The sequence below is a fragment of the Bradyrhizobium sp. Ken64 genome, from assembly GCF_055807555.1.
Genome location: NZ_JBVVPA010000010.1, coordinates 112,351 through 168,892 on the forward strand (window position 1 = coordinate 112,351; position 56,542 = coordinate 168,892).

General features: G+C 64.2%; 53 protein-coding genes (2 of these 53 running past the window's edge). 27 read left to right on the forward strand and 26 right to left on the reverse strand.

The window, feature by feature from the left end; translation table 11 throughout:
* Positions 1-1,519 carry the 3' end of a response regulator transcription factor gene (locus AC0L2F_RS18495; RefSeq protein ID WP_473249346.1) on the forward strand. 2,045 nt of this gene lie to the left of the window's left edge, so the window shows 1,519 of its 3,564 coding nt (coding positions 2,046-3,564); its start codon lies beyond the left edge, outside the window; its stop codon occupies positions 1,517-1,519.
* 71 nt (positions 1,520-1,590) lie between these two features.
* On the opposite strand, the gene AC0L2F_RS18500 is transcribed toward AC0L2F_RS18495, so the two are convergent.
* Entirely contained in the window at positions 1,591-2,547 is a 957-nt protein-coding gene (locus AC0L2F_RS18500; protein WP_473249347.1) for an AraC-like ligand-binding domain-containing protein, read from the reverse strand.
* Between the two features lie 188 nt (positions 2,548-2,735).
* On the opposite strand from AC0L2F_RS18500, the gene AC0L2F_RS18505 reads away from it, so the two are divergent.
* The 6 genes from AC0L2F_RS18505 to AC0L2F_RS18530 all read left to right on the forward strand — a co-directional run bounded on the left by AC0L2F_RS18505 (position 2,736) and on the right by AC0L2F_RS18530 (position 7,873).
* Positions 2,736-3,137 (forward strand): hypothetical protein, encoded by a 402-nt coding sequence (locus tag AC0L2F_RS18505; protein WP_473249348.1) that lies wholly within the window; start codon positions 2,736-2,738, stop codon positions 3,135-3,137.
* Positions 3,134-3,730, forward strand: coding sequence for a TetR-like C-terminal domain-containing protein (locus AC0L2F_RS18510; protein WP_007607062.1), 597 nt, complete (start codon positions 3,134-3,136; stop codon positions 3,728-3,730). Before AC0L2F_RS18505 ends, AC0L2F_RS18510 begins: the two co-directional genes overlap by 4 nt.
* Before the next feature lie 363 nt (positions 3,731-4,093).
* Positions 4,094-5,116 carry an L-dopachrome tautomerase-related protein gene (locus tag AC0L2F_RS18515; protein WP_473249349.1) on the forward strand — a complete coding sequence of 341 codons (1,023 nt, stop codon included), beginning with the start codon at positions 4,094-4,096 and terminating at the stop codon, positions 5,114-5,116.
* Between the two features lie 39 nt (positions 5,117-5,155).
* Positions 5,156-6,238, forward strand: coding sequence for a two pore domain potassium channel family protein (locus tag AC0L2F_RS18520; RefSeq protein WP_473249350.1), 1,083 nt, complete (start codon positions 5,156-5,158; stop codon positions 6,236-6,238).
* Between the two features lie 115 nt (positions 6,239-6,353).
* Positions 6,354-6,803, forward strand: coding sequence for a hypothetical protein (locus AC0L2F_RS18525; RefSeq protein ID WP_473249351.1), 450 nt, complete (start codon positions 6,354-6,356; stop codon positions 6,801-6,803).
* On the forward strand, positions 6,800-7,873 hold the full coding sequence (locus tag AC0L2F_RS18530; protein WP_473249352.1) for a TauD/TfdA family dioxygenase: 1,074 nt from the start codon (positions 6,800-6,802) through the stop codon (positions 7,871-7,873). The genes AC0L2F_RS18525 and AC0L2F_RS18530 overlap by 4 nt, the downstream gene beginning before the upstream one ends.
* A 93-nt stretch (positions 7,874-7,966) precedes the next feature.
* On the opposite strand, the gene AC0L2F_RS18535 is transcribed toward AC0L2F_RS18530, so the two are convergent.
* The 6 genes from AC0L2F_RS18535 to AC0L2F_RS18560 form a co-directional block, all read right to left on the reverse strand.
* Entirely contained in the window at positions 7,967-8,164 is a 198-nt protein-coding gene (locus AC0L2F_RS18535; RefSeq protein ID WP_063993490.1) for a YodC family protein, read from the reverse strand.
* A gap of 367 nt (positions 8,165-8,531) precedes the next feature.
* Entirely contained in the window at positions 8,532-9,278 is a 747-nt protein-coding gene (locus AC0L2F_RS18540; RefSeq protein WP_473249353.1) for an HAD family hydrolase, read from the reverse strand.
* Positions 9,275-10,174, reverse strand: a complete 900-nt coding sequence (gene hemF / locus AC0L2F_RS18545; RefSeq protein WP_473249354.1) for an oxygen-dependent coproporphyrinogen oxidase — start codon at positions 10,172-10,174, stop codon at positions 9,275-9,277. Before hemF ends, AC0L2F_RS18540 begins: the two co-directional genes overlap by 4 nt.
* A 16-nt stretch (positions 10,175-10,190) precedes the next feature.
* The gene (locus tag AC0L2F_RS18550; protein WP_063993489.1) at positions 10,191-10,556 is read right to left on the reverse strand and encodes a 6-pyruvoyl trahydropterin synthase family protein; all 366 of its coding nucleotides are present in this window, start codon (positions 10,554-10,556) and stop codon (positions 10,191-10,193) included.
* A 17-nt stretch (positions 10,557-10,573) separates the two neighbouring features.
* Positions 10,574-11,206, reverse strand: coding sequence for a 7-carboxy-7-deazaguanine synthase (gene queE / locus AC0L2F_RS18555; RefSeq protein ID WP_473249356.1), 633 nt, complete (start codon positions 11,204-11,206; stop codon positions 10,574-10,576).
* Positions 11,207-11,224: 18 nt separating this feature from the next.
* A complete protein-coding gene (locus AC0L2F_RS18560; protein WP_007607073.1) occupies positions 11,225-11,683 on the reverse strand; it encodes a tRNA (cytidine(34)-2'-O)-methyltransferase in 459 nt (152 codons plus the stop codon).
* Between the two features lie 289 nt (positions 11,684-11,972).
* Here AC0L2F_RS18560 and petA point away from each other — a divergent pair, with 289 nt between their 5' ends.
* The 6 genes from petA (at position 11,973) to AC0L2F_RS18590 (ending at position 19,682) form a co-directional block, all read left to right on the forward strand.
* Positions 11,973-12,503, forward strand: coding sequence for a ubiquinol-cytochrome c reductase iron-sulfur subunit (gene petA / locus AC0L2F_RS18565; RefSeq protein ID WP_007595042.1), 531 nt, complete (start codon positions 11,973-11,975; stop codon positions 12,501-12,503).
* A 62-nt stretch (positions 12,504-12,565) separates the two neighbouring features.
* Positions 12,566-14,638 (forward strand): cytochrome b/c1, encoded by a 2,073-nt coding sequence (fbcH, locus tag AC0L2F_RS18570; RefSeq protein WP_473249357.1) that lies wholly within the window; start codon positions 12,566-12,568, stop codon positions 14,636-14,638.
* A 138-nt stretch (positions 14,639-14,776) separates the two neighbouring features.
* Entirely contained in the window at positions 14,777-15,451 is a 675-nt protein-coding gene (locus tag AC0L2F_RS18575) for a dienelactone hydrolase family protein (protein WP_473249358.1), read from the forward strand.
* 116 nt (positions 15,452-15,567) lie between these two features.
* Positions 15,568-16,719 carry a DMP19 family protein gene (locus AC0L2F_RS18580; RefSeq protein ID WP_473249359.1) on the forward strand — a complete coding sequence of 384 codons (1,152 nt, stop codon included), beginning with the start codon at positions 15,568-15,570 and terminating at the stop codon, positions 16,717-16,719.
* 249 nt (positions 16,720-16,968) lie between these two features.
* Entirely contained in the window at positions 16,969-19,134 is a 2,166-nt protein-coding gene (locus AC0L2F_RS18585) for an anthranilate synthase component I (RefSeq protein WP_063993485.1), read from the forward strand.
* Positions 19,135-19,142: 8 nt separating this feature from the next.
* On the forward strand, positions 19,143-19,682 hold the full coding sequence (locus AC0L2F_RS18590) for an adenine phosphoribosyltransferase (protein WP_007595035.1): 540 nt from the start codon (positions 19,143-19,145) through the stop codon (positions 19,680-19,682).
* A gap of 25 nt (positions 19,683-19,707) precedes the next feature.
* Here the strand turns inward: AC0L2F_RS18590 and AC0L2F_RS18595 are convergent, their stop codons facing one another.
* From AC0L2F_RS18595 to AC0L2F_RS18635, 9 genes are all read right to left on the reverse strand, one after another.
* Complete coding sequence (locus tag AC0L2F_RS18595) at positions 19,708-20,040, reverse strand: GIY-YIG nuclease family protein (protein WP_473249360.1); 333 nt, start codon at positions 20,038-20,040, stop codon at positions 19,708-19,710.
* Between the two features lie 85 nt (positions 20,041-20,125).
* Entirely contained in the window at positions 20,126-20,794 is a 669-nt protein-coding gene (locus AC0L2F_RS18600) for a hypothetical protein (protein WP_473249361.1), read from the reverse strand.
* A gap of 60 nt (positions 20,795-20,854) precedes the next feature.
* Complete coding sequence (locus AC0L2F_RS18605) at positions 20,855-21,610, reverse strand: P-loop NTPase family protein (RefSeq protein WP_007607084.1); 756 nt, start codon at positions 21,608-21,610, stop codon at positions 20,855-20,857.
* 203 nt (positions 21,611-21,813) lie between these two features.
* Positions 21,814-23,040 (reverse strand): M48 family metallopeptidase, encoded by a 1,227-nt coding sequence (locus tag AC0L2F_RS18610; protein WP_473249362.1) that lies wholly within the window; start codon positions 23,038-23,040, stop codon positions 21,814-21,816.
* 32 nt (positions 23,041-23,072) lie between these two features.
* On the reverse strand, positions 23,073-23,633 hold the full coding sequence (locus AC0L2F_RS18615) for a LemA family protein (protein WP_063993482.1): 561 nt from the start codon (positions 23,631-23,633) through the stop codon (positions 23,073-23,075).
* A 138-nt stretch (positions 23,634-23,771) separates the two neighbouring features.
* Positions 23,772-24,749 carry a small ribosomal subunit Rsm22 family protein gene (locus AC0L2F_RS18620; protein WP_473249363.1) on the reverse strand — a complete coding sequence of 326 codons (978 nt, stop codon included), beginning with the start codon at positions 24,747-24,749 and terminating at the stop codon, positions 23,772-23,774.
* Positions 24,750-24,861: 112 nt separating this feature from the next.
* Positions 24,862-28,326 (reverse strand): chromosome segregation protein SMC, encoded by a 3,465-nt coding sequence (gene smc, locus AC0L2F_RS18625; RefSeq protein ID WP_473249364.1) that lies wholly within the window; start codon positions 28,324-28,326, stop codon positions 24,862-24,864.
* Positions 28,327-28,543: 217 nt separating this feature from the next.
* Positions 28,544-29,200: a DsbA family protein gene (locus AC0L2F_RS18630; RefSeq protein ID WP_007607089.1), complete on the reverse strand. Its 657-nt coding sequence runs from the start codon at positions 29,198-29,200 to the stop codon at positions 28,544-28,546.
* Positions 29,201-29,327: 127 nt separating this feature from the next.
* Complete coding sequence (locus tag AC0L2F_RS18635; RefSeq protein WP_007607090.1) at positions 29,328-29,822, reverse strand: DUF721 domain-containing protein; 495 nt, start codon at positions 29,820-29,822, stop codon at positions 29,328-29,330.
* Between the two features lie 122 nt (positions 29,823-29,944).
* Between AC0L2F_RS18635 and mutY the strand changes: the two genes are divergently transcribed.
* Positions 29,945-31,045, forward strand: a complete 1,101-nt coding sequence (gene mutY / locus AC0L2F_RS18640; protein WP_473249365.1) for an A/G-specific adenine glycosylase — start codon at positions 29,945-29,947, stop codon at positions 31,043-31,045.
* Positions 31,046-31,113: 68 nt separating this feature from the next.
* On the forward strand, positions 31,114-31,536 hold the full coding sequence (locus tag AC0L2F_RS18645) for a PaaI family thioesterase (RefSeq protein WP_473249366.1): 423 nt from the start codon (positions 31,114-31,116) through the stop codon (positions 31,534-31,536).
* A gap of 192 nt (positions 31,537-31,728) precedes the next feature.
* Here AC0L2F_RS18645 and AC0L2F_RS18650 read toward each other — a convergent pair whose 3' ends face one another.
* On the reverse strand, positions 31,729-33,006 hold the full coding sequence (locus tag AC0L2F_RS18650; RefSeq protein ID WP_473249367.1) for a flavin-dependent oxidoreductase: 1,278 nt from the start codon (positions 33,004-33,006) through the stop codon (positions 31,729-31,731).
* Between the two features lie 141 nt (positions 33,007-33,147).
* Here AC0L2F_RS18650 and AC0L2F_RS18655 point away from each other — a divergent pair, with 141 nt between their 5' ends.
* Positions 33,148-33,768, forward strand: a complete 621-nt coding sequence (locus AC0L2F_RS18655; RefSeq protein ID WP_027568589.1) for a glutathione S-transferase family protein — start codon at positions 33,148-33,150, stop codon at positions 33,766-33,768.
* A 177-nt stretch (positions 33,769-33,945) separates the two neighbouring features.
* Here the strand turns inward: AC0L2F_RS18655 and AC0L2F_RS18660 are convergent, their stop codons facing one another.
* Positions 33,946-34,866, reverse strand: coding sequence for a LysR family transcriptional regulator (locus AC0L2F_RS18660; protein WP_473249368.1), 921 nt, complete (start codon positions 34,864-34,866; stop codon positions 33,946-33,948).
* Positions 34,867-34,957: 91 nt separating this feature from the next.
* Here AC0L2F_RS18660 and AC0L2F_RS18665 point away from each other — a divergent pair, with 91 nt between their 5' ends.
* Together AC0L2F_RS18665 and AC0L2F_RS18670 are read left to right on the forward strand one after the other, a co-directional pair.
* Entirely contained in the window at positions 34,958-35,401 is a 444-nt protein-coding gene (locus AC0L2F_RS18665) for a nuclear transport factor 2 family protein (RefSeq protein WP_007607098.1), read from the forward strand.
* A gap of 338 nt (positions 35,402-35,739) precedes the next feature.
* On the forward strand, positions 35,740-37,749 hold the full coding sequence (locus tag AC0L2F_RS18670; protein WP_473249369.1) for a HAMP domain-containing methyl-accepting chemotaxis protein: 2,010 nt from the start codon (positions 35,740-35,742) through the stop codon (positions 37,747-37,749).
* 57 nt (positions 37,750-37,806) lie between these two features.
* Here AC0L2F_RS18670 and AC0L2F_RS18675 read toward each other — a convergent pair whose 3' ends face one another.
* The 3 genes from AC0L2F_RS18675 to AC0L2F_RS18685 form a co-directional block, all read right to left on the reverse strand.
* Positions 37,807-38,493 (reverse strand): glutathione S-transferase family protein, encoded by a 687-nt coding sequence (locus AC0L2F_RS18675; protein ID WP_473249371.1) that lies wholly within the window; start codon positions 38,491-38,493, stop codon positions 37,807-37,809.
* 132 nt (positions 38,494-38,625) lie between these two features.
* Positions 38,626-38,952, reverse strand: coding sequence for a hypothetical protein (locus tag AC0L2F_RS18680; protein ID WP_007607104.1), 327 nt, complete (start codon positions 38,950-38,952; stop codon positions 38,626-38,628).
* 117 nt (positions 38,953-39,069) lie between these two features.
* Entirely contained in the window at positions 39,070-40,200 is a 1,131-nt protein-coding gene (locus AC0L2F_RS18685) for a site-specific DNA-methyltransferase (protein ID WP_007607106.1), read from the reverse strand.
* Between the two features lie 405 nt (positions 40,201-40,605).
* Between AC0L2F_RS18685 and ypfJ the strand changes: the two genes are divergently transcribed.
* A complete protein-coding gene (gene ypfJ / locus AC0L2F_RS18690) occupies positions 40,606-41,541 on the forward strand; it encodes a KPN_02809 family neutral zinc metallopeptidase (protein ID WP_473249372.1) in 936 nt (311 codons plus the stop codon).
* A 135-nt stretch (positions 41,542-41,676) separates the two neighbouring features.
* Positions 41,677-42,240 carry a molybdenum cofactor biosynthesis protein B gene (gene moaB, locus AC0L2F_RS18695; protein WP_063993472.1) on the forward strand — a complete coding sequence of 188 codons (564 nt, stop codon included), beginning with the start codon at positions 41,677-41,679 and terminating at the stop codon, positions 42,238-42,240.
* A gap of 237 nt (positions 42,241-42,477) precedes the next feature.
* On the opposite strand, the gene AC0L2F_RS18700 is transcribed toward moaB, so the two are convergent.
* Together AC0L2F_RS18700 and AC0L2F_RS18705 are read right to left on the reverse strand one after the other, a co-directional pair.
* A complete protein-coding gene (locus AC0L2F_RS18700; RefSeq protein WP_473249373.1) occupies positions 42,478-43,404 on the reverse strand; it encodes a bifunctional helix-turn-helix transcriptional regulator/GNAT family N-acetyltransferase in 927 nt (308 codons plus the stop codon).
* Between the two features lie 62 nt (positions 43,405-43,466).
* Positions 43,467-44,042: a glycosyltransferase family protein gene (locus tag AC0L2F_RS18705; RefSeq protein WP_007607113.1), complete on the reverse strand. Its 576-nt coding sequence runs from the start codon at positions 44,040-44,042 to the stop codon at positions 43,467-43,469.
* 329 nt (positions 44,043-44,371) lie between these two features.
* On the opposite strand from AC0L2F_RS18705, the gene AC0L2F_RS18710 reads away from it, so the two are divergent.
* Positions 44,372-45,211 (forward strand): RMD1 family protein, encoded by an 840-nt coding sequence (locus tag AC0L2F_RS18710; protein ID WP_473249374.1) that lies wholly within the window; start codon positions 44,372-44,374, stop codon positions 45,209-45,211.
* A 226-nt stretch (positions 45,212-45,437) separates the two neighbouring features.
* Here the strand turns inward: AC0L2F_RS18710 and AC0L2F_RS18715 are convergent, their stop codons facing one another.
* Entirely contained in the window at positions 45,438-46,619 is a 1,182-nt protein-coding gene (locus tag AC0L2F_RS18715) for an acetate/propionate family kinase (RefSeq protein ID WP_473249375.1), read from the reverse strand.
* An 8-nt stretch (positions 46,620-46,627) separates the two neighbouring features.
* Positions 46,628-49,042, reverse strand: a complete 2,415-nt coding sequence (locus AC0L2F_RS18720; protein WP_473249377.1) for a phosphoketolase family protein — start codon at positions 49,040-49,042, stop codon at positions 46,628-46,630.
* Between the two features lie 211 nt (positions 49,043-49,253).
* On the opposite strand from AC0L2F_RS18720, the gene AC0L2F_RS18725 reads away from it, so the two are divergent.
* The 4 genes from AC0L2F_RS18725 to AC0L2F_RS18740 all read left to right on the forward strand — a co-directional run bounded on the left by AC0L2F_RS18725 (position 49,254) and on the right by AC0L2F_RS18740 (position 53,439).
* Positions 49,254-50,417, forward strand: a complete 1,164-nt coding sequence (locus AC0L2F_RS18725) for a PA0069 family radical SAM protein (RefSeq protein ID WP_473249378.1) — start codon at positions 49,254-49,256, stop codon at positions 50,415-50,417.
* Between the two features lie 24 nt (positions 50,418-50,441).
* Positions 50,442-50,897, forward strand: coding sequence for a VOC family protein (locus tag AC0L2F_RS18730; protein ID WP_007607134.1), 456 nt, complete (start codon positions 50,442-50,444; stop codon positions 50,895-50,897).
* A gap of 77 nt (positions 50,898-50,974) precedes the next feature.
* Positions 50,975-51,832 (forward strand): ribonuclease HII, encoded by an 858-nt coding sequence (locus AC0L2F_RS18735; RefSeq protein WP_473249379.1) that lies wholly within the window; start codon positions 50,975-50,977, stop codon positions 51,830-51,832.
* A gap of 98 nt (positions 51,833-51,930) precedes the next feature.
* Positions 51,931-53,439: a glycosyltransferase family 39 protein gene (locus tag AC0L2F_RS18740; protein WP_473249380.1), complete on the forward strand. Its 1,509-nt coding sequence runs from the start codon at positions 51,931-51,933 to the stop codon at positions 53,437-53,439.
* Positions 53,440-53,558: 119 nt separating this feature from the next.
* Here AC0L2F_RS18740 and AC0L2F_RS18745 read toward each other — a convergent pair whose 3' ends face one another.
* Positions 53,559-54,368 (reverse strand): uracil-DNA glycosylase, encoded by an 810-nt coding sequence (locus AC0L2F_RS18745; RefSeq protein ID WP_473249381.1) that lies wholly within the window; start codon positions 54,366-54,368, stop codon positions 53,559-53,561.
* A 135-nt stretch (positions 54,369-54,503) separates the two neighbouring features.
* On the opposite strand from AC0L2F_RS18745, the gene AC0L2F_RS18750 reads away from it, so the two are divergent.
* Positions 54,504-56,165 (forward strand): electron transfer flavoprotein-ubiquinone oxidoreductase, encoded by a 1,662-nt coding sequence (locus AC0L2F_RS18750; RefSeq protein WP_473249383.1) that lies wholly within the window; start codon positions 54,504-54,506, stop codon positions 56,163-56,165.
* A gap of 336 nt (positions 56,166-56,501) precedes the next feature.
* On the forward strand, positions 56,502-56,542 hold the beginning of the coding sequence (locus AC0L2F_RS18755; protein WP_473249384.1) for a tetratricopeptide repeat protein. 1,762 nt of this gene lie beyond the right edge of the window; only the first 41 of its 1,803 coding nucleotides appear in the window; it begins with the start codon at positions 56,502-56,504; the stop codon falls past the right edge of the window.

Consider the following 56,542-nt stretch of genomic DNA (forward strand, 5'->3'; position numbering starts at 1 on the left):
AACGGAAGAGAGCGATGGTCCGTCTGCTGCGTCGGCTCACGGATCATCCATCGAGCTTGCGCATAGCGCGACGGCCCCGGCAGTTGCAAATGTCACATCGAACAGTGGTCCGACCAATACGGGCGCTGGCGTTTCGTCGACTGCACCGAATGAGATCGACCAACCCAGCGTCGTAACGGCCGACAACGCCGGCCACGGCAACTCGCAGCACGCTCCGGACCCATCGACTGATGGCTCCAAGCCGGGCAACGGCGTCGGCAATGGCGCCGAGCATCACGACAAGGGCCCGGAGGCTCCGGGAGGGTCAGCGAAGAAGGCAGAACCAGACGGCGCGGAACACGGCAAAGCCGGGCACTCAAACGCAACGGACGCAGCCGATATCGATCCGGGCGCCGCAGCGGCAGCCAGCGCGGGTCATGGCAACTCAAAGCACGCTTCGGAGCCGGGGTCTGCAAAGGCGGCAGCCGGCGAATCGACTGAAGCTGGCTCCAAACCGGGCCATGGCGTCGGCAATGGCGCCGAGCATCACGATAAGGCTTCAGAGGCTGCGGGAGGGGCAGCGAAGAAGCAAGAGCCAGCGGGCGCGGAACACGGCAAACCCGGGCACTCAACCGCACCGGACGCAGCCGATATGGATCCGGGCGCCGCAGCGGCTGCCAGCGCAGGCCACGGCAACTCGCAGCACGCTTCGAAGCCAGAGTCTGCAAAGGCGGCAGCCAGCGAATCAACTGAAGCTGGCTCCAAATCGGACAACGGCGCCGGCAATGGCGCCGATCATCATCACGCTTCGGCTTCTGATGCTGCGCACGGACCTGCGAAGACGGCAGAACCAGGCGGGACGGAACACGGCAAATCCGAGCATTGGAGCGCTGCAAACGCACCGGACGCAGCTGAGACCAATCCGGGCGCCGCAACGGCCGCCAACCCGGGCCACGGCAATGCGCAGCACGCTTCGGAGCCGGGCTCTGCAAAGGTGGCATCCACAGAATCGACTGAAGCTGGCTCCAAGCCGGGCAACGGCGTCGGCCACGGCGCCGAGCATCACGCTTCGGCTTCGGAGCCTGCGGGGGCAGTGAAGACGGCAGAACCGGCCACCGTGGACCACGGCAACTCGGAGAACGAGTTACACTCAACCTCTGCAAACGCATCGCAAGCAGCCGATATCGGAGAGCCAAGCGTCGCAAGCGGCGGTAACCCCGCACACGGTAACTCGCAGCACGCCGCGCAATCCGCTGCAATCGCATCAGAAGACGCACACCCCGCCAAAGCTGCGTTGGGGACCGGCGGCCTGGACCAAGGACCGGTGTTCCGCTTCGATAGCGGCGCAACTCCTTCTGCTCTCGTTACGGTCGTTGAGCTGAAACAGCTCAATGATCTGCTCGATCCGCACGTTCCACCTGGTCAAGCGGAGGACCTCGTCAAGATCGTCCCTCATGCACTGAGCGGACACGCGGACGATCACGGCAATAACGGCGCGCACCAAGCCATTGTACCTGCGCATCATGATTTGCTGATTTGAACTGTGACCGCGACGGAGGCGATGATCTCGCTCTGCTCCGGCCTCGTGCCGCAAGCTGAGCGAAAGCTTGTCTACCCTTTTCGGTGAGAAAGCTGGTAGTCGCTGGGCGACATTCCATAGACTTTCTTGAAGCATCGGCCGAAGTGCGTCAGGTCGGAGAACCCCCACCCGAATGCAACCTCGCTCACGCTACGCCGCAATTGAACAGGTTCTTCGAGAGCCTGCCGACACTTTTCAAGCCTCTCCCGCAAGATCAGGCGCCCTATGGAAGTATCCTGCGAAGCGAGAATGTTGTTTGCGTAACGGACACTAAGGCCCACGGCATCGGCGACCGACTGAGGATCGAGGTCGGGATCCGCTAACCTCGATTTAATCGTGGCGCGGATTTCCAGGATTGCCATTGCTTTGGTCGAGGAGATGCGGAGCGTGGTGCTCTCGACGGCTTTGGCGAGCGAGAACGCAATCAAATCCAGCATGAAATCAGCAGCCAATCGTCCGCAAACGGGGCGCACCTGTCCGGCCAGACTTGGCAGCGCTGCGCTGAAAGATGAGATCAGAGTGTCATCGGTTGCGCCCACCGGAATTTGTCGTGCGAGCATGCCGCGGGTCTTTCCTACCCGCGCCTGCAGTTCACGTCGAGGTAGCTTTAGGACCAAGGTCCTCGAATCCTCGGAGAACTTTGCTGAATAGGGGAGAGCCGGGTCGAGCAGCGTCATGTCGCCGGGATGCAGAGTGATTTGCTGTCCGTCTTGCTCCACGCTCACAAGACCGCTTGTTTCTCGACAGAAAAGCAATTGGTCGGAACTCATCCGGGAAATATGGGCCTGCGCGTGCTCCACCTTGAGCGGAGAATTCTGGAAGGCGACTAGATCCAGTGCCCCTACCGATCCGACCTCGATCTCCGCTTCGAAGTGAGCCCGCGAGTCGGGGAAAGACTCGTGCTCGACGATCTCCTTGCACGCCACGCTGTGCCAATAGTCGAAGCGATCACGAGGATGCACGTCCCTGGTCGTGAAGATGGTTTGCAATTCACCCTTCCTTAACGGTGCGGCAGCCGAACAGAAGTTCCAACCTGGCCGAGCAAAGCCGCCCCGGAACGGATAGCTTCGCGACTGCACCAGGAGCCTCGTATTGCAGGCTCTCGCGTGAAAGGAAAGAGAGCTCGCGCGAAACCGTGAAAGTACGGAAGGACGAACATCGAAGTCGAGGGGTTCCGATGCACAACCAACCAGTTCAGCGGCAGCTAAAAACCAAATCTTTCTTGCCGGCGAAGCAGCAACCACTTGTCAGAGGCGATGCCTTGAGATCGGTGACTATCGGCTTCCCGGCTCAGGTAAAACACGAACCAAAGAGAGTGCATTTCGATCCGCCACTACGTGCGCGACTTGTCGGCCCGGACGAAAGCCAGAGCACTGAATGCGAAGTCACGACGGTTTGGGACGCCGGCGCGCAGTTGCGTGTGAAGGATCCGCCGCCCGCCCAATTCGTCCTGCAGTTCGCATGGGCACCAACCGTCGTTGCGCGGTTGTGCAGGCGCACCCGCTGCAACGGCGAGGAGGTCTGGGTCGAATACATCAAGCAGCCCCCGTGCTATTCCATGAAGGATGATCAGCGATGAATACAGACATCAACGTTGGGCACTTGTTCTCGAGCCCGTGGGAGCGAAAGCTCGCAAACGACATTGTCGCCGAACTCGAACGCTGCTCAGGTGAGAAGCGGTCCAGCATTGACGAAATGCGCCGATTCCTGGCTATAAAAGGCTATCGCGATCTGCTCGGCCGATTGCAGGCTGCGTGCGAAGGCAAGCGATCTTTCGAGGCGTTGAGGGCGGCAGCACACGCGATGCGATGGTATGCGCTCGAGCGCCCGGCAATGTCCGCTGCAACGTTTCGGACTCCCACGACAGATACTGCTGAATGGCGAGAGGCATTGGAGAGCTTGCGGATGTTTATGACTCAAATCCTGTCCGAGTGCGGATTGCGCGGCACGGCGGCAGACGATGCTCTGCGAATCCTCCGCAGCCTCGTTCGCGGATTCGTCCTGCATGAAGTCATGGACTCGTTCTTCGACACACCTTCCTACGACGAGTGTTACGAGAGCGCGATCGAGATGTTCATAGCCGGTCTGCCAATACTTGCGCGCACGAACCTGAAGGTCGCGAACAGTGAAGGTGGGGATAGCAGAGATTGCGCGGTCTCGTCGCAGAAGTAAGGCGTCAATCTGTTACCCGCCACGGTCCTGCGGCTGGATGCGCGGTTCTGAAACTGGAACCTCCCTGAAGGCCGGACGCGCCGAAAGCAATGGGCTGCGCCTGCTCTCAAGAACCAACGTTGACGATGCGAGCCCTAGGAACGATCGAAGGAAAGCCGGATTGGGCCCTAGACTTTTTGGAAAGGGCCTCTCATGCGTCCAATCGCGTTCAGCTCCTGCGTAGCAGTCGTGCTATCCATTTCGTCCGCGGTTCATGCGCAATCCGCAACAGAGGATATCAAGTCCAAGGCCCAGCGGCTTGTCGCGCCTCTTGTCGAAAGTCGCGACAGTCGGCTGCGATCGGTCGCAACCTTCGAGCATCAGGTGACCGGGGTTACGGTCGCCCCGGACGGCCGCATATTCGTCAACTTCCCGCGCTGGACAGAGGATACGCCGGTTTCGGTGGCCGAACTCATGCCGGACGGGTCGACCAAGCCATATCCCAATGAGGAATGGAACGGCTGGCGCAACGCGCGAATGTCCGAGGTATCGCCCAATGATCACTTCGTTTGCGTTCAAAGCGTCGTTGCGGACCGGCGCGGATCGCTTTGGGTCGTCGATCCCGCGGCTCCCAATGCCGAGAAGACCGTGAAGGGTGGACCCAAGATCGTCGAGGTCGATCTGAAGTCGAACAGCGTGAAGCGGATCTTTCCGATCGCGGCGGATGTCGCTGGTCCGGCCAGCTATCTCAACGACATCCGTATCGCCCCCGACGGAAAATTCGCCTATCTGACCGATTCCGGTTCGCCCGGCGGCCTGATTGTTCTCCACATCGAGTCCGGGCAGGCTTGGCGTGTCCTCAGCGACGATCCTTCGACCCAATTCGATCGGAGCGTCACCGTGATGACAGATGGCCAGCCGTTGCGACGGCCGGACGGACGGCAGCCCTTGTTCAATGCCGACAGTCTGGCGCTCACAAAGGACGGCAACACCCTCTATTGGCAGGCCCTGACCGGAAAGACTCTCTACCGGATCGCCACGTCCAGTATCCAGAGCGCGGACGCGGCGGCTCACGCTCGCCCGGAAACAGTGGCAACGACGGAGCCCGTCGATGGGCTCTGGACCGGCGAACATGACGAAATCTATCTGAGCTCGATCGCCGACAATGCCGTCAAGGTCCTCAACCCCAGCGACGGTACCGTGCGACAGCTGTTGACGGATTCGCGCCTGCGCTGGCCGGACACCTTCTCGCAAGGTCCTGATGGCGCAATCTATGTCACCGCGTCGCACATCCAGGATTCGCCCTGGTTCCACATGGCTTGGACGGACAAGAACTTCACGCTGTTCAAGTTCATGCCTGAAGACGCGAACACCGTCGGGTCAAGTCGCGAGCCGAACCGGCAGTAAGCGCACGGCTCCGGAGGCGGCTTAGGACGAGGAGGACAAATGGCCCATTGGGTTGAGCCTGTAGCCGGCACGCTGCTGATGGCACTGGTCCTTGCCGACGTATTCCTCACGGTTCTCTACGCACGCGCCGGCACCGGAATTATCAGCGACCGCCTGGCGAGACTGGTTTGGCTTGCACTGCGCCGGCTTTCCTCGGTCGGCAACGGCAACCATCTGCTTTCATTCTGCGGCCCGTTGATCCTGGTCGCCTTGCTGCTCACCTGGTCTATTCTGCTCGCGCTCGGGGCTGCGCTGATTGTGCACCCTCAGCTCGGGACCAGCATCACCGGCAGCAACCAGGAGACGCCAACCGACTTCGTGACGGCGCTTTACGTCGCCGGAAGCAGCCTCTCGATCGTAGGCGGCAGCAACTTCGGTCCGCAAAGCACCGGAGCGAAACTGCTGTTTCTTCTGAATTCGGTGATCGGTACGTCAGTCATATCGCTCACCATCACCTACCTGATGCAGATCTACGGCGCGCTCGGGAGCAGGAACTCGCTTTGCCTCAAGATTCACGCGCTTTGCGGCGAGACCGGCGATGCCGCGGACCTGCTCGCGCATCTGTTCGCAAATAACCAGTTGAGTGCGGGCTACAACAATTTGTCCGAGTTGGCCGCAGAGGTCACCGATACCAAAGAAGCTCACCACTTCTATCCCGTTCTGTTCTACTTCCGCTTCCCTGAACCGTTCTACTCCGTCTCCCGGTCGTCACTCATCGTCCTCGATGCCGTCTCGCTGATCAGAAGTGCGTTGCCAAAAGACGCCGATTGGCTCAAGCAATCCGGCGCAGTCACCCAACTATGGTCCTCCGCACTGCTACTCCTTTCGACCCTCAACAATGTTTTCCTGCACGAGAAAGCATCGGCTGAAGCCGACGACGGGGATCGGCAGCTCTGGCAGGTCCGGTTCGACAACGCACGACGGCGGCTGCGGCAAGCTGGGGTCAGTGTCACCGACGATCTTCCGCATTCGTGCGAATCCTACTTGGAACAGCGAAGAAGGTGGGACTGTCTCGTTTGCCTGCTTGGCCATTCCATGGCTTACCAGCCCTCGGACATCGATCCGGCGATACAGAGGGTGTAAACCCCTGCCGGACTCTCGCACCTAGCTCGGTGTGGCGTCTCAGAAAAGGCGGCGCCTTCGGCGGATCAGCCTCATTGGGCGGAATTGTTCAGGGTTGCAGCCGTGAGAGCAGACGTTGCCGATCCTGATCGCGGCGTCGCTGCTCCATCCGCATCCGTTCGAGTTCGCCTTCCGCTTTGGCTGTGTCCTCGTTCTGGCGCTTCATTTCAATGATCAGCGCTTCCTGCTCCGCGAGCCGCCGCTCTCCTTCGACGACGTCGCGCTCGATCTGTCTCAGCTCATCGTATATCGCCGTCGTGTACATCGCGATCCTCGCGCGGCCGTGCTGCCAAGCACGCCGCAAAGTAGCTTTCGCCTCTTGCAGGGCCTTATCGGGGCCGCGCGGTGCGGCCACGACCGCAGCGCGAGGCGCATGACTTCCAACTCAACCAGCTTCGCGAACGTTCCGGCTGATGCCATTTTTTCCCAGGCGCGCTTCAGCCAAGTTGCAAACAAGCGGTCGGCACAATATCGTCGATCCGACCTCCCTATTTCTGACGTCCATCCCCAGGAGCCAACACGATGAATGTGGTCTCAGTGCCCGGCGGGATTCATCGCCCTCCAGGGAAGGTCGATATCCCGTCTGCCTGGCAGGGCGCTGAGATGAAGGCCAATCCTGGTCGATGGTTGATATCGCTTGCGGCCGGCGAGATCGCCGAACTCGAGGGCGCGGCTGAAACATATCTTGGCAGAAGCAAGAAAATCGCCGAGATCACGAAGGAAAGCTTTCCGCTTCCCCGCTTCGGCGCGCATCTGGAAGAGCTTAAGACAACGCTCCTGGCTGGCCTTGGCTTCGAAGTCATCCGGGGCCTCCCGGTGGAAAAATATAACTTGGAGTTCGCGGCTACGATCTTTTGCGGAGTGGGCGCGCATCTTGGATCGGCACGATCTCAGAATGCAGCGGGGCACATTCTCGGTCACGTCCGTGACACCGGCGCCGATGCGAAGGATCCGAACACCCGAATTTATCAAACTTCGGAACGGCAGACATTCCACACGGATTCATCCGATGTGGTTGGATTGTTATGCATTCGCGAGGCGATGGAGGGAGGGGATTCTCTCCTGGTCAGTACGACGACAATCTACAACGAGATGTTTGAAAGACGTCCCGACCTTGCCGCCCTCTTGTTTGATCCGATCGCGACGGACCGGCGAGGCGAGGTGCCGGAGAACGAAAAGCCATATCTTGAAATCCCGGTGCTGAATTGGCATGCGGGGTTCCTGACCGGGTTCTATCAGCGCCAGTATATCGATAGTGCGCAGCGCTTTCCCGATGCGCCGAGACTGACGCCGGCTCACGTCGAGGCGCTCGATCTCTTTGACGCGCTCGCAAATGATCCCGCGCTGCATTTCGGCATGCGGCTTCAGCCGGGTGACATGCAGTTCGTCTACAATCATGCTTTGTTGCATGACCGGACCGGATTCCGCGATTGGCCCATTGCTAGCCAAAAGCGTCATTTGTTGCGCCTTTGGCTCAGCATGGAAGGCGACCGGCCGCTGCCCGATTGCTTCAAGCAGCGCTATGGCTCGATCGAGATCGGCAACCGCGGCGGCATTATCACCAAAGATACCAGTTTGAAAGTCCCGTTGGATTGACGTTCGAAGCATCTAGCGATGTCCGCTCTTGTGCCGCTATGGGCAGAGGAGCGGACATCAGGTTGGACTGAGCCGAGCACTCCGACCCAGGGGCTACTCTTCGTCTTCGTCGTCCTCGTCTTCGTCGAGTTCTTCCAGTCGATCGAGCACCGCGAGCGGCAGCGTCTCGCGAAACAGATCGCCTTCCGCGCCCATCCAGAGACAGATCACGTCGTCGCCCTTCACGTCAGCGACGGTGAGCGGCTGCCCGCCGGATTTCAGCATGACGATATCGCCGGCTTTTAGTTCCATGGATGGTCCTTTCGGTTGATTGACGGTGAAGCTAGCAAACCGGCATGACATGCCGATCACGGGCTACTCGGTCAGTGGATGTGTTGCGGTAGCGCGTATGCGCCGGCCGGGCTGCTGAATCGATCAGAGAGCTTTAGGCCGGAGCGATCCCATCACGAGAGGCAATGGCGCCTGTTCGATGGATGGCGCAAGGGCTCTTCCGTCCCGTGCGTCGCGACCATGACACCATGCGCCTGTTTTGCCCGACGGAGCAACCGATTTTGTCAGATCCGCAGTTTGCGTTTGCCGCAAGTCTTTGATTTTGCTGCGGCCGTCTACTGTGCATGGGGTTGTTTTCGACGTTTTTGCTTGTGCACCCCGATTGCAGTCAGCCCGGCACCAGTTCTGTCAGCGAGCGGATGATGCGGTCGGGCTTGACGATCGAGCCTTCGGGCAGGCCGTCGCCATGCACGTCGATCCAGATCGAGTAGATGCCGAGACGCTGCGGCGTCACCACTTCCCATTCCAGATTGTCGCCGATCATCCAGGTATCCTCGGCGGTGACGCCGAGCGCGTCCATCGCGTGCAGATAGGCGCGCTCCTCGGGCTTGCCGAAACCGTGCTCGCCCTCGATCTGGATGTGGTGGAAGCGATGCGCCAGCTCGAAGCGCTCGACCTTGGCGCGCTGGGTGTCGGCGGCGCCGTTGGTCACCAGCGCCAGCTTGATGCCGAGCGCCTTGAGCCTGTCGATGGCGTCATGCGCGCCGGGGAAGACGAACATCTCCTCCTCGCGATAGCTGGTGAAGCGGTCGGCGAGGCGGATGGCGAGGTCGTCGGGCAGGGTGCGGTGGCCCGCGGCCGCGAGCGCGGCAAAACCGCCCTTGACGGTGAGATGGCGGGCCTCGGCGAGCTTGAGCCGCCACGAGGCGTCCGCATTGGCCCAGAAGTTTTTCGCGAAAGCGAGCACCGTCGTTGCGACCAGTTGCGGCGGCAGCGGCGCGAGCTCCTCCGCGAACTCCGCTGTGATCGTGTTCCAGGCGATCTCGGGCCGCGCATAGGCCGAGAGGATGGTGTCGTCCATGTCGATCAGCATGGCGCGCGGCAGCGGCTTCATTGCGGGCTTCATCGTCGTCATGGCCACTTTACCTCCGGCGGCAGCGACGACAGGATTGAATCCACATTGCCGCCGGTCTTGAGACCGAAGATGGTGCCGCGGTCGTAGAGCAGGTTGAACTCGACATAGCGGCCGCGCCGGATCAATTGCTCCTCGCGATCCTCCGCGGTCCAGCTTGTCGTGAAATTGCGCCGCACGATGGCGGGATAGATCTTCAGGAAGGCGCGGCCGACGTCCCGGGTGAAGGCGAGGTCGGCGTCCCAGTCGCCGCTGTCATGCCAGTCGTAGAAGATGCCGCCGATGCCGCGCGCCTCCTTGCGGTGCGGCAGGTGGAAGTACTCGTCGCACCACTTCTTGTACTTGTCGTAATCGGCGACGCCGTTCGGCTGCGTGCAGGCCTGTTTCATCGCGGCGTGGAAGGCGATGCTGTCGGCATCGTCCTGCGTGCGCCGGCGGTCGAGCACCGGCGTGAGATCGGCGCCGCCGCCGAACCAGGCTTTTGTGGTGACGACGAAGCGCGTGTTCATGTGCACCGCCGGCACGTGCGGATTGCGTAAGTGCGCGATCAGCGAGATGCCGGAGGCCCAGAATTTCGGGTCTTCCGCCGCACCGGGAATCTGCGCGCGAAACTCGGGCGCGAATTCGCCGTGCACGGTGGAGCAATGCACGCCGACCTTCTCGAACAGGCGGCCGGACATCATCGACATCACGCCGCCGCCGCCGGCCGCGCCGGTATGATCGGTGCGCTGCCAGGGCGTGCGCTTGAAGCGGCCCGGTTCGCCCGGATACAGGCTCTGCGGGGCATCGTCCTCCAGCCGCTCGAAGCTCGCGCAGATATCGTCGCGCAAGGCTTCGAACCAGGCGCGTGCGCGCGTCTTGCGGTCTTCGATCAAGCTCGGGTCCAATGTGGATGTCATTCCGTCAGCCTTGTCGTCAGCCTTGCGGCCCATAATAGGTGCAGCTCTCGTTGCAACTGTCGCGGTGGATGCTGACGCGGGTGAGCTTGCCGATAGGCGCCAGCCGCTCCCAGACGAAGCGCGAGAGGTTTTCCAGCGTCGGTGTGCCCAGTGCCTCGATCTTGTTGAGATACTTATGGTCCAGAATCATGCGCACGTCTTCGATGGCGCGCTGGACCAGGCCGAGGTCGACCACCATGCCGGTTTTGGGATCGGGCGTGCCGCGCAGCGTCACCTCGGCCCGGAAGGAGTGGCCGTGGATCTCTTCGCTGGCGGTGCCAAACGTCGTTCCCGACAATGAGTGCGCCGCCTCGAAGCGAAACGATTTCGTCAATTCCCACATCTGTTCGAAAACCAATCCTATCTGATACCGAGCGACTTATGCGTCTGGACGCTGAGCCGCCATTGCGGATGATTGAGGCAATAGTCGATCGCGCCCGCGGTGTTTTGGGCGACCTCGGGCCCGTCCATCGGCTGCAGCGAGAAGCGCTCGAAGGCGAGGCTCGCGAAGGCCTCCGGCATGGCGAGCGGCTGCGGATAGACCAGCTTCAGCTCGTGGCCGCGCCGGATCACCAGATCGCTGCCGCCCTTCGGACTGACGCAGATCCAGTCGAGCCCCTCGGGCGGGGCGATGGTGCCGTTGGTCTCGACCCCGATCTCGAAGCCGCGGGCATGGAGCGCGTCGACCAGCGCGGTATCGACCTGAAGCAACGGCTCGCCGCCGGTGAGCACCACATAGCGGTTGTCGGTGGAAGCTGTCCATTGCGCGGCGATGGTGTCGGCGAGTTCCGCGGCCGAGCCATAGCGCCCGCCGAGCGTGCCGTCGGTGCCGACGAAATCGGTGTCGCAGAATTTGCAGGTGGCCGCGCTGCGATCCGCCTCGCGCCCGCTCCAGAGGTTGCAGCCGGCAAAGCGGCAAAATACGGACGCGCGCCCGGCATGGGCGCCTTCGCCTTGCAGGGTCAGGAAGATTTCCTTGACCGCGTAACTCAACCGTCTCTCCTCAACATATCAAACTTGCGGGTTCCGGAGCTGCCGCAGCGCTTCGCCTGCGGCCATCGCCGCGGTCATGGCGACATTGAGCGACCGCAGCCCCGGAGCGATCGGGATCACCAGCCGCGCGTCCGCGGCGTCGACCACCGCCTCGGTGACGCCGGCACTCTCGCGCCCGAATAGCAGGATGTCCGCCGTCTGGTAACGGAAATCGCGGTAGTCGGTCGCGCCTTTGGTGGTGAACAGCAGCAGGCGGGCGCCCTGCGCCGCCCGCCATTGCTCGAATTTCGACCAGGAGTCGTGCCTGACGATGCTGACCTGATCGAGGTAGTCCATTCCCGCCCGGCGGAAATGCCGGTCCGAGACCGGGAAGCCCGCCGGTTCGATGATATGGGCGGCCACGTCCAGACAGGCGCAGAGCCTGAGAATCGTACCGGTGTTCTGGGGGATGTCGGGTTGGAAAAGTGCGATCTGCATGGGCTGTGCAAGGCCTATATTGGGTTCAGTGCGGGCCCGAAATGTCTCAATAAAACATCGCTGGCCGCGGAATTCGTGCATTGCACGCTCCCGCGCCGATAGCGGGCTTGCGCTCGCCCGGCAAGGGTGCCAATAGAACGATTCTGGACTGCTGTTTTCGCCTGGTTTTGGTGGGGGCACGTGAAGTTCTGCCGCCGCGGGGGGCCGCGGGCGCCGGCAGGCTGTTCTGGGGACCTTGGGGGCTCCTGGAGCGGTTCCGCCGGCTGCATAAGAAGAAAGGGTTGGAATCGTGACGACAGCGTCTTCGGCGGACCATCCGACACGCCGTGATTTCTTATTCGTTGCAACGGGGGCAGCTGCAGCAGTAGGGGGCGCAGCTGCGCTCTGGCCCTTTATCTCCCAAATGAATCCTGATGCGTCGACCATCGCCGCCGGTGCGCCGATCGAGGTCGATCTCAGCCCGGTCGCCGAGGGGCAGGACATCAAGGTGTTCTGGCGCGGCAAGCCGATCTATATCAGCCACCGCACCAAGAAGCAGATCGACGAGGCGCGCGCCGTCAACGTGGCGAGCCTGCCCGATCCGCAGTCCGACGAGGCCCGGGTCAAGTCCGGCCATGATCAGTGGCTGGTCGTGATCGGCATCTGCACCCATCTCGGCTGCATCCCGATCGCCCATGAAGGCAATTACGACGGGTTCTTCTGCCCCTGCCATGGTTCGCAGTACGATTCGTCCGGCCGCATCCGCCAGGGGCCCGCGCCCGCGAACCTGCCGGTGCCGCCGTACCAGTTCGTTTCCGACACCAAAATCCAGATCGGCTGAGCTTCGGGCCCTCGTCCGAAGCTTCGCGCCGTCTCGTCGTACTATTTCCTCAGGATCGCATCATGAGCGGACCATCCGACTACCAGCCGAGCAATCCGGCCCTGCAATGGATCGAGCGACGTCTGCCGATCCTCGGCCTCATGCACTCCTCCTTCGTGGTCTATCCCACCCCGCGCAACCTGAACTATTGGTGGACCTTCGGCGCTATCCTCTCCTTCATGCTGGGGATCCAGATCCTGACCGGCGTGATCCTGGCGATGCACTACACGCCGCATGCCGACCTCGCCTTCAAGTCGGTCGAGCTGCTCGTCCGTGACGTCAATTACGGCTGGCTGCTGCGCAACATGCATGCCGTCGGCGCCTCGATGTTCTTCGTCGCCGTCTACGTCCACATGCTGCGCGGCCTCTATTACGGCTCCTACAAGGAGCCGCGCGAGGTGCTGTGGATCCTCGGCGTCATCATCTACCTGCTGATGATGGCGACCGGCTTCATGGGCTACGTGCTGCCGTGGGGCCAGATGAGCTTCTGGGGCGCCACCGTCATCACCAATCTGTTCTCCGCCATTCCCTATGTCGGCGAGAGCATCGTGACGCTCTTGTGGGGCGGCTATTCGGTCGGCAATCCGACGCTGAACCGCTTCTTCTCGCTGCACTATCTGCTGCCGTTCCTGATCGCGGGCGTCGTCGTGCTCCACGTCTGGGCGCTGCATGTCTCCGGCCAGAACAACCCTGATGGCGTCGAGCCCAAGACGGAAAAGGACACTGTTCCGTTCACGCCGCATGCGACCATCAAGGATATGTTCGGCGTCTCCTGCTTCATGCTGCTCTACGCCTGGTTCATCTTCTACATGCCGAACTATCTCGGCGACGCCGACAATTACATTCCGGCGAACCCGGGCGTGACGCCGCCGCACATCGTGCCGGAATGGTATTATCTGCCTTTCTACGCGATCCTGCGTTCGATCCCGAACAAGCTCGCGGGCGTGATCGGGATGTTCTCGGCGATCATCATCCTGTGCTTCCTGCCCTGGCTCGATGCTGCCAGGACGAAGTCGTCGAAGTACCGTCCGCTGGCCAAGCAGTTCTTCTGGATCTTCGTCGCGGTCTGCATCCTGCTCGGCTATCTCGGCGCGCAGCCGCCGGAAGGCATCTATGTGATCGCCGGCCGGGTCCTGACGTTCTGCTACTTCGCCTACTTCCTGATCGTGCTGCCGCTGCTCTCGCGGATCGAGAAGCCGCGGCCGGTGCCGAACTCGATCTCGGACGCCGTCCTGGCCAAGACCGGAAGCAGGTCGACGCCGATGGTGTCGAGCGCGATCGTGCTTGCGCTGGCGGGCGCGTTGTTTGCGGGCTCAGCCGACAGCGCGCGTGCCTCCGAAGGCAGCGACAAGCCGCCGAGCAACAAATGGTCGTTCGCCGGTCCGTTCGGCAAGTACGACCGCGGCGCATTGCAGCGCGGCCTGAAGGTCTACAAGGAAGTCTGTGCCAACTGCCACGGCCTGTCCTACGTCGCCTTCCGCAACCTCGCGGAAGCCGGCGGTCCCGGCTATTCGGTCGCGCAGGCTGCTGCCTTCGCCTCCGACTACAAGGTCAAGGATGGCCCGAACGACGCTGGTGATATGTTCGAACGCGCGGGCCGGCCGGCGGATTATTTCCCCTCGCCATTCCCGAACGAGCAGGCCGCGCGTGCCGCGAATGGTGGCGCGGCGCCGCCGGATCTGTCGCTGATCACCAAGGCGCGTTCCTACGGTCGCGGCTTCCCCTGGTTCATCGTCGACTTCTTTACCCAGTATCAGGAGCAGGGCCCGGACTACGTCTCGGCGCTGCTCCAGGGGTTTGAGGACAAGGCGCCCGAAGGCGTGACCATCCCCGAGGGGTCCTACTACAACAAGTACTTCCCGGGCCACGCCATCAAGATGCCGAAGCCGCTCAGCGACGGCCAGGTGACCTATGACGACGGCTCGCCGACCACGGTCGCGCAGTACGCCAAGGACGTCACCACGTTCCTGATGTGGACCGCCGAACCGCACATGGAAGCGCGCAAGCGCCTCGGCTTCCAGGTGTTCATCTTCCTGATCATCTTCGCCGGCCTGATGTACTTCACCAAGAAGAAGGTCTGGGCCGACTCGCACTGAGCGGCCCGAGCCGAGAATGAAGAGGCCCCCGCAAGGGGGCTTTTTTGTTGGGCACGAGAGTGTGTTGTCAGGCGCGATTGCCTATCGCGCGCTCAAACGCCAAAATGCCGCGAATCCAAAAATTCGTCGGAGGACACCATGGGAACCGCCATCACCTTCAAGCGCCCGGACGGCAAGGACGCATCGGGCTATCTCGCCAATGCCGCGCGCGGCAACGCGCCGGGCGTGGTGGTCATCCAGGAATGGTGGGGTCTGTCGGACCAGATCAAGGGCCTGTGCGACCGCTTCGCGCTGGCCGGGTTCGATGCGCTGGCGCCCGATCTCTACAAGGGCAAGGTGGTGCCGTATCACGACACCGACGCCGCCGGCAAAGAGATGAACTCGCTCGACTTCATGGACGCCACCACGCAGACGGTGCGCGGCGCCACGCAATATCTGTCGCGCAACGGCGCCAAGGTGGGGCTAACAGGCTTCTGCCTCGGCGGCGCCGTCACCATCATCGGCTCGGTGCATGTGCCGGAGCTCGCCGCCGGCGTGGTGTTCTACGGCATCCCGCCCGAGCAGGCGGCCAAGCCCGCCGACGTCAAGATCCCGCTCCAGGCCCATTTCGCCAGCAAGGACGATTGGTGCACGCCGGAGCTGGTCAACGGTTTCGAAAAGGCCATGAAGGCCGCCGGCAAGTCGCTGGAGCTGTTCCGCTATGACGCCGAGCACGCTTTCGTCAACGAGCAACGCCAGGCCGTCCACGATCGCGAAGCCGCCGAGCTCGCCTGGGGCAGGGCGACGGAATTTTTCCGGAAGCATCTGGGGTAGGCTGTGCGGCGGCGCGCCGCGATCTGCGCTAGCGCCGCATCGCGTTTGAAAATCGATCACTGCAATCATAGAGTGCAGTCGCAGAGGTTTCCACCATGCGACGGCAGGAGAGCACGATGATTGTGGACGGCCGCTTGACCAAGGTTGTGGTGTCCCGCGAAGCGCTGGAGGCGGCTCGGGACCCCCAGAAGGCCCATTATCTCACTGGCGCTGTGGTCGACTATGTCAGCCGAATTCAGCATTTCGGCGTCTACACGAGAGGTGAACTCCCGGCCGTGGCCATACAGGCCTATCATGCCGACTTCTATCTCGCTCAGGTCTGCAACGGCGGTCACAGCCAGTTCATCGGCAACACAGGGCTCGCGATGCTCCCAACGACGTCCGGCGACGCACTCGCTGGATTGGAGGCGATGGGAGCGAGCGCGCAACACCAGATCTTGCAGGAGATGATCGCCTGGGTAGAGGCACATCCCGACGAGGCTGCGCTGCAGACCGGATTCGAAAACCGCGCCGCGGCGCTCAGCGCGCTTGATAAGCGCTTCTATGCGGTAGAACGAGAGCAACCAATGATACCGCTCGCGGCCCGATGGATCGCGAGCTGGCCCGAATTGCACGCCGTCGCGCAGGAGCAGTATGCTTCCGAAATCGAGCGGCTTGCGCAGCTTAACCCACATCTGTCCCACCGCCGGATCTGGCAAAGCGTTCGCCACATCAGCTTCCAGATGACTGACGATTTGCAGATCACGGTCGCGGCGGCCTGCGGGGCGGTGAGGCCTGACCCGGAGCTCAAGGTCATGGTGCTTCCAGGATTCGACACGGATGTGGAGGGGCAGCAATGCACGGCGTTCGGCGTAAGGACCAACAAGGGCTCGCGGCTATGCGTCTTTGACGAGGCGGGTGGACGACTTTATGAACTTGCGACGCCCCCTACGATAGTGGGCGCGCGGCTGTCGACTGTGGGGACTGACACGATCCAGAATTTCTTGAGAATTGCCGAGCAAAACCTTGCGGCCGAAGCGATCGACCTGCTGTTGCGGAAGTTAAGTCTGGATCCCGCCGCGGCGATCACGGCCTTGAGTGTGAGCGACGATCGAGCGAGTTGGTGTGCGGTCACAGGAGAGACCAGCGTTTTGGTCGAAACCTTTGGCGACCGCGCCCAGGTCATCGGATCTGACGGCGAGCTCGTGCTCACGGTCATGCGAGACGCAATCGAGCGTCATGCCGGCGACGCGGCCGTGGGGCGCGCCAGCCTGCAAGACCGGCGATAACGCTCGTTGCGATTTGCGCCATTTTGCCGGTCGAGCCTGCCCAGCGGCTCTTGACGTCGTTCCCGCGCCATGGTGAGTATCCGCCGATGAGCACCGCCGTCCGCCCAGCCCGTCTTTGGTGGCGCACCTCCTGAGAGGTGGCCGGTGCGATTTATTCTCCCAAAATCGTCTGAGGTCGCCCACGCAGTGCGGCGGCCTGATCGTTTGTCCTGTGTGGCGTTCCCTCGACAAGTTTCGTAAGAGGACCCCATGAACAGGACCGTCTTTGCCCTTCCGGCTCGAAGCGACTATGTGACCCGCGCGGGGCTTGCGGTCACGCGCGTGGCGGAGCAGTTTTCCGGCGGCGCCAACCGGCTCGACGATCTCGTCAACCTGCTCGACCGTCGCCGCGGCGTGGTGCTGTCGTCGGGTACGACCGTGCCCGGCCGTTACGAGAGTTTTGACCTCGGCTTCTCCGATCCGCCGCTCAAGCTCGAGACCACCGGCGTCAATTTCAAGCTGGAAGCGCTGAACGCGCGCGGGGAGGTCCTGATCGCCTTCCTTGCCGACGTCCTGCGCGAACCCTGCGTCGCTATCTCCGAGAAGACGCCGACGCGCCTTGCCGGTCATATCATCCGCGGCGACGCCCCGATCGACGAAGACCAGCGCACGCGGCGCGCCAGCGTGATGTCGCTGGTGCGCGATCTCGTCGCCGCTTTCTCCGCTAATGACGACGGGGTGCTGGGTCTGTTCGGCGCCTTCGCCTACGACCTCGTGTTCCAGATCGAGGATCTCGTACAGAAGCGCGCGCGCGAGAGCGACCAGCGCGACATCGTGCTCTACGTCCCCGACCGCCTGCTCGCCTATGACCGCGCCACGGGCCGCGGCGTCGTGCTCACTTACGATTTCGCCTGGAAGGGCAAGTCCACCGCGGGCCTGCCGCACGAGACTGCCGAGAGCCCGTATCTCAAGACACCGCGCCAGGGTTTTGCCGATCACGCGCCCGGCGAATATCAGGCTACGGTCGAGACCGCGCGCGCCGCCTTTGCGCGTGGCGATCTGTTCGAGGCGGTGCCGGGGCAGCTCTTCGCCGAGCCCTGCGACCGCTCGCCGGCGGAAGTGTTCCAGCGGCTCTGCGTCATCAACCCGTCGCCGTACGGCGCGCTGATGAATCTCGGCGAGGGCGAATTTCTCGTCTCGGCCTCACCGGAAATGTTCGTGCGCTCGGACGGACGCCGGGTCGAGACCTGCCCGATCTCGGGCACGATCGCGCGCGGTACCGATGCGATCGGCGATGCCGAGCAGATCCGCCAGCTCCTGAACTCCGAGAAGGACGAGTTCGAGCTCAACATGTGCACCGACGTGGACCGCAACGACAAGGCGCGCGTCTGCGTTCCCGGCACGATCAAGGTGCTGGCGCGCCGGCAGATCGAGACCTATTCAAAGCTCTTCCACACCGTCGACCATGTCGAAGGCATGCTGCGTCCCGGCTTCGATGCGCTCGATGCCTTCCTCACCCATGCCTGGGCCGTCACCGTCACCGGCGCACCAAAACTCTGGGCGATGCAGTTCGTCGAGGATCACGAGCGCTCGCCGCGTCGCTGGTATGCCGGCGCGATCGGGGCGGTGAATTTCGACGGCAGCATCAACACCGGCCTCACCATCCGCACCATCCGGATGAAGGAAGGCCTCGCGGAAGTGCGTGTCGGCGCCACCTGTTTGTTCGACTCCGATCCCGCCGCCGAGGACCGCGAATGCCAGGTCAAGGCCGCGGCCCTGTTCCAGGCGTTGCGCGGTGATCCGCCGAAGCCGCTGTCGGCCTTCGCGCCCGATGCCACCGGAAGCGGCAAGCGGGTGCTGCTGATCGACCATGACGACAGCTTTGTGCATATGCTGGCCGATTACTTCCGCCAGGTCGGTGCCGACGTCACCGTGGTCCGACATGTGCATGCGCTCGACATGCTCAAGCAGAAGCGATGGGATTTGCTGGTGCTGTCGCCCGGCCCCGGCAGGCCTGAGGATTTCGGGATCAAGAAGACCATCGACGCGGCGCTAGAGAACAAGCTGCCGGTGTTCGGCGTCTGTCTCGGCGTCCAGGCGATCGGCGAATATTTCGGCGGCGAGCTCGGGCAGCTCACGCATCCCGCCCACGGCCGGCCCTCGCGGGTGCAGGTGCGCGGCGGGCGGCTGATGCGCAATCTGCCGAACGAGATCATCATCGGCCGCTATCACTCGCTCTACGTCGAGCGCGACAGCATGCCGGAGGTGCTATCCGTCACCGCCAGCACCGAGGACGGCGTCGCCATGGCGCTGGAGCACAAGACCCTGCCGGTCGCCGGCGTGCAATTCCATCCGGAATCGCTGATGTCGCTCAGCGGCGAGGTGGGCTTACGAATTGTCGAGAACGCGTTCCGCCTGGATGCGCGCGCTGATTGAGAGGCACCATGACTTTTGACCACGATCTGAAGGCGAGCGTCCGCACCATCCCGGACTACCCGAAACCCGGGATCTTGTTCCGCGATATCACCACGCTGCTTGCGGATGCGCGTGCGTTCCGACGCGCGGTCGACGAACTCGTCAATCCCTGGGCCGGCAACAAGATCGACAAGGTCGCCGGCATGGAAGCGCGCGGCTTCATCATCGGCGGCGCGGTGGCGCACCAGGTTTCGGCCGGCTTCGTGCCGATCCGGAAAAAAGGCAAGCTGCCACACACCACCGTGCGCATCGCTTACTCTCTCGAATACGGCATCGACGAGATGGAGATGCATGTCGACGCCATCCAGCCCGGCGAGCGCGTGATCCTGGTCGACGACCTCATCGCCACCGGCGGTACCGCGGAAGGCGCGGTGAAATTGCTGCGCCAGATCGGCGCCAATGTGGTCGCCGCCTGCTTCATCATCGACCTGCCGGATCTCGGCGGCGCCGCCAAGCTGCGCGCGATGGACGTGCCGGTGCGCACGCTGATGACGTTCGAGGGGCACTGAGCGGCAACGGCGCCGCTGGCGACGTTCAGATCGGCTCGGCCTTCAGCTCCGAGAGCCAATGCAGCGTGCGCTCTTTGAGCAGCGCATTCCGGACATAGGCGGTCTCCTCATCCTCCAGACGCTCACATTCGCCAAACGTCAGGCCTGCCTCGCCATGCGTGTTCCACGCAGCCTGGAGGCTACGGCAGGTGTGGCTACCCTGGCGCAGCGAGAACCAGATGCGGTTCTGGATTGTCTCGAGGTTTGGGGCTTGGCCGATCCAGGCCTCGCCCGAGGCCGCGCAGCGGACGACGTAGATGCCTGCAACGGTCTTCCGCTCCTTGTAGGCGGCGATCGCTGCTTTCCGGTCGATGGTCACGGTGAAGAGGCCTTGCTGAGGACGCTGGTGCGTCAACTCAGTAACGGCAGGGCCGCTCGATGTCAATATTATCCGGGTAAAATATTCAAGACCGTTGCAGGATCAGGCTGAGCTCGAGCTCGCGGAAGGCGAGATAGTTCCGCCGGGTCCACTGGTGCAGCTCGGTCGAGGCATCCTTCTCCTGGCGCAGGTAGCCGGTGAAGGAGAAGTTCAGGCGGCCGATATAGGTCTTCAGGAACCCGGGCAGCGCGGGCAGTCGGAATACCCGTCCGGTAGCCATCGCGGCCGGTAGTTCACCGCGCACGATGTGCTCGTTGTCCACCGTGATCAGGTTGATCCGCGGGATCTGTTCGCGCAGCATCTCGTGGGCGCGGGCCGAGACGCGGTCGGTGTCGGCGACGAACAGGATCATCGGCGCGACGTGGCGACGCGCCGCCTCTTTCAACAGGCCGATCTCCTCCGTCATCTTGAAGAACTCGTCAAAGGCATGGAAGCCGAGGTCGATCACCTTGGCAACCCCGTCATCGACGATGACGCGATCCATCAGCTGCATCTTGCCATAGGTGTCGATCACGTCGGCGGTCTCCGTGATCTTCGGCAGATAGTCGAGCAGCGACGGCTCCTTCAGGTTGACGTCGAAGGCCACGACGTTGCCGTTCTTGAGCAGCAAAAATTCGCTCAAAAGCCGCGCCAGCAGGGTCTTGCCGACCTGCGGGCGGGGCGAGCAAATGATGTAGAGGGGCGTCGCGGGCATCGATAGCTATATCAGTCGAACTCGGCGACCAATCCAGCCGTATCCGCCCGGCTTGCGCAACTATTTTTCGCTGTTGCGGGCCCCGGATTTCGTCGAGCCGACGATATCGGTCAGCCGGATCCGGTCGAACTCACTCCAGACGTTCGCAAGCCAGTGTCGGACATAGCCGCGCAGCACGAACGAGTAGTTCGCGGCCTCGTCGTTGATGCCCTTGTTGGCGACGAATTTCAGGAATGGGACGGAGGACACCTCGACCTGCTCATAGGCCATTTCGTTGAGCTTGGGGATGGTCAGCTCGGTCGCGTCCTTGATGCGGTTGAAATACGATTGGTAGGTCGCCTGATCCCACTGGAAGAACTGGGTATCGTTGATGAAGTTCTTCACCAGGAAGTATTTGGCGCCCCCCATGAAGCCCGCGGTCTCGGCGATTTCGTCCAGAGAGGCGATCGAGGGTCCGAGGATGTGGAACACGGCAAAGGTGATCTGGCCGGCCTTGGCGGCGTCGAGGAAACCGATGTCGCGCAAGGAGGCGAGCGCCGGCGAGAGCAGGCCGGCGCGGACGTCGATTACGGTGACCGACGGGCTCGTCGCGTTGAGCGTATCGAAGATCTTCATCTGATCCGACGTCGTCGTCATGTCGACGATCTCGGTGATGTCAGGGTGGAAGCGCTTCAGGGTTCCGCGCGGCGATTCGGTGTCGAAGGCGCGCGTCGGCACGTTGTTGGCGGAAAAATAATCGAGCAAGGTGCGCGACACGGTGGTCTTGCCGACCCCGCCCTTGTCCGCGCCCACCACAACCACTGCCGGCTTTGCCATTGCTGTCCCCTAACGCGCCCCCCGATCGCGAAGTCGCAATCGGCCGGGCCCCAAATCGATGTCGCAAAGATGTCCCAAGTCTGCTGTTGGGCGCGAACATGGCAGAAACAAGGGAGAATTCAATTCCGCAGGCCCCAGTTACGGCAATTCCCGAGGTTTTTCCCAATCGCCACGAATCCTGCCGCGCGTGGCGTCAAATCGCCTCAATGGCGGTCCCAAGGACCCATAGGATTGCTGCCGGCCGTTCCGGCGGAGCTGGGTGCCGGCACGGGTGGCGGACTGGCCGTGCCGCCTGCGTCGCTCCAAGGACCTTGCCGGGGACCCTGGCGCAGCGGCGGTGGGGTGTTCTGCCGTTCGGCTTGCGTGTCCGGCTCCTCGGCCTCCTCGGTCTCGTCGGCGGAAGGCGGCAGCGGGCCAGGATCATGGCCGCCGGCGAACTTGACCAACGCGTCGACCCGCGACTGCACCGAGGGGTGGGTCGCGAACAAATCGGCAAAACCCTCGCGCGGATTGTCGACGCAGAGCTCCATCACCGCCGAGGTTGCGCCCGGCAGCTCGCCGTGGTTCTCGATCTTACGCAGCGCCGAGATCATGGCGTCCGGGTTTTTCGTCAGCTCGACGGAGCCCGCGTCCGCAAGATATTCGCGAGAGCGCGACAGCGCGAGCTTCACCACCTGCGACAACAGCCAGGCCACCACGATCAGCACGACCGCGATGATGATCACGATCACCGCGCCGCCCCCGGAACTCTTGCTGTCGCTCGACGACGAGGACGATCGTGACGACGAGGAGGAGCCCGACGACCACGAGCCGCCGGAGCTCCAGCTGAAATTCGTGAACAGGCGGAAGAACAATTCGCCGAAGAACCCGACCACGCCCGCGATGATGACGGCGACCACCATGAGCTGCACATCGCCATTCTTGATGTGGGTCAGCTCGTGGCCGAGCACCGCCTCGATCTCCTTGTCATCAAGCGCATTGAGAAGACCGGTGGTGACGGTGACCGAATATTGCCGCGGGTTGAGGCCGGTCGCGAACGCATTCAGCGCCGGGCTCTCCATGATCTTCAGCTTCGGCATCGTGATGCCGCGCGAGATGCAGAGATTTTCGAGCAGATTATAGAGCCGCGGCTCCTCCTGCCGCGTGACGTCGTGGCCGCCGGTCACCGCATCGATCATCGACTGGTGGAAGAAATAGGCGATTACGATCCAGGCCGCTGCCACGACGGTCGCAACCGGCGCGGCGACTTTCAGATCATAGAAGGCGCGTCTCAGATAATGGACGACGGTCTCGTCGCCATTGATGACGACTTCGGCGATCAGGGCGCCGGCATAGACCAGCACATACACCAGCGCGAACAGGCCGGCGAGCAGCAGCATCGAACGCAACTTGTTCGAGGCGATGTGCGTGTAGAGACCATACGCGGCCATGACGCGATGCCCTGCCGGCCTATCGGCTTAACTCAGAACTTCACCTGTGGCGTGGCCTCGACCTCGGTACGGCTGGCGCCGAGATCGAAGAAGTCCTTCCTGGTGAAGCCGAACATGCCGGCGAACAAGGCGGCCGGCATCTGCTGGATGCCGGTGTTGTATTCCTGGACCGCGCTGTTGAAGAAGCGGCGGCTGGCCGCGATCTTGTTCTCGAGGTCGGACAGCTCGCTGGCGAGTTGCTGGAAATTGGCGTTGGCCTTGAGGTCGGGATAGGCCTCCGACAGCGCGATCAGCCGGCCGAGCGCACCGGAGAGCTGGGTCTCGGCCGCGGACACCTGCGCCGGCCCCTGCGCCGACATCGCCGAATTGCGCGCCTTGATGACGTCGTCGAGTGTGCCACGCTCATGCGAGGCATAGCCCTTCACCGTCTCGACCAGGTTCGGGATCAGATCGTGGCGCTGCTTGAGCTGCACGTCGATATCGGCAAAGGCCTGGCCGACGCGCTGGCCCAGCGCCACCAGGCGGTTGTAGGCGGCGAAGGCAAAGAACACGAGGACGACGATAACGCCGAGGACGATCCAGCCGGTCGACATGGAGAACTCCTGAAGGGGGAAGAAGGCGGGCGCTAGGGTAGACCAAATTGGCGCCGAGCGAGAGCCCGGCACAGAGGAGAGGTAAGACTTGGTCGGATGAGGGACTATCCGAGTTCAAGGCCAAAGCGGCGGAGGAGGTTAACTTTCGGACAGGTCGGCATCACCCCAGCGCCAGCGGCGGGCGCTTGCATAGGCGGCCTTGTCGCGACGTGGGACCTTGGCGAGTTCGACGCCTTGCTCGCTGCAGAGCTTTGCCGTGATCTCGGCCTTGCCGACCTCCGGCGGCGCCAGCACGCGCGCGGCGCGGGTTGCGGGCGGCGTACGGGTCAGCGCCACGTAGATGTATCGCTCGTCCTCGAACGGCACCTCGGCACCCTTGATCTGGCGATGAGCCTGCGAGCGCGGCAAGCGCTGTGAGAAATGGCACCAGTCGGGAGCCGCCAGCGGACACGGCCTTTCGTGCGGGCAGGGTGCGGCGACATGGGCCCCCGCAGCGATCAGTTGCTGGCGCAAAGCGAGGATGCGCGCGTAGCCGGCGGGCGTGCCGGGCTCGATCACGACCAGCGCGTGGCGCGCTTTCGCCCACATCGTTTCCGCGAGCTTGCGTCGATCGCCCTCTCTGAGCTCGCCAATGACATAACTCGCGACGACGAGATCCGCTGGCGAAACTTCGGCGAGATTCGCGCCGGCATCGCCGGGCAGGTAGCGGCAATCCGCCAGACGCGTGCTGTCGCGCGCCAGGTCGAGCGCGAGACGGCTCAGCGTGGCGTTGGCGTCGAGCAGGGTGAAATCTTGCAGCGATGAAAACGCCTCTGCCGCGGCCCAGCTCGCGGTGCCCGGACCTGCGCCGACGTCGAGCAGTGTTTCCGGAGCGAGGTCCGGTGCGATCTCGGTCAGCGCATTCAGACTTGCCGCCACCGCCGCGTAGGTCGCCGGCATGCGCGCGAACGCATAGGCGAGCGCATCGGCATCGGACTTGATCGTGCTGGAGCCGCCGCCCGCACGATAGCTGGTCGAGATTTTCTGCGATCGCTGCGCAGCGTCGGTGCGCGAGAACCCCTGCAGCTTGCCGTCGAGGGCCGCCTTTAGCTCAGCGGGAAGCGTGGGCGAGATCATCTTAGTTCGCCGTCACTCCGGGGCGCGCGTAGCGCGAACCCGGAATCTCGAAATGGTGGCGCGAGATTCCGGGTTCGATGCTGCGCATCGCCCCGGAAGGACGGCCAAAAAATCACGCCACGTTCTGGTCGAGAATGTCCACCGCCTCTTGCAGGTTCACCGACACCAGCTGCGAGACCCCGCGTTCGGCCATGGTGACGCCGAACAGGCGGTTCATCCGGGCCATCGTGATCGGGTTGTGGGTGATGATGATGAAGCGCGTGTCGGTCGAGGCAGTCATCTCGTGCAACAGGTTGCAATAGCGCTCGACGTTGTGGTCGTCGAGCGGCGCGTCGACTTCGTCCAGCACGCAGATCGGCGAGGGGTTGGTGAGGAACACCGCGAAGATCAGCGCCATCGCCGTCAGCGCCTGCTCACCGCCCGAGAGCAGCGACAGCGTCTGCGGCTTCTTGCCCGGTGGCTTGGCGATGATTTCGAGGCCGGCTTCGAGCGGATCATCGCTCTCGATCAAATGCAGCGCGGCTTCGCCGCCGCCGAACAGCTCGACGAAAAGGCGCTTGAAGTGGTTGTTGACGACCTCGAACGAGGTCAGGAGCCGCTCGCGTGCCTCCTTGTTGAGGCTCTGGATGCCCTGGCGCAGCCGCTTGATGGCTTCGACGAGGTCATCGCGCTCGGTGACCAGGCCGTTGTGCTGGGTCTCGACCTCGCGCAGCTCTTCCTCGGCGCGCAAATTGACCGCACCCAGTCGTTCGCGATCGCGGCGCATTTTTTCGAGGTCTTCCTCGATATCGTGCAGCGGCGGCAGCACCGTGCCGGGTTCGATCTCGGCGAGGCCGGCAACGGCCTGCGGTTCGACTTCCAGCATGTCGCGGATCTCGCGCTCGATGTCCTCGAGCCGGCGTCGCGCGCCTTCCATGCGCTCCTCGGCGCGGGCGGTGGCCTCGCGCGAGCTCGAGAGCGCCTCCAGCGTCAGCTTGGCGACGCGATCGGTTTCGGCCATCGCGGTCTCCGCGCTGGCGAGCGCGTCGGCGGCCATGCGGCGGTCGTTTTCGGCGTACTCGATCTCGGTGATCAGCGCGCTGCGCTTCTCCGCGAACACGGCCGGCGCGTTCTCGAGATTGCTGCGCTCGATCGAGACTTCGGCGATGCGCGCCTGGATGGTGTCGATGTGGGACGCCGCGCTCTCCTTGCGGTTCTGCCACTCGGTGCGTTCGGCGAGGATCGCCTGCACGCGGCGGTCGGCCAGCTCGGCTTCGCGCGCCAGCGCCTGGGCCTCGGCGCGGACCTGGGCGGCCATGCGGCGATGGCCTTCGATATCGCTGCGGACGGCGGCGAGACGGGTTTCGGTGTCCTCGCTCGACGGCAACTCGGAGATCCCGGCTTCGGCGTATTCGTAGGCGGCTTCGGCCTCGGCGCGGTCGGCGGCCAGACGGCTGTGCGCTTCCGACAGCGTCGCCTTGCGCGCGGCGTGGCGGCTGATCTCGCGCTCGACCGTGGCGTGGCGCTCGCGCGCGACGTTGAGCTCGCGCTGCGCGGCGCGCCAGGCTTCGCGGCTCGCGCCTTCGGTGCTGGCGGCCATCTGCAGCTCGGCCTCGGCGTTCTCCAGCGCCTGACGCTTGATCTGCGCGTCGATGCGGGCCTGCTCCAGCTCGTTCTCGATGTCGATCAGGCGGGCGCGCTCGGCAAGCCGCCTTGCTGCGCCGGTCGGCGCATGGGCGGCTGCGACAAAACCGTCCCAGCGCCAGACGTCGCCTTCGGGCGAGACCAGCCGCTGGCCGGTCTTGAGCTGCGAGATCAGCTCGGCGCCGCGCTCACGCGGCACCACGCCGATCTGCGCCAAGCGGCGGCTCAGCTCGGCCGGAGCCTGCACGTGGCTGGCGAGCGGCACGACGCCTTCGGGCAGTTCCGGATCGCCGTCGGTGACGCCAGCGTTGGTCCAGCGCATCGGCGCGGACGGATCGACTGGCGCGTCGAGATCGTCGCCGAGGGCTGCGCCGATCGCCTTTTCAAACCCCTTGTCGACCGTGATGCCGTCGATGATCGGAGGCCACAGATTCTTGGTCTCGCCGTTGAGGATCTTGGAGATCGTGCGCGCCTCGGTATCGAGCCGCTGCACGCGCTTGTCGGCTTCGACGAGCGGCGAGCGCGAGGATTCCAGCGTCTGCCGCGCGGCGACGTGCGCGGCTTCGCTGGCCTGAGCGGCGGCTTCCGAGGCTGCCAGCGTCTGCTCGGCATTCTCGACCGTCGCGGTCAGCTCGTCGAGATCGCCGAAGCCGCCGGTCTCCTGGGTGAGCTTCTGCTCTTCCGCCGCGACATTCGAAATCTCCTGGTCGAGCCGGGCGAGCTTGTCGCGGTGGGTCCGAACGTTGGCTTCGAGCTGATTGCGCTTGGCGGTGAGATCGGCGAGCGCGGTGGTGAGCTCGGCGAACTGCTGCTCGGTCTCGGTCAGAACCGCCTCGGCTTCGGCGACACGCTCGTCAACGCCGGAGCGCTTCTCGACGCGCGACTTGATCTCTTCCTTCAGCTCGGCATCTTCGGCGTCGAGGCGCTGCAGCGCGACATCGGCGTCCATGGTCTGCTGCTGGGCACGCGAGATGTCGCCTTCGAACTGGGCGAGGCGCCGCTCGAGTTCCGCGACGCGCTCCTTGGCGCGCTCTTCCTCGCGATCGAGCAGCTCGCGGGCGTTGGTCAGGCGCTGCAGCCCCGCCGCGGCGCGCGCTTCGGCATCGCGCAGCGCCGGCATTTCGGCAGCGCGAATCGCCTGGATGCGTGCGGCTTCGGCCTGGTGCTGAGTACGCTCAGCCATCTCGCGGACGGCGAGATCGTGGGTGTGGCCGGATTCGTTGACGTCGGCATGGGCGCCGATCCAGCGCAGATGGAACAAGGTCGCTTCGGCCTTGCGCACCTTGGCCGCAACTTCGCGATAGCGCACGGCCTGGCGCGCCTGCTTCTTCAGGCCTTCCATCTGCCCTGCGAGCTGGCCGATCACGTCCTCGACGCGGGTGAGATTGGTTTCGGCCGCCTTGAGCCGCAGCTCGGCTTCGTGGCGTCGGGCGTGCAGGCCGGCGACGCCGGCGGCGTCTTCCAGCACGCGGCGGCGCTGCTCGGGCTTGGCCTGAATGATCTCGCCGATCTTGCCCTGGTGGACGAGGGCCGGCGAGCGCGCGCCGGTGGCAGCGTCGGCGAACAGAATCTGCACGTCGCGGGCGCGCACATCGCGGCCGTTGATGCGGTAGACCGAGCCGGCCTCGCGCTCGATGCGGCGGGAAATTTCCAACAGCTGGCTGTCGTTCATTGCCGCCGGCGCGGTGCGATCGGAATTGTCGATCGTCATCGTCACTTCGGCGTGGTTGCGCGCGGGGCGATTGCCGGAACCGGCGAAAATCACCGCATCCATGTCGGCGGCGCGCAGCGATTTGTAGGAGGTCTCGCCCATCGCCCAGCGCAGCGCCTCGACGAGATTCGACTTGCCGCAGCCGTTGGGGCCGACCACGCCGGTCAGGCCAGGCTCGATGACGAAGTCGGTGGCCTCAACGAAGGACTTGAAGCCGTGAAGGCGCAGGCGGGTGATTTTCATAAGCACGCATCTCTGTTGGCAGGCGCGAATCCCCCTGCCGGGACAATACCATGAAAGGCAATGTCGCTATCCGGGCGAGTCGCGCGAGGCGCCTCATGCGGTCGGACAATGGCCGCGGTGCGCCGCGAGGGCAACCGGCGAAAGCCGCTTTTCCCAAGGGATTTATGCCGGGAAAGATACGGTTATCGAGATGCGAATCAGGATTGTGCCGTGCGAATCAGCTCTTGAGCAGCGGATTGATCTTCTTGGCGAATTCCTCGAACGAGGTCTCGCCCTTGATCTTCTCGCCGTTGACGAAGAACGTCGGCGTCGAATCGACCTTCAGAACGTCGCTGGCATATTTCTGGTCGGCGGCGATCTTGTCGAGCAGCGCCTGGTCCTTCAGGCAAGCCTCGACCTGCTGCTGGGTGAGACCGGCCTGCTTGCCGATCCGGGTCAGGGTCTCCGTGGTGTTCTTCACTACCCAGTCGTTCTGTTGGCGGAACAGCATGTCGGTAACGGCAAAGTATTTCGGCGCGTCGCCATTGGCGATGCAGCGTGACAGCATCGAGCCGGCGGCGGCTTTGATGTCGAGCGGGAACTCGCGGAAGACGTAACGTACCTTGCCGGTGTCGATGTATTCCGACTTGATCTTGGGAAACACCTGCTCGTTGAAGGCCGCGCAATGTGGGCAGGTCATCGAGGCGTATTCGGTGATGGTGACGGCGGCGTCCTTCGGGCCCAGCGCCATGTCGGGCAGCGACACCGGCTTGGCGACGTCGCCAGCGGCCTGCGCGATAGCTTCCGAGATGAACCGCAGCGGTGAGAGCCCGGCGACCGCGGCAAGCCCGGTCAGCGACAGCATCGTGTTGAAGGCGCGGCGGGTGATGATCAAGGTCGGCTCCCGGATTGGCGTGGTGTCGCCCGAAATTCCTATTCAGACGGCCTGTCGCTAGCTTGAAACGTCGTTTGAGGCAATGGCGAGCGGCAAGGACAGGTCCAGTTTGGCCGCAGAATAAGGCTCAATTTCGCTTGATGGCGGCCCCGAGGCGCGCCAGCGCCGACTTCAATTGTTCATCTTCGATGTCGCCCAGGCGCTCAGCCACCTCGGCCACCGATTTGGCGTCCGGCGGGCTGGGCCGGGTTGGCCGTCGGGCGCGCGACAGCGGAGCCTGGCGGAAGGCCAGCTTGCCGACCGCGCTCCATCCGAAGAAGCGGTTGACCCGTTGCAGGATCACATCGGCGGAGTGCTGGATCTCCAGCGCCATCGGACCTTCGACCCGCAGCACCAGCGTGGCCGGCTCCTGCGGCTGACCCTCGACCGGCCGCGGCCATTGCATCTTGAGCGGCTCGGCATGGGCCGCGATCTCCGGCCCGGCAATCTGCGCCCACCGCGTTACCAGCTCGCGCGCGGCAAAACCCTGCTTGGCGTAGGCCTCGGCAAAGACGTCGTTGAGCAGGAGCGACAGCGGCTTGGCGCTGATGGGACCGGGTTTGATGGGGCGAAGCTTGGACATGGGACCTTATAGCACTCCGGAGCGTCGGCCACAGGCTCTTGGCCGCGAAGAAAGACGTGGACGCCCGCGCCCAGCGTGGGCATGACGTGGAGAGATCGGTGCATTGCCGCTACAGTGCGAGCATGAGCCCCAAATCCGCCCTCAGGGCGAAATCGGAACCAGTTCCGCCGGAGACCTCGTCGCGCCCGCTCGCGCTGCTCGATTGGTACGACCGCCATCGCCGCCGATTGCCCTGGCGCGCTGCGCCCGGCGCGGCATCCGACCCTTACCGCGTCTGGCTGTCCGAGATCATGCTGCAGCAGACCACGGTGAAGGCGGTCGGGCCCTATTTCGAAAAATTCGTCTCGCGCTGGTCTGACGTCACCGCGCTCGGGCGGGCCTCGCAGGAGGACGTGCTGCGGATGTGGGCCGGGCTCGGCTATTATTCTCGCGCCCGTAATCTCCATGCCTGCGCGGTCGCGGTGACGCACGAGCATGGCGGCACCTTTCCGGACACCGAAGCGGGCCTGCGCGCGCTGCCGGGCATCGGGCCCTATACGGCGGCAGCGATCGCCGCGATCGCGTTCGACCGCCGCACCATGCCGGTCGACGGCAATATCGAACGCGTGGTCTCGCGGCTCTTTGCAGTTGAAGAAGAGCTCCCGCAGGCCAAACCGCGGATACAGCACTTGGCGGCGACGCTGCTTGCGGACTCTCGCGCCGGCGACAGCGCGCAGGCGCTGATGGATCTGGGCGCCTCGATCTGCACGCCGAAGAAGCCGGCCTGCTCGCTGTGCCCGCTGAACGAGGATTGCACGGCGCGCGCGCTGGGAACGCAGGACACGTTTCCGCGCAAGGCGCCGAAGAAGAGCGGCGCGCTACGGCGCGGCGCCGCCTTCGTCGTCACGCGCGGCGACGAGCTTCTCGTCCGCAGCCGCCCCGAAAAGGGTCTGCTCGGCGGCATGACCGAGGTGCCGGGCTCGGACTGGCTGGCCGGACAGGACGATGCCAAGGCCAAACAGCAGGCGCCCGAGTTGAAGGGGCTGTCGCGCTGGCAACGCAAGGTCGGCGTGGTCGCCCACGTCTTCACGCATTTCCCGTTGGAACTGGTGGTCTACACGGCGAGGGTGGGGGCGCGGACGCGGGCACCGGCGGGCATGCGCTGGGTGCCCATCGCGACGCTCGCCGACGAAGCATTGCCCAACGTCATGCGTAAGGTGATTGCGCATGGATTGGACCCCTAGCAGCCCATCCTGCTGACAACATGCTGGCAGCAGGCCTGCGTTAGCTGTGGCTGGCAACGGAGGGTCGCATGATCAAGACCGCGCTCGACAACTTTCCAAGGCCACCCTGTGCCGAGCTGCTCGGGTGGCGCCTGCTCGACGCCCGGCCCGGGGAAGGCTGGATCAAGCTCGCCTTCGACGGCAAGCCGGAGTTCTGCAATCCGGCCGGCTTCATCCAGGGCGGCATGCTATCGGCCATGCTCGACGACACGATGGGCCCCGCCGTGCTGGTGATGAGCGAGGGCCGGCTCTACACCACCACCATCAGCATGACCGTGAATTTCCTGGCTCCCGCAAAGCCCGGACCGATCATCGGCGAGGCCAAGGTGACGCAGCTCGGCAGGACGATTGCGTTCGTCGAGGCCAGGCTGACGGCGGAAGACGGGACGCTGCTGGCGGCGGCAAGCGCGAGCGAGCGGCTGCTCGAAGCGGCGAGGGTGGTGGGCAAATAGCTGCCGCGCACTCTTCCTTCCTTCTCCCCTTGTGGGAGAAGGTGGCGCGAAGCGCCGGATGAGGGGCTTGTCTCGACGAGTTCGAGTGAGAGTTAGACTCGTCAGCCAAGTGAGCTTGCATCCACCGGCGTCGCTGCCCTCTCCCGCAAGGGGCGAGGGCGCATCAACGTGCGTCTCGCTTCGTGCGAATACTCATTTCGTCGCGCGCGCACCCGCGCTCACGATCGGCGGCTTTGCATTCAGCGCTTCCACCTGGAAGCCGGCGACGCGCTTGTAGTTGGCGGCGACATCCTCCAGCTCCTGTTGCGACAGCACGTCGGTGACGACCTTGTAGCCGTCGGGCGCGCGCTCCTCGACCAGCTGCATCACCTGCTCAGGGCCATTCTTGCGGTTGAGCAGGACGAGACTGGTGGTTGCAGGCCGCCGCTCCGCCTCATAGGCGAGCAGGGCCGCTTGCGTCGGGCCGTTCGCCAGGATCTCGCGGGTGATGGTGCGGGCATCGAGGATCGCCTGCGACGCGCCGTTGGACCCGATCGGATACATAGGATGTGCTGCGTCGCCCATCAGCGTGACGCGGCCGAAAGTCCATTGTGACACCGGATCGCGATCGACCAGCGGATATTCATAGGCGTGCGGGCAGTTCTTGATCAGGCCGGGCACGTCGAGCCAGTCGAACTGCCAGCTCTCGAACCAGGGCAAGAACTCTTCCAGCCGGGCGGTCCGGTTATAGTCCTCGCGCCGCCATTGATAGGTCGGCGGCATGTGGCGCTCGGCAACCCAGTTGATCAGATGGTTGCCCGCGGCGTCCGGTTCCTTCGAGATCGGATAGCAGACGAATTTCAGGATCTCGTGGCCGGCCATGATCATGGTACGGCCGGTGAGGAACGCCCTTGCAGGCGTGACGCCGCGCCAGAGGATACGGCCGTTCCAGATCGGCGGGCCTTCGTCGGGATAAAGTTTTTCTCGCGCGGCGGAATGGATGCCGTCGGCGGCGATGAGGAGCGCGCCGTCGTAAGTCCCCGCGGCCTTGCCGGTGGCCTTGTCGATGAAATCGGCGCGCACGCCATCGGCGGTTTCGCTCCAGCCGGTCAGATGATGGCTGGTGAGGATGTTGTCGCGGCCGAGGCGTTCGATCGCGGTGTCGAGCAGCAATTGCTGGAGCGTGCCGCGATGGATCGAAAACTGCGGCCATTTATAGCCGGCCTCCAGCCCGCGCGGCTCGCTCCAGATCGGTTTGCCGTGCTTGGAGAAATAGGCAAGCTCGCGGGTGCGCACGCCGGCGGCATCGAGCTTGTCCATCAGGCCGAGCTCGATCAGCTCGCGCACCGCATGCGGCAGCACGTTGATGCCGACACCGAGCGGCCGCAGTTCGGCGACGCTCTCGAACACTTTCACGGGAATGCCGATTTCGTGCAGGCTGAGCGCAAGCGTCAGCCCGCCGATGCCGCCACCGGCGATGAGTACGGTCATGGGAAAGCCCCTCCAACTAGGGCGTCTTGGCACAGCCGGGCGCCGGTGGGCAACTGCGAAGAGCAGGAGTACTAGGGAACGCCGCGCTATGGACCTCGGGGCCGGCAGCCGTTACCTTCCGGCTTTCCCATGAGGTCCGACATGCTCAAGCTCTACTACGCCACCGGCACCTGCGCGCTCGCCACCTACATCACCCTGGAAGAAGCCGGCGCCGACTACGCGGCCGAGCGGCTGAGCTTCAAGACCAACCAGCAGAACAGCGCGGAATATCTCGCGATCAACCCGAAAGGCCGCGTGCCCGCGCTGGTGACCGATCGCGGCGTCCTGACCGAGACCCCGGCGATGCTGGCCTATCTCGCGCAGACCTTCCCCAAGGCGAAGCTCGCGCCGCTCGACGATCCCTTCGACTTCGCCCAGGTGCAGTCGTTCAACTCCTATCTCTGTTCGACCGTGCACATCAACCATGCCCACAAGATGCGCGGCGCACGCTGGGCGAGCGAAGAGAGCTCGTTCGCCGACATGAAGGCGATGATCCCGAAGACCATGGGGGCCTGCTTCGCCCTGATCGAGCAGAAGATGTACAAGGGGCCCTGGGTGATGGGCGAGCAGTTCACGATCTGCGATCCTTATCTCTACACCCTGTCGACTTGGCTCGAAGGCGACAGCGTCGACATCAACGCGACGCCCAAGATCGCCGATCATTTCAAGCGCATGTCCGACCGGCCCGCCGTGCGCAAGGTGATGGACGCGCAGAAGGCGTAGGAGCGCGGCAACATATTCCCCTGTTGTCCCGGGCAAGCGTCAGCGCAGACCCGGGACCCGTAACCACAGGGGGAAGTCGTGACGCAAGCTGACAATCGCGAGCCTTCGCCAAACCACGTGCTGTGGTTATGGGTCCCGGCCTTCGCCGGGACGACCCGTTTGTTTTGAAGCGGCGTCCTACCCAGCGCGCCCTTTCTTCTCCAATTGCCGTCCCGTCTCCAGCATCAGCCGCCTGAGCCAGATCGAGCCCGGATCCATCTGTGCGCGGGTCGGGTAGAACATGAACTGCTCGTCGATGCCGGGGTCGAGCGGTGGCGTCACCGTGACGAGGCCGAGCTGCTTCGACAGCGCCGCGATCAGCCGGCGCGGCACGAAGGCGACGAGGTCGGTGCGGGCGGCGACGTGCAGCGCTTCGAGATAACCCGGGACGACGAGAGCGATGTGCCGGTCTATGCCCTTGGTGCGTAGCCAAGTGTCGATCAGGTCCTCCGGCTGGCCGCGGATGATGACGCCGACATGGCGTGCGGCCAGGAACGTCTCGCGCTGCTTCAGCTTCGCAGCCATGGGGTGGCCGCGCCGCACGGCCAGCGCGTCGCTGTCGGTGTAGAGCAACTGGCGGTGAAACCCCTTGAAGGCGTTGCCGATCGAGATCACGAGATCGATGGTGCGGGCGAACTCGGCGTGGAAGATCGCCGGTCCCCGCCACGGCACCACGTCGATCCGGACGTTGGGCGCGGCCTGCGTCACCTTTTCCATCAGGGGCGGCATCAACAGCTCGACCGCGAGATCCGGCATCATCAGTCGGAATTGCCGCTCGCTGCGCGCCGCGTCGAATTCATCCGATAGGAACAGCCCGCGCACCTGGTCGAGCGCCTGCGCCAGCGGCGCGCGCAAGGCTTGCGCCCGCGGCGTCAGCTCCATCCGCGCGCCCGTGCGTACCAAGAGCGGATCGCCAAGGATGTCGCGCAGACGCTGGAGCGCATGACTGGCCGCCGGCTGCGACAGCCCGATCCGCAAGGCGGCGCGGCTGACGCTGACCTCGCGCAACAGTGCGTCGAGCGCGGTCAGGAGATTGAGGTCGAGCGAATTCAAATTCATGAGGCGAATAGATATCATACCCACTATCGATTTGAAGAATTTAGAGCCGGCGGCGATGATCTCGATTGTTCTCACCAAGGGAGATGCCGCCATGAACGCGAGCGCCAACAAGAAGCTGATGCAGGATATCTTTGCAGCCGCCGCCAGTCCCGATCCGGCTGTGCGCGACCGCGCCTTGTTCACCGAAAGTCTTGCCGACGACGCCAAATGGATCGTGACCGGCCAGTACTCCTGGTCGCGCACGTTTTCGGGCAAACATGCGATCCTCAACGATCTGCACGGCTATGTGCGGACCCGCCTTGTCGACCGGACGCGGACGGTCGCCCATCGCTTCATTGCCGACGGCGATGTCGTCGTCGTCGAAGCGAAGGGCGACAACGTCACGCCAGAAGGCGTGCGCTACGACAACGACTATTGTCTCGTGTTTCGTCTCGAGGACGGCAAGATCAAGGAGATCCGGGAATATTGCGACTCGGTGCTGACCGAGAAGGCCCTCGGTCCGTTTCCGCAAACGCTCGTGAGGGCCGCGAGCTGAGCGGATCGAGCGACGTCGCGTCCGTCGACCGGTGCCGTCCGCCGCGGCCGGCGATGGTCGTGTCGGTGGCGCTGGCCGGACAAGCTGCAGCGGCGTGCATGGCGCTGCGGGCTTAGCGCCAAAACCTTGTTCACCTGCCGATAAAATCAGCAGATGTTGTGCCACCCGATCCATGCGCGCGCGAACAATTTGAAGGTTCAATTAACGAGTGTCCCCCATTGTGTCGCGGTGCAGCGTGGGTCGCGAACAACGCGACGCGCGGCTGCCAGGGTGGCCGGTGACGATCGCCGGATTAGGCCGGCCGCTCGAATTGACATGCATCTGGGTGGACAGTGGGAATGCCGAGTTTTCGTTTGCGGATCAGGGGACGCCTGTACGCAGGTTTCATGGTCTTGGTGGCGGTTGGTCTTGTGATGGCGGTGGTCGCCATCTGGAATTTGCGGTCCGTCCAGGATCAGGTCGCAAAACTCTCCAAATTGTCGGACAGCACGGCGCGCGTCCTGGAGATATCGACCCATCTTCAGGCCATCCAGCGGGCTAATCTGCGCTACATTTACGACGCTAACGAGCCTGCGATGCGGGAGGCTGCCGAGCGAGAGACCGCGGCGACCGGGCTGTTGCAACTCGGAGCAAAAGGCACCCTCTCGGAGGAGCGGCGGAAGCTCTACAACGATCTGATCGCCGACATCGCCAAAATGAAAAGCCTGCGTGACAGTCTCGGCGACGCCGTCAACGAGGCGCGGACCGGCAAGGCGACGCTGTTGCCGAGTGGCGAAGAGCTGACCGTCAAGATGGCCAAGCTGGTCGATGTGGCCCGCGCCGCCGCCGACGACGACACGGTGTCGCTCGTCGCGGACCTCGAGTCCCGGGTCCTGCTGGTTCGAATCGCGAACTGGCGCTTCCTCGCCCTGCGCGACACCAACGGGCCCACCGCCTTCAGAACCAATGTCGACAGGGCGGTGCAGCGCCTGGCGGCCGTCGAAAGGAGCCCGCAGGCGGCGGACCTTCGCTCGTCTCTGACGCCTGTGAAGACCGCCCTCGGCATCTACAAATCCGCGTTCGAAACGACCTCCGCCGCGATGCTGCGGTCCGACGAGATCTACCACAAGGATCTCGCACCGCTCATCTCCGCGAGCATCGCCAAGCTCAAGGTCGCGGAAACCGCCTTGAAGACGGATTACAAGGATTCGCGCACCGCGGCCGATGTTGTGATCGACGGCACGACGTCGCTACAGGGTATCGCGGGCGGCCTCGCCGTCCTGTTCGGACTGATCGTCGCCTTCCTGACCGCCCGCAGCATCGTGGGGCCGCTGACCTCGATGACGCGCGCAATGGGGTTGCTTGCCGGGGGCAATCTGGCCGTCGAGATACCCTCGCGCGGCAAAGCCGACGAGATCGGCGACATGGCCAAGGCGATCGACGTCTTCAAGACCAACATGATCGACACCGAAAGGCTGCGCCATGAGCAGACCGCAACCGAGGCCCGGCAGGCCGACAGCCGCAAGGCCGACATGGCCCGGCTCGCCAGCCAGTTCGAGCAGGCGGTGGGCGAGATCGTCGACACCGTATCCTCGGCATCGCACGAGCTCGAGGGCTCGGCCGGCACCCTGACCGCGACCGCGAGGCGCGCTCAGGATCTCTCCACCGAAGTGCAATCCGCCTCCCAGGAAGCCTCGGCCAATGTGCAGGCGGTCGCCTCCGCGACCGAGGAGCTGTCCTCCTCGGTGACGGAGATCGCGCGCCAGGTGCAGGAATCGGCGCGCATCGCGGGCGAAGCCGTCGGTCAGGTGAGCAAGACCAACGCGCGCGTCAGCGAGCTCTCCAAGGCTGCCGCCCGCATCGGCGACGTGGTCGAGTTGATCAGCACCATCGCCGGCCAGACCAACCTCCTGGCGCTGAACGCCACCATCGAGGCGGCGCGCGCGGGTGAAGCCGGCCGCGGCTTTGCCGTGGTGGCCTCGGAGGTCAAGGCGCTCGCCGAGCAGACCGCGCGGGCCACCGGTGAGATCGCCCAGCAGGTCTCGGGTATCCAGGCTGCGACGGAGGAGTCGGTCGGCTCGATCAGGGAGATCAGCGGCACCATCGAGCGGCTGTCGGAGATCTCGTCGACGGTCGCCGCTGCCGTGGAGGAGCAGGGTGCGGCGACGCAGGAGATCTCCCGCAACGTGCAGCAGGCCGCCCAGGGAACGCAGCTTGTGTCGTCCAACATCGGCGACGTGCAGCGCGGGGCGTCCGAGACCGGCTCGGCCTCCTCGCAGGTGCTCTCGGCGGCACGCTCGCTGTCGGCCGACAGCCACCGCCTGAAGCAGGAAGTCGCCAACTTCCTGAGCTCGGTCCACGCCGCCTGAGCCTCAAAAGCAAAGGCCGCGCGCATGCGCGTGGCCTTGCGTTGTGACCTGACGCGATCAGGCGACTTTCGTCGTCATGTGCCTGAACATGTTGCTGCGGGCCTCGTCGTCCATCTCCGCCTTGAAGGTGAACTTGTCCTTCAGCGCGATCGCGCGCGCCGCCGCGGGCCGGGCCGAGATCTCGTCCACCAGCCGCTTGACGTTCGGGTATCGCGCGAAGGCGTCGTCGCCGAGCTTGAATGGCACCATCCGGGCCCAACCCCACAGCGCCATGTCGACGATCGAATAGCTGTCGCCGACCATGTAGCGGCGGCCTTCGAGGTGACCGTCGAGAATCTTGTAATGGCGATCGGTCTCGAACTGGTAGCGGTTATGCGCGTAGTCGTGGTTCTGGTCTTTCGGCGCAAAATGCTTGAAGTGCACGGCCTGACCCGAATACGGCCCGACGCCGGTGGCGACGAACATCAGCCATGACAGCATCTCGCCGCGAAAATTGGCGGCCGGCAGGAATTTGCCGGTCTTCTCGGCGAGATACAGCAGGATGGCGTTGGAATCGAACACGATGGTGCCATTGTCGTCGATCGCCGGCACCTTGCCGTTCGGATTGATCTTCAGATAGTCCGGCGTGAACTGCTCGCCCTTGCGGGTGTCGATCTTCACCGGCTCGAAGGGCAGGCCGGCCTCTTCGAGATAAAGCGCGACCTTGGTCGGATTCGGCGAACCGTTGAAATAGAATTTGAGCATCGGGCATCTCCCCTGTGTTTGTTGGCTGAAAGTGGAGGCAGCAACATGTCCGCAAGCGGCCTTGTCTTGCCTGAACCTTGTCGGGGAGGGCAACCGGCGAGTTTGCCGGGCGGTATCTGCGCGTCACGCAGATCAGCCGGCGTAACAAAGGCCGATCGCCGCCGTAATGACCATGGCCGCGCCCACGAGCTCCAGGCGCAGCCCGAGCCGGGTGGCGATATGCATGTCGGAGGCCCGCGCCGCGCGCTCCGATCCGCGCGCGTAGCCGTGAACGATGACGTCGTGATTGAAGCTGTCATGGGCCTCGTTGCTGCTGGCGAGCCCGACACAGACGACGAGCACGCCGAACAAGGCGAGGCCGAAAAATCCCAGCAGCGCGATCAGGAACATCGGAAACATGCCGACCAGAAAGATCGGCAGCAGCGGCACCAGCAGCAATGTCTCGGACTGTCGTCGCATGGCTCGACCGGTCAAGACGGGGCGTAGGCGGTCAATCTAGTCCCGCCGGCCGCTGTGTTCAACCAGTCTCGTCATTCCGGGGGCGCGCCAAGAGGCGCGCCTGACATGACAGGGCGGCTACCCCGCCGCCATGCCGGCGCGAATCTCGGCGCGGAGCTCGTCGATCAGCTTGAGACCCTTCTTGGTCTCGATGTGCCAGAAGGTCCATCCGTTGCAGGCTTGCGCGCCTTGCGCCACCGCGCCCATGCGGTGGATGGAGCCGACCTTGTCGCCGAACATGATGGCCCCGTCGGCGCGGACCAGCGCGCCGAGCTTCTTCTTGGCGTCGAACAGCTTGGTGCCGGGCATGATCATGCCACGCTCGATCAATTCCGAGAACGCAACCCGCGGCGCCTCGCGCGCCGTCATGAACGGGGCGAGGCTTGCCTCCGGCAGCGGCTCGACCGCGGCGATGCGCGCTTGTGCCGCCTTCGCATAGGTCTTGTCGCGCTCGAAGCCGATATAGGAGCGGCCGAGGCGCTTTGCGACCGCGCCGGTGGTGCCGGTGCCGTTGAAGGGATCGATCACGAGGTCGCCGGGTTTGGAGGACGACAGCAGCACGCGCGCGAGCAGGCCTTCCGGCTTCTGCGTCGGGTGCACTTTCTTGCCGTCGGCGCCCTTGAGGCGCTCCTCGCCGGTGCAGAGCGGGATCAGCCAGTCGGACCGTGCCTGCACGTCCTCGTTGGCGGCCTTCAAGGCTTCGTAGTTGAAGGTGTAGCCCTTGGCCTTTTCGTCGCGCGCGGCCCAGATCATGGTCTCGTGCGCGTTGGTGAAGCGGCGGCCGCGGAAATTCGGCATCGGATTGGTCTTGCGCCAGACGATGTCGTTCAGGAGCCAGAAGCCGAGGTCCTGCATGATCGCGCCGACGCGGAAGATGTTGTGATAGGAGCCGATCACCCAGATCGTCGCCGACGGCTTCATCGCGCGGCGGGCGGCAAGCAGCCAGGCGCGGGTGAAATCATCGTAGGCGGAGAACGAATCGAACTTGTCCCAATCGTCGTCGACCGCGTCGACATGGGATTCGTCGGGGCGCTTGAGATCGCCCTTGAGCTGAAGATTGTAGGGTGGATCGGCGAACACCAGGTCGACCGAACCAGCCTGAAGCTTCGACATCTCGGCGACGCAATCGCCGAGCACGATGCTGTGCGAAGGAGACTCAAAATTTGTGCGGGGCGCCCTTGCAGACGCCCCGCGACGCGACTCTACCATGACTCAAGAACTCTGACTCAGGCGACGCTGTCGGCGACGCGGGACCAAACAACCGACTGACCGTTACATTGAAGCGGCAAAGTAAAAATCGACTTAACCCGCCGCTTTCGTGAGCAGCCCTCACGTCGCACCTTGCACGCGGTTCGCTCCGCGCATTCTCCATGTTTTGCAGTGTATTTCGTGTTTCTTCGCGTTGCGGCTGTGATCGGAGCGCAAAAAGAATCGAAATTCCTCTCGGAAAAAATTGCTCGATGCCCGGAAAAAATTGCTGGCATTGCCATGCTGCCGCACTAGGCAATAATTGCCGAGCGGGATATTGATTAATGCAATGGAAATTTTAGGTATGTGGCGCGTTGAGCTTTCGCGCTCTTGCGCCGAGTTGAGCCAGGACCGAGGGAAGCCGCCATGCGCTACGATGATTTCCGCCGCAGCGACGACATCGAGGATCGTCGCGACGATGGTGGCGGCGGCGGTGGAGGAGGCGGGTTCGGCCTCCCCATAGGCGGCGGCGGGCTCGGGATCGGCACCATCATCGTGCTCGGCCTGGTCGGCTACGCCTTCGGCATCGATCCGCGCATCCTGATCGGCGGCGCCGAGATCCTCACCGGTGGCGGCCAGGCGCCGTCCTACCAGACCGATCGCCAATCGTCCTCCAACGCCAAGCGCGGCGCGCCGACCGACGAGATGGGCAGCATGATCTCCGGCATCCTCGGCGAGATCGACGATCGCTGGAGCGAGATCTTCCAGGCCTCGGGCCAGTCCTTTACCGGTCCGAAAGTCGTGCTGTTCCGCAACGTCACCAATGGCGGGCGCTGCGGCCGGGCGGAGTCGGCGATGGGACCGTTCTATTGTCCGCCCGACAAGACGATCTTTCTCGACACCGGTTTCTTCCGCGAGGTCGAGACGCGTTTTCGCGGCTGCTCCGGCAAGTCCGCTTGTAACTTCACCACCGCCTACATCATCGCCCACGAGGCCGGCCATCACATCCAGAACCTGCTCGGCATCATTCCGCGCGTGACGCGGCTGCAGCAGCAGGCCGGCAGCAAGGCGGAATCGAATGCGCTCCAGGTGAAGGTCGAATTGCAGGCCGACTGCCTGTCCGGTGTCTGGGTCAATCGCGAGGCGAAGAAGCGGCCGAACTTCCTGGAGCCGGGCGACATCGACGCCGCACTCACCACGGCGAGCGCGATCGGCGACGACACGCTGCAGCGCCAGTCGACTGGCCGGGTCGTGCCGGATTCCTTCACCCACGGCTCGGCGGCGCAACGCAAACAGTGGTTCATGACCGGCTACCAGCAGGGCACCGTCCAGGCCTGCAACACGTTTGGTGGCGGACAGTAGGGGTTATCCGTCATCCTGAGGTGCTCGCCGATTGGCGAGCCTCGAAGGATGGCGAGCCCGTGGCGCATCCTTCGAGGCGCGCAAGTGCGCGCACCTCAGGATGACGTCAGTGGTCTGTGAAGAAGGTGTGTTGCAATGACCTCCATCGACGAAGCAAAGCAGTTCGTCCCGCTCAACATCGCGGTGCTCACCGTGTCTGACACGCGCGCGCTGGCGGATGATAAATCCGGCCAGACGCTCGCCGACCGTCTCCTTGCGGCCGGCCATCATCTCGCCGCGCGCGAGATCGTCACCGACGACGTCGAGGCGATCCGCACCGTCATCCGCCGCTGGATTGCGGACGCGGGCGTCGACGTCGTCATCACCACCGGCGGCACCGGCTTCACGGGGCGCGACGTCACGCCGGAGGCGATCGAGCCCTTGTTCGAGAAGCGCATGGACGGTTTCTCGATCGCATTCCACATGCTGAGCCATGCCAAGATCGGCACGTCGACGATCCAGAGCCGCGCCACCGCCGGCGTCGCGGGCGCAACCTACATCTTCTGCCTCCCAGGTTCGCCCGGTGCCTGCCGCGACGGCTGGGACGGCATCCTCAAAGCCCAGCTCGACTACCGCACGCGGCCCTGCAATTTCGTCGAGATCATGCCACGGCTGGACGAGCACCTGCGCCGGCCGAAGGCCCAGGGCGCGACGGTGTGAGCGCTTGCTTCCCCTTCCCGCCTTGTGGGGGAAGGTGGCATAGGCGGCCTTGGGCCGCCGTTCTCAAAGAACGCCGAAGCGAAGCTTCGGCTATGGCGCCGGATGAGGGGTATCTATCGGCACGGAATGTGCCGAAGACGACCCCTCACCCAAGTGAGCTTATGTCTAGCAGCGTCGCTGCCCTCTCCCGCAGGGGGCGAGGGCACATTCATGCGCATCTCGCCCGCTGTTGCAGCATCAGAGATCCCGCTCCCACGTTTCCCCAATGAGATCCTGCCCGAAGCTGTGATGCGGCTCGGTCTTCACGAGCTTGAAGCCTGCACTTTGATAGATGCCGCGTGCGGCGACCAGGATGCTCTGCGTCCACAGCGTCATCTTGCCGTAGCCCCTCTCGCGTGCGCCCTGGATGCATTGGTCGACCAGCGCGCGGCCGACACCGAATCCCCGCGCTTTCTTTTCCACCTGCAACAGGCGCAGCTTGGCGATCTCGTCCGTGGCCTTGACCAGAAAGATCGAGCCGACCGGCTCGCCGCCCACTTCCGCAATCCAGCAGTGCTCGCGCGCGGCGTCATAATTCTTGATGAACTGTGCGCAGATCTCGGCGACCAGGGCCTCGTAGCTGATATCCCAGTTGTAGTCGGCCGCATAGGCGGCGGCCTGCCGGGAGATGACCCAGCCCATGTCGCCAACGCGATGGCTGCGCAGCATGAAAGCCGCGGGCTGGCTTCGACGCTCCAGCACAGCCTCGATGGTCGCCATAGCCTGCGTGAGCCGCGTTGCATCGCTGGCCGAAAGCTGAGCCAGCATTGCGGCGACCTCATTTTGCGAGCCCAGGTTCAGCTTGGCAAAGGTCTGGCGCCCCTTGGCGGTGAGGCTGAGCTGGTATTGCCTGCGATCCGCGGGCAGGGGCCTGCGGGTGATCAGGCCCTTTTCGTCGAAGCTTTGCACGATCCGGCTGAGATAGCCGGGGTCGAGGCCAAGCTCGTTGCCGATCTCCTTTGCGGCAAGGTCATCCCAGTGCGCGAGCTCGTAGAGTACGCGGGCCTCGCTGAGCGAGAACGGGCTTTTTCCGAGGTGCTGGTCGAGCACGCCAAGCTTGCGGGTGTAGAAGCGGTTGAAGGCGCGGACCGCTGCGATGTGGTCGTCGGTAGGATTGAACGACATGGGTCACCTCGATATTTGCCATTGTCAAATAATTATTTGACTTTAGCAAGTATCGAGGTGCCTCAGCCGACCATGACGATCCGGCTGCGCAGCATTATCCGCGACGAGCGGCCGAGCCGCCGGAGCAGCCGCGCCTCGGAGCGGCGGGCTTGGGGCGGGTAGCCGCCGATGCGGTCGTAGTGATCACGCGCGATCAAAAGTCCCTGATCGCCGAAGGGACCGACGAGCTTGCGCATCAGGGCCCGGAGGATATCGCGGAAGCCGGCATCGGCGTAGGGCGAGCGCGCATAGCGGAAGACGGCCGCACGATCCCGGCCGCTGGTCGAGACCGACTGGATGAACTGGGTGGTTTCCTCGATCCACCCGGTTTCCAGAACGGCGCCCGCAGGGAGGAACATCAGCCAAGACGAACGGGCCTGGAGTGCGCCGGCGGCAAGCGCGGCGCCTTGCGTTGATCCTTCGAAGCCGATGAATCGGCAGCCCGCGACGTCGGCAACGCGCTCGATGACGCCATTGCGGGTGCCGTCGACCAGGAGCACTTCCCGGATGATGCCTGCGGCAGCACCGGGTACCAGCGCGGCCAGAGTTGCGACCGCCGTCTGCTCGACGCCTTCGGTCGGAATGATGACGCTCAGCATGATTGAAGCTTCACTGTCCACACTTCGGGAGAAGCGTAGCTCATTATGAGGGCGTCATAAAACATGTGGCGCTGCCGAGTGCAACTTTCCGGCCGCGCTTCGGTATACGATGGTAAACCGCTGCGGCTCTCTCATCCAAATATGTCGCGTACGGGGCCGCGATATTGCCAATGTGTCGCCCCAAGCCTGTCCTGTCCGTATTAGTCCGGAGATGAGCCGCAACATTGCGCGGCGCGCCGGCCGTTCGCAACCTTGCAAGAGGAGGATGCGATAGCGGACGAGCGCGAGAACGGGAAAACCGTGCAATGGTGCTGCTGAAGAGGCTTCGAATGAACGCCGATCAACTTGCTGTTAACTCGCCCGCAACATCTCCCAGGCCGGACGGCGCGCCGACCTTGCGGATCCGCGCCCTGATGCTGGGTGAACGCATCAATCCCTCCGGACTCGAAATGGGCGCGACAGTCTCCTCGACGCCGGCCGCCTTCCGCGTCCATGCCGGCCTTGCGGTCATCTTCCGCTACGGCGTCGTGGTGCTGATCGGTCTCCTCCCTTCGGAGGAGAAGGTGCTGATCGACAGCCTGAAGTCCCGCGTGATCGGCGAGTTCAGCCCCTACGAGGAGGAGATCGCACATGCGCAACTCTGCAAGGACGAAAGCGCCGAGGCTATCCATCCGGGCGGCCCGATCTGCCTCGCCAAATTCTCCGACGACCGGCTGCTGCTGATCGCGGACGCGCTGGCCAAGAGCACCTCGCTCGCACGTGACGAGCGCCGCGTCGCCGCGGTCTTCGACGTGATCGAGCCATTTGCGCGCAAGCTCGCCGAGCAGGGCCGCACGCCGCCCCGGCGCAAGGGCATCTTGCAATTGATCGGCAATGCGCTTCTCGTCCAGCAGCGCGTCGCCGGTCGTGTTGCGGTGGCCGAGAAACCCGACGTGCTCTGGGAGAAACCCGAACTCGACCGGCTCTATGCCCGCCTTGAAGACGAGTACGAACTGAAGGAGCGCCTGGACACGCTCGAGCGCAAGCTCACCGCCGTGTCCGCGACCGCCAACGCGCTCACCGACATCATCGATACCCAGCGCTCGCTCCGGCTCGAAATCGCGGTGGTGGTGCTGATCGTGATCGAGGTCGCGATCGGGTGTTTCCAGATTTGGTCGGGGACGCATTAGAATGCGCGGGCCACTGGATCAATTTACCCTGCAGTTGAGATGCTCGTGACTGCGCCCTCGCCCCTTGCGGGAGAGGGCAGCACCGCGAGGAGACACAAACTCACAGGGTGAGGGGTATGTCTCCGCATACTCACATGCATACGTGAGCGACGACAAAACCCCTCATCCGGCACTTCGCGCCACCTTCTCCCGCAAGGGGAGAAGGGAAGTAAGATTGCCATCGTGCTCAAATCGTTCGCAGCACCGCCGCACAATGTCGTGCGATCATCAGTTCCTCATTCGTTGGAATGACAAAGACATCGACTGCGCTATCGCCCCCGTTGATACGCTCGCGCGCCGCATCATTCGCAGCGGCATCGATGCGCACACCGAGCCAGTCGAGACGCTCACCGATGGCGCTGCGGATTTCCCTGGCATGCTCGCCGATGCCGCCGGTGAAGACCAGACAGTCCAGCCCGGCAAGCGTTGTCGCCATCGCCGCCACCTCCTGCGCGGCGCGGAAGGTGAAGAGCTCGACCGCCTCCCGCGCCGCAGCTTCGCTGCTCGCAAGCAGCGTGCGCATGTCCGAAGCGATGCGGGAGACGCCGAGCAGGCCGGATTCGTGATAGAGCAGGTGCTGGACATCTTCGACCGACATCTTCTCGTGCTGTTGCAGATAGAGCAGCACGCCCGGGTCGATCCTGCCGCACCGCGTGCCCATCACCAGCCCGTCGAGCGGCGTCAATCCCATCGTGGTGTCGATGCTGCGGCCGTCGCGCAAGCCGCACAGGCTCGCGCCGTTGCCGAGATGCGCGATCACAGTGCGCTTCGCCACGAGCTGCGGCGCGATTCGGGCGAGCCGTCCCGCGACATATTCGAACGAGACGCCGTGAAATCCGTAGCGCCGGATGCCGCGCTCTTCATAACGTCGCGGAATGGCGAAGCGGCTGGCGGGCGGCGCAATGCCGTGATGGAAAGCGGTGTCGAAGCAGGCGATCTGCGTCAGGTCGGGCCTGAACGCCCTGATGGCGCGGACCGGCGCCAGGCACCGCGGCTGGTGCAGCGGTGCCAGCGGCGTCAGCGCTTCCAGCTTTGCGGTGACATCGTCCGTCAGCTCGACCGGAGCGGAATAGTCCGGACCGCCATGGACGACGCGGTGGCCGACGGCGCGCAAGCGATGGTCGCCGAAGCGATCCTCGATCAACCCGAGCACGTCGGCGAACAGATGATCGCTGGCCGCATCCGATGCTTCCCTCTGTTTCTCGAACAGGTCTTCGCCCGCGGGGCTCTTCACGACGAGCCGCGGCTTCGTCTCGTGCTCGTCGAGCAGGCCCTTGCAGAGCAGGGTGGGTTCGGCCGCCGAGATATCGAACAGACCGAATTTGATGCTCGACGATCCCGAGTTGAGAACGAGAACCGTGTTCAACATGGCTGCTGTCAATCGCCTGCCTCTGCCGGCGTGTTGCCGCCGGCGCTGTTCTGCCAGACCCATTCCTGGATTTCCGGCATGTCCTCGCCGTATTCGCGCACATAGCGCGAATGCTCGATCAGCTTGTCACGGAATTGCTGCTTCACCTGCGCCGCCCTGGTCGCGAGCCCCGGCACGCGCTCGATCGCCTCGATCGCGAGGTGATAGCGGTCGAGCTCGTTGAGCACGACCATGTCGAACGGCGTCGTCGTGGTGCCTTCCTCGGCAAAGCCGCGGACGTGCATGCCGGCGTGGTTGGTGCGGTTATAGGTCAGCCGGTGGATCAGATAGGGATAGCCGTGATAGGCGAAGATCACCGGCTTGTCGCGCGTGAACAGGCCGTCGAAGTCGCGGTCCGACAAGCCGTGCGGGTGCTGCTCCCTGGGTTGCAGCGTCATGAGGTCGACGACGTTGACGACGCGGATCTTCAGCTCGGGCAGCGCGTTGCGCAGCAGGTCGGCGGCGGCGAGCGTTTCCAGTGTCGGCACGTCGCCGGCGCAGGCCATCACGACGTCGGGCTCGCCATTCGCATCTTCCGTGCCGGCCCAGCTCCAGATGCCGATGCCGGCGTCGCAATGCGTGGCTGCCCCCTGCATCGACAGCCATTGCGGCGCCGGCTGCTTGCCGGCGACGATGACGTTGATGCGGTCATAGGTGCGCAGGCAGTGATCGGCGATCCACAACAGCGTGTTGGCGTCGGGCGGAAAATAGATGCGGACGATGTCGGCCTTCTTGTTGGCGACGAGATCGACGAAGCCGGGATCCTGATGGCTGAAGCCGTTGTGGTCCTGGCGCCAGACATGCGAGGTGAGCAGATAGTTGAGCGAGGCAATCGGGCGCCGCCACGGCAGATGCCGGGTCACCTTCAGCCATTTGGCGTGCTGGTTGAACATGGAATCCACGATGTGGATGAACGCCTCGTAGCAGGAGAAGAAGCCGTGCCGGCCCGTGAGCAGGTAGCCCTCCAGCCAGCCCTGGCAGAGGTGCTCGCTCAGGACTTCCATCACGCGTCCATCCTGGGCGAGGTGCACGTCGTAAGGTTCTGTCGGCTCCATCCAGACGCGTTCGGTGGCCTCGAACACCGCATCGAGCCGGTTTGACGCGGTTTCGTCCGGGCCCATGATGCGGAAGTTGCGGACCTCGGCGTTGAGGCGGATGACGTCGCGCAGGAATTTGCCGAGCTCGCGGGTTGCCTCCGCCACGACGCCGCCCGGCTGCGTCACCTCGACGGCGAAGCTGCGGAAGTCCGGCAGCTTCAGCTCCTTCTTCAGAAGGCCGCCATTGGCGTGCGGATTGGCGCCCATGCGGCGATGGCCTTCGGGCGCGAGCGCCTGCAGCTCGGCAACGAGCGCGCCGTTCGCGTCGAACAGCCTTTCCGGCTCGTAGCTGCGCATCCAGTCTTCGAGAATCTTCAGATGCGCCGGGTTCTCGCGACAGTTCGCGACAGGTACCTGATGCGCACGCCAAAATCCCTCCACCTTCTTGCCGTCGACTTCCTTGGGGCCGGTCCAGCCCTTCGGGCTGCGCAGCACGATCATCGGCCAGCGCGGGCGTTCGACGCTCTTGCGGCCGTCGCGGGCGTGCTGCTGGATCGACCGGATGCTGACGAGCGCGACGTCGAGCGCGTCTGCCATGGTCCGGTGCATCAATTTGGGATCGTCGCCCTCGACGAACAGCGGCTCGTGGCCGAGCCCGCGGAAGAGATCGCGGATCTCGTCGTCGCGCATCCGCCCGAGCACGGTCGGATTGGCAATCTTGTATCCGTTGAGATGCAGGATCGGCAGCACCGCGCCGTCATGCGCGGGATTGAGGAACTTGTTGGAGTGCCAGGACGCCGCGAGCGGGCCGGTCTCGGCCTCGCCGTCGCCGACGACACAGGCGACGATCAGGTCGGGATTGTCGAAGGCCGCGCCATAGGCATGCACCAGCGCGTAACCGAGCTCGCCGCCTTCGTGGATCGAGCCCGGCGTTTCCGGCGCCGCGTGACTCGGGATGCCGCCGGGGAAGGAGAATTGCCTGAACAGCTTGCGCAAGCCCTCGGTATCGCGCGCGATATCTGGATAGATCTCGCTGTAGCTGCCTTCGAGATAGGTGTTGGCGACCATGCCGGGACCGCCGTGGCCGGGACCGCAGACATACATCACGCTCAGGTCCAGCGCGCGGATGACGCGGTTGAGATGGGCATAAATGAAATTCAAACCGGGCGTCGTACCCCAATGGCCGAGCAAACGCGGCTTGATGTGCTCGGGCCGCAACGGCTCGCGCAGCAGCGGATTGTCCAGAAGGTAGATCTGCCCGACGGAGAGATAGTTCGCGGCGCGCCAATAGCGATCAAGCAGATCGAGGTCGCTGCTCGCTGCGGCCAATTGTTGTTGATTTGTCATGTTCCTGCCGACCTTCACCCGGGATCGTCACCAACCGAGTTCCGGCGAGATCGATCCTTCGGCAGCATCAAACGGGATCGGCGTGACGCCACTGTTGCGTGAGGTCAAAAGCGGGCGCGCGAAGTTTGGGCAGATCTACTGTGCATGGGGTTGTTTTCACGTTTTTTGTTTGCGTTCTTGATTTGTTCCTTTGGCGTGCTATCTTGTCTTCATGAGTCCAGCATCCTCTCATGCTCTCAAGCACCCGCCGGTCACGGCGCCCTCCGAGCCGGCGGGTGCGCCTTCTGACTTCCCTGAGCTGGCGGTCGCCATCGACCGCCAGCGCAGGCGAGGCCGGGGCGCGCAGTCCAACGCCAGCGGCCGGTTTGAGGCCGAGGCGCGCGTCACATTCGACGATGGCTGGCAGAGCCTTGAAGAACTGCCTCCGTTCAAGACCACGGTCGGGATCGACACCTCGCGCAAGGTGATCACCCGCAACGAATCTCCCGACATCGGCTTCGACCGCTCGATCAATCCCTACCGCGGCTGCGAGCACGGTTGCGTCTATTGCTTCGCGCGGCCGACGCATGCCTATCTCGGCCTGTCACCGGGGCTCGACTTCGAGTCGAAGCTTTTCGTGAAGCCCGAGGCGCCGGCGCTGCTCGAGAAAGAGCTTGCGGCGCCGGGATACGAGCCGCGGATGATCGCGATCGGCACCAACACCGATCCCTATCAGCCGATCGAGCGCGAGCGCAAAATCATGCGCGGCATTCTGGAGGTGCTGGAGCGCGCCGGCCATCCCGTCGGGATCGTCACCAAGTCGGCGCTGGTGACCCGCGACATCGACATTCTTGCGCGCATGGCCAAGCGCAATCTCGCCAAGGTCGGGATCTCCGTGACCTCGCTCGATCCGAAACTGGCGCGCACCATGGAGCCGCGAGCGTCCACTCCGTCGAAGCGGCTGGAGGCGCTGAAGCAGCTTTCCGAGGCCGGCATTCCGACCACCGTCATGGTCGCGCCCGTCATCCCCGCGCTGAACGATTCCGAGATCGAGCGCATCCTGGATGCCGCCGCCCATGCCGGCGTCAAGGAGGCCTCCTATGTATTGCTGCGATTGCCGCTTGAGGTGCGCGATCTCTTTCGCGAATGGCTGATGGCGAACTACCCGGACCGCTATCGCCACGTCTTCACGCTGATCCGCGACATGCGCGGCGGCCGTGACTACGACGCGAAATGGGGCGAGCGCATGAAGGGCACCGGCCCGATGGCCTGGACCATCGGACGCCGCTTCGAGATCGCCTGCGACAGGCTCGGGCTGAACAAGCGGCGCTCCAAGCTGACGACGGATCATTTTGCCAAGCCGAAGCGGAACGGCGATCAGCTCAGCCTGTTCTGAGGGACGAAGTGAGAGAGGCGTCGCATGAGTCAGGAACTGCCGGCTCCAATCCCGCGACTTACCGTCATCACGCTGGGCGTGAACGACATCCGCACCAGTATTGCTTTTTACGACGCGCTTGGTTTCTCGCGCCGGCTCAAGGTGACCGGCGAGGCCGTGGCGTTCTATGACACCGGCGGTCCGGTGCTCGCGCTGTTTCCCTGGGATCAGCTCGCGGTCGACGCCAAATTGCCTGATCATCCGAGGCCATCGACGTTTGGCGGCATGACGCTCGCCTGGAACTGTCGCGCGCGTGAGGAGGTGGATGCGGTGCTGGCGTTCGCCGTCGCCAAGGGAGCCGCGCTGCTGAAGGCCGCGCATGAGACCGACTACGGCGGCTATTCCGGCTATTTCGCCGATCCTGACGGCCATCCCTGGGAAGTCGTGGTCGCGCCCGGCATTGAAGTCGGCGAGGACCGGCGGGTGCATCTGGCGGAATAGGGCAGCTGACTTGAATAACGGGAATTGTCCGAGGTTCCCGGTTGCGCAGGCCATGCCGCTTGCGCACGATCCCGGCCATGATTCGGGATCAATCCGCCAAGAAGCCGGCCAAAGGCGCGCCCAAGAAGGCTGCGCCCAAGAACGGGAAGGCTGCGCCCAAGAACGGGAGGGCTGCGACCAATAAAATCGTCAAGGCGCTGGCCGGCGCCAAGGGCGCCATCATGGTCGCCCCGAGCTTCCGTCGCGAGCGCGCGCTGATCAAGCGCGGCGTCTGGCCGGTGGCGGGCTGCGATGAGGCCGGCCGCGGGCCGCTGGCCGGTCCTGTGGTGGCGGCGGCGGTGATTCTCGATCCCGACCGCATCCCGCGCGGCATCGATGATTCCAAGCGACTGACGGCCGAGGAGCGCGAAAGGCTGTTCGACAAGATCTGCGCCACAGCGCAGGTCTCGGTGGCCGTCGCCTCGCGCGCCCGCATCGACCGCGACAACATCCTGCGCGCCTCGCTATGGGCGCTGAAGCGCGCCGTGGTGGCGCTGCCCGAGCAGCCCCGGCACGTCTTCGTCGACGGCCGCGACCGGCTCGACACGGCATGCGATTGCGAGGCCGTGATCGGCGGCGACGGCATCGTCCTGTCGATCGCAGCGGCCTCGATCGTTGCCAAGGTAACGCGGGACCGCCTGATGTGCGCGCTGGCTCAGGACTGTCCCGGCTACGGTTTCGAGCAGCACAAGGGCTACGCCGTGCCCGAGCATCTCGACGCGCTCAACCGACTCGGTCCCACCGTCCACCACCGCAGCTTCTTCGCCCCCGTCGCCGCCGCCCGCGCCAGGCACATGCCCTGGACGGTCGAGCCGGCACAGGACCTGTTTGCAGTGACCGAGATCGAGCTGCAGGTGGACACGAGCCTGGAAGTCGACGCGTCGGCAAATCTCTAGACGAGACTCGGTTGCCACGACGCGCCGCGCCCTCTATCAAAATAGTCGTGAGCGAATAGGGCCGGCTGCACGGGTTGGCTGCATCTTTCGGACGTTGCATGCGGTTTACCTCCCTGGTCATCGAGCTCATTCGCGCGCGGCCGCGGCTGATCGTCTGGATCGCCGTGCTGCTCCAGGCGGCGATGTGGCTGTTCGTGGCGCTGGTGTTTTATCGCAGCCCGCCCGGCAGCCTCGCGACGCTGCTGGCCTTCGGCCGCGAATACCAGGTCGGCACCGATCTCGGCCCGCCCTTGCCGGTCTGGCTCGCCGACATCGCCTATCGCGCCGCCGGCGGCCATTTGTTCGGCGTCTACGTGCTGGCCGAGCTCTGCGGGATCGCGACGCTGATCACGCTCTATCACCTGTCCCGCGCGGTGGTCGGCCCCCAGCAGGCAGTGCTGGCCGTGCTGCTGACCATGACACTGCTGGCCTTCTCCTCGCCCGCACTCGACTTCGGCCCCCTAGTGCTGGCGCGGCCGCTCTGGGCGCTGCTGCTGCTGCATTCCTGGCAGATCATCGGGCAGCGCCGCGGCAACGCCTGGTTCGCCTGGTCGATCGAGGCCGGCCTCTTGCTGCTGACGACCCCGGCTGCGATCTTCCTGCTGCTGCTGATCGTCGTCTTTGCGCTCGCAACCGCGGACGGCCGTCGCACGTTGCGCGCCTTCGACCCGCTGTTTGCGCTGGTGGTCGTCGCCGTGCTGGCGTTGCCCTATGCCGTCTGGCTGATGCGCGCAGAGGTGCTCGTCCTGCCGGCCTTGCCTGAGGTGGCCCAGCTCAATGCCCGCGCGCTGCACGCGGCCTGGCTGCTCGGGGGGCTCCTGTTCGGTGCGGCGGCGATCCCGGCGCTGACCGTCCTCAACACCGGCCTGTTCGTTCCCAAGAGCGAGGAGGCGCCGATCATCTACCGCCCGCCGGTCGAGCCGCTCGCGCGCAATTTCGTCTATTTCTTCGCGCTGGCGCCGGCGCTCGGCGCGGTGCTGATCTCGGGTCTGCTGGGCCTCGACGCCGTCGTCGGCGGCGCCGGCGTCGTGCTGGTGTTGTCGGGACTTGCCGTGGTCGTGGGGGCCGGCGATCTCATCGCGATGCGCCGCGCGAGGATGCTGCGGATGGTCTGGGCGGCCGCCGTCATCGCGCCCGCAATCGGCGTCGTGCTCGCCGTCCTGCTCCTGCCGTGGACCGGTGCCAATGAGATCGCGACGTCGATGCCGGCGCGCGCGATTTCGGACTTCTTCGACGAGAGCTTTGCCCGCCGCACCAATCATCGCCTGCGCGCGGTCGCCGGCGAGACCCAGCTTGCGAGCTTGATCACGCTGCATTCCGGCCGGCCGCATCTCTTCATCGATGCCGAGCCTGCGCGTACGCCGTGGATCAATCAGGCCAAGTTCAGCGAGACCGGCGGCGTCGTGGTCTGGCGCGCCTCCGATACCGCCGGCACCCCGCCGCCAGACATTCTCGCGCGCTTTCCCGGCATCGTCCCGGAAGTCCCGCGCGCCTTCGAATGGCTGGTGACCGGACGCCAGCAACTCCTGCGCATCGGCTGGGCCATCGTGCGGCCGAAGGGGACGTAGTCCTTCTTTCCGTCGTCATTGCGAGGAGCGAAGCGACGAAGCAATCCAGTGCACCTCCGCGGCAAGATTCTGGATTGCTTTGCTGCGCTCGCGATGACGGGGAGAGGCCGTACGGCTCCTCACGCGCCTGCCAGCACCTTCGCGATCGCGCGCAGATCCTGCCAGGCCAGCCGCTTGTACGACGGCGAGCGCAGCAGATAGGCGGGGTGGAAGGTCGGCAGCGCGCGGATGGTGCGCCCGCCCGTCTCGTAGTCGAACCAGCGGCCGCGGGTACGCATGATACCTTCGCGGGTCGACAGCAGCGTCTGCGTGGAGGGATTGCCGAGCGTCACCAGCACATCCGGATTCACCAGCTCGATCTGGCGCTGGATGAATGGCAGGCAGATTTGCGTCTCCTGCGGCGTCGGCGTGCGGTTGCCGGGCGGCCGCCAGGGAATCACGTTGGCGATGTAGGCGGTGGTGCGGTTGAGGCCTATGGCTCCTATCATCAAATCGAGCAGCTTGCCGCTGCGCCCGACGAAGGGCAGCCCCTCGATGTCCTCGTCGCGGCCCGGTGCCTCGCCGACGAACATGATGCGCGCCTGCGGATTACCGTCGGCGAAAACCAACCGTGTCGCCGTGTGCTTCAGCGCGCAGCCCTCAAAGCTCTGCATCAACTCGCGCAGCGCCTCGAGCGTCGGCGCGGTGCGTGCGGCCTCGCGCGCCGAGGCGATTGCGATGTCGGGCGCGGGTGTGGCCTCGCCGCGCATCACCGCGGGCGCGGCGACCGGCCGAGGGGCCTCGACCGGAGGTGGCGCGCGCGGGGCCGAAGGTGGAACATCCAATTCCGCCAGGCGGTCGATCGGTTCCTCCGCGAGCGTGCAATCAACTCCGGCCTCCAAATAGAAGGCGAGAAGCTCTCGGACCGTGGGTGCGGGTTCTAGGATCATCGGAAAGTCCGACTATTAGTCCAGTTTGGGGTGCCTTGCACCCCGGCGAAACGCATTTCCGAGGTTGTCCTACCCGGAAAAATCGGAAACAAGAGGGCGCAATCGACCAAGGACCGTCTCAAGGGCTGAGATCAGATGAGCACCGAAGAACTTCCCCCGCGCGAATCCATGGAATTCGACGTCGTCATCGTCGGCGCCGGCCCCTCGGGCTTGGCCGCGGCGATCCGGCTGAAGCAGATCAATGCCGATCTCAATGTCGTCGTGGTGGAGAAGGGCTCCGAGGTCGGTGCGCATATTCTCTCCGGCGCCGTGATCGACCCGGCCGGGCTCGACAAGCTGACCCCGGACTGGCGCGAGGATTCCGATTGTCCGCTCAAGACGCAGGTCAAGGACGACCGCTTCTTCTGGTTCACCGAGACCAGCGCGATCAAGCTGCCGAACTTCATCATGCCGCCGCTGATGGACAACCATCACTGCTATATCGGCTCGCTCGGCAATGTCTGCCGCTGGCTGGCGCGCAAAGCGGAAGCGCTAGGCGTCGAGATCTATCCCGGTTTTGCCGCGGCCGAAGTGCTCTATGACGACAATAGCGCGGTGCGCGGTATCGCCACCGGCGACATGGGGATCGGCCGGGGCGGCCAGCGGAAGGACTCCTTTACCCGTGGCATGGAATTGCTCGGCAAGTACACGCTGTTCGCCGAAGGTGCGCGCGGCAGCCTGACCAAGCAGCTGATCTCGAAATACGCGCTCGACACCAAGAGTGAGCCGCCGAAATTTGGCATCGGGCTCAAGGAAGTCTGGCAGATCGATCCGGCCAAGCATCAGAAGGGCCTCGTGCAGCACGCCGTTGGCTGGCCCTTGAACAACAACACCGGCGGCGGTCTTTTCTTCTACCATTATGACGAGAACCTGGTGTCGATCGGCTTCGTCGTTCATCTCAACTACAACGACCCCTATTTGTCGCCATTCGACGAATTCCAGCGCGTCAAGAACCATCCGGCGGTCCGCGCGACGCTTGAAGGCGGCAAGCGGCTGGCTTACGGCGCGCGCGCCATCACCGAAGGCGGGTATCAGTCGGTGCCGCGGCTGAGCTTCCCGGGCGGTGCGCTAATCGGCTGCGCGGCCGGCTTCGTCAACGTGCCCCGGATCAAGGGCGTGCACAATGCCATGGGCACCGGCATGCTCGCGGCCGAACATGTTAACGCAGCTCTCGATGCGGGCCGCGCCAATGACGAGCTGGTCGAATACGAGAACGCTTGGCGCGATTCCGTCGTCGGTAAGGACCTCTATCCTGTCCGCAACGCCAAGCCGTTGTTGTCGAAGTTCGGCACCTTCATCGGCGCCGGGCTCGGCATCTTCGACATGTGGTGCAACACGCTGTTCGGCGGCTCGCTGTTTGGCACCCAATCGCACGCGAAGCCCGATCGCGCGACGCTCGATCCGGCCAAGACCCACGCGCCGAGGACCTACCCGAAGCCGGACGGCAAGATTTCCTTCGACAAGCTCTCGTCGGTGTTCCTGTCAAATACCAATCATGAGGAGGACCAGCCGGTCCATCTCAAGGTCACGGACATGAACCTCCAGAAGACCTCCGAGCATGACGTGTTCGCCGGTCCCTCGAATCGCTATTGCCCGGCCGGCGTCTATGAGTGGATCGAGGAAGGTTCGGGCCCGCGCTTCCAGATCAATGCCCAGAACTGCGTTCACTGCAAAACCTGCGACGTGAAAGACCCCAACGGCAATATCACCTGGGTTCCCCCGGAGGGCGGCGGCGGTCCGAACTACGAGGCGATGTAGGCTGGGGTCATCAAGCCATGATCCATGTGACCAAGGCCCAATGTGACCAAAGTTGCGTGATCTTCGCCCTGTGACGCACGTTCGCGTGAGAACCCGGCCGCCTTCGCGGGTCGTGGTCACGATAAGGCCATACTGGCGGCGTCTTGGGGCGCTCTTGACCGGCCACTTGGTCGATTTGGGCCGTGCGGAGGGGATCGCCCGGCCCGAATCCTTGCGGTGAAGCGCCAAAAGCGGCATTGTCGGCCTGACGGTTCCGGGTCCCCATGCCACCGGCCGCGTTCGCATGCGATACGGCCTTCTGCAAACCCAGGCACTACCAACTCAAGGCGAGCCCTGATGCTTTCAAATCGTTTCAACCGTTGGACTGTTGCCGCCAT

Coding starts and splice junctions, on each gene's coding strand:
- AC0L2F_RS18505 (WP_473249348.1), top strand. CDS start 2,736: ATGCACAACCAACCAGTTCAGCGGCAGCTAAAAACCAAATCTTTCTTG.
- AC0L2F_RS18510 (WP_007607062.1), top strand. CDS start 3,134: ATGAATACAGACATCAACGTTGGGCACTTGTTCTCGAGCCCGTGGGAG.
- AC0L2F_RS18520 (WP_473249350.1), top strand. CDS start 5,156: ATGGCCCATTGGGTTGAGCCTGTAGCCGGCACGCTGCTGATGGCACTG.
- AC0L2F_RS18530 (WP_473249352.1), top strand. CDS start 6,800: ATGAATGTGGTCTCAGTGCCCGGCGGGATTCATCGCCCTCCAGGGAAG.
- AC0L2F_RS18535 (WP_063993490.1), bottom strand. CDS start 8,164: ATGGAACTAAAAGCCGGCGATATCGTCATGCTGAAATCCGGCGGGCAG.
- AC0L2F_RS18540 (WP_473249353.1), bottom strand. CDS start 9,278: ATGACGACGATGAAGCCCGCAATGAAGCCGCTGCCGCGCGCCATGCTG.
- hemF (WP_473249354.1), bottom strand. CDS start 10,174: ATGACATCCACATTGGACCCGAGCTTGATCGAAGACCGCAAGACGCGC.
- AC0L2F_RS18550 (WP_063993489.1), bottom strand. CDS start 10,556: ATGTGGGAATTGACGAAATCGTTTCGCTTCGAGGCGGCGCACTCATTG.
- AC0L2F_RS18560 (WP_007607073.1), bottom strand. CDS start 11,683: ATGCAGATCGCACTTTTCCAACCCGACATCCCCCAGAACACCGGTACG.
- fbcH (WP_473249357.1), top strand. CDS start 12,566: ATGAGCGGACCATCCGACTACCAGCCGAGCAATCCGGCCCTGCAATGG.
- AC0L2F_RS18575 (WP_473249358.1), top strand. CDS start 14,777: ATGGGAACCGCCATCACCTTCAAGCGCCCGGACGGCAAGGACGCATCG.
- AC0L2F_RS18580 (WP_473249359.1), top strand. CDS start 15,568: ATGATTGTGGACGGCCGCTTGACCAAGGTTGTGGTGTCCCGCGAAGCG.
- AC0L2F_RS18585 (WP_063993485.1), top strand. CDS start 16,969: ATGAACAGGACCGTCTTTGCCCTTCCGGCTCGAAGCGACTATGTGACC.
- AC0L2F_RS18590 (WP_007595035.1), top strand. CDS start 19,143: ATGACTTTTGACCACGATCTGAAGGCGAGCGTCCGCACCATCCCGGAC.
- AC0L2F_RS18600 (WP_473249361.1), bottom strand. CDS start 20,794: ATGCCCGCGACGCCCCTCTACATCATTTGCTCGCCCCGCCCGCAGGTC.
- AC0L2F_RS18605 (WP_007607084.1), bottom strand. CDS start 21,610: ATGGCAAAGCCGGCAGTGGTTGTGGTGGGCGCGGACAAGGGCGGGGTC.
- AC0L2F_RS18610 (WP_473249362.1), bottom strand. CDS start 23,040: ATGGCCGCGTATGGTCTCTACACGCACATCGCCTCGAACAAGTTGCGT.
- AC0L2F_RS18615 (WP_063993482.1), bottom strand. CDS start 23,633: ATGTCGACCGGCTGGATCGTCCTCGGCGTTATCGTCGTCCTCGTGTTC.
- AC0L2F_RS18620 (WP_473249363.1), bottom strand. CDS start 24,749: ATGATCTCGCCCACGCTTCCCGCTGAGCTAAAGGCGGCCCTCGACGGC.
- smc (WP_473249364.1), bottom strand. CDS start 28,326: ATGAAAATCACCCGCCTGCGCCTTCACGGCTTCAAGTCCTTCGTTGAG.
- AC0L2F_RS18635 (WP_007607090.1), bottom strand. CDS start 29,822: ATGTCCAAGCTTCGCCCCATCAAACCCGGTCCCATCAGCGCCAAGCCG.
- mutY (WP_473249365.1), top strand. CDS start 29,945: ATGAGCCCCAAATCCGCCCTCAGGGCGAAATCGGAACCAGTTCCGCCG.
- AC0L2F_RS18645 (WP_473249366.1), top strand. CDS start 31,114: ATGATCAAGACCGCGCTCGACAACTTTCCAAGGCCACCCTGTGCCGAG.
- AC0L2F_RS18650 (WP_473249367.1), bottom strand. CDS start 33,006: ATGACCGTACTCATCGCCGGTGGCGGCATCGGCGGGCTGACGCTTGCG.
- AC0L2F_RS18655 (WP_027568589.1), top strand. CDS start 33,148: ATGCTCAAGCTCTACTACGCCACCGGCACCTGCGCGCTCGCCACCTAC.
- AC0L2F_RS18660 (WP_473249368.1), bottom strand. CDS start 34,866: ATGAATTTGAATTCGCTCGACCTCAATCTCCTGACCGCGCTCGACGCA.
- AC0L2F_RS18665 (WP_007607098.1), top strand. CDS start 34,958: ATGAACGCGAGCGCCAACAAGAAGCTGATGCAGGATATCTTTGCAGCC.
- AC0L2F_RS18670 (WP_473249369.1), top strand. CDS start 35,740: ATGCCGAGTTTTCGTTTGCGGATCAGGGGACGCCTGTACGCAGGTTTC.
- AC0L2F_RS18675 (WP_473249371.1), bottom strand. CDS start 38,493: ATGCTCAAATTCTATTTCAACGGTTCGCCGAATCCGACCAAGGTCGCG.
- AC0L2F_RS18680 (WP_007607104.1), bottom strand. CDS start 38,952: ATGCGACGACAGTCCGAGACATTGCTGCTGGTGCCGCTGCTGCCGATC.
- AC0L2F_RS18685 (WP_007607106.1), bottom strand. CDS start 40,200: ATGGTAGAGTCGCGTCGCGGGGCGTCTGCAAGGGCGCCCCGCACAAAT.
- ypfJ (WP_473249372.1), top strand. CDS start 40,606: ATGCGCTACGATGATTTCCGCCGCAGCGACGACATCGAGGATCGTCGC.
- moaB (WP_063993472.1), top strand. CDS start 41,677: ATGACCTCCATCGACGAAGCAAAGCAGTTCGTCCCGCTCAACATCGCG.
- AC0L2F_RS18700 (WP_473249373.1), bottom strand. CDS start 43,404: ATGTCGTTCAATCCTACCGACGACCACATCGCAGCGGTCCGCGCCTTC.
- AC0L2F_RS18705 (WP_007607113.1), bottom strand. CDS start 44,042: ATGCTGAGCGTCATCATTCCGACCGAAGGCGTCGAGCAGACGGCGGTC.
- AC0L2F_RS18710 (WP_473249374.1), top strand. CDS start 44,372: ATGAACGCCGATCAACTTGCTGTTAACTCGCCCGCAACATCTCCCAGG.
- AC0L2F_RS18715 (WP_473249375.1), bottom strand. CDS start 46,619: ATGTTGAACACGGTTCTCGTTCTCAACTCGGGATCGTCGAGCATCAAA.
- AC0L2F_RS18720 (WP_473249377.1), bottom strand. CDS start 49,042: ATGACAAATCAACAACAATTGGCCGCAGCGAGCAGCGACCTCGATCTG.
- AC0L2F_RS18725 (WP_473249378.1), top strand. CDS start 49,254: ATGAGTCCAGCATCCTCTCATGCTCTCAAGCACCCGCCGGTCACGGCG.
- AC0L2F_RS18730 (WP_007607134.1), top strand. CDS start 50,442: ATGAGTCAGGAACTGCCGGCTCCAATCCCGCGACTTACCGTCATCACG.
- AC0L2F_RS18735 (WP_473249379.1), top strand. CDS start 50,975: ATGATTCGGGATCAATCCGCCAAGAAGCCGGCCAAAGGCGCGCCCAAG.
- AC0L2F_RS18740 (WP_473249380.1), top strand. CDS start 51,931: ATGCGGTTTACCTCCCTGGTCATCGAGCTCATTCGCGCGCGGCCGCGG.
- AC0L2F_RS18745 (WP_473249381.1), bottom strand. CDS start 54,368: ATGATCCTAGAACCCGCACCCACGGTCCGAGAGCTTCTCGCCTTCTAT.
- AC0L2F_RS18750 (WP_473249383.1), top strand. CDS start 54,504: ATGAGCACCGAAGAACTTCCCCCGCGCGAATCCATGGAATTCGACGTC.